The sequence below is a fragment of the Butyrivibrio fibrisolvens genome, from assembly GCF_023206215.1.
Lineage (GTDB): Bacteria > Bacillota > Clostridia > Lachnospirales > Lachnospiraceae > Butyrivibrio > Butyrivibrio fibrisolvens_C.
Genome location: NZ_CP065800.1, coordinates 807401 through 865071, shown reverse-complemented (window position 1 = coordinate 865071; position 57671 = coordinate 807401). Strand labels below are relative to the sequence as shown.

General features: G+C 39.9%; 43 protein-coding genes and 1 pseudogene (1 of these 44 cut by a window edge). 19 read left to right on the top strand and 25 right to left on the bottom strand.

The genetic code is table 11. The features are described from left to right. Positions 1-68 precede the first annotated feature (68 nt). The 3 genes from murI to trmB all read right to left on the bottom strand — a co-directional run bounded on the left by murI (position 69) and on the right by trmB (position 3124). Positions 69-920 (bottom strand): glutamate racemase, encoded by an 852-nt coding sequence (gene murI / locus I7804_RS03500; protein ID WP_022755281.1) that lies wholly within the window; start codon positions 918-920, stop codon positions 69-71. A gap of 354 nt (positions 921-1274) precedes the next feature. Continuing rightward, complete coding sequence (locus I7804_RS03495; RefSeq protein WP_248404975.1) at positions 1275-2297, bottom strand: SH3 domain-containing protein; 1023 nt, start codon at positions 2295-2297, stop codon at positions 1275-1277. Between the two features lie 188 nt (positions 2298-2485). Next, complete coding sequence (gene trmB, locus I7804_RS03490) at positions 2486-3124, bottom strand: tRNA (guanosine(46)-N7)-methyltransferase TrmB (protein ID WP_022755279.1); 639 nt, start codon at positions 3122-3124, stop codon at positions 2486-2488. A 397-nt stretch (positions 3125-3521) separates the two neighbouring features. Here trmB and I7804_RS03485 point away from each other — a divergent pair, with 397 nt between their 5' ends. Further along, positions 3522-4946 carry a D-alanyl-D-alanine carboxypeptidase family protein gene (locus tag I7804_RS03485; protein ID WP_248404974.1) on the top strand — a complete coding sequence of 475 codons (1425 nt, stop codon included), beginning with the start codon at positions 3522-3524 and terminating at the stop codon, positions 4944-4946. 108 nt (positions 4947-5054) lie between these two features. On the opposite strand, the gene I7804_RS03480 is transcribed toward I7804_RS03485, so the two are convergent. Further along, positions 5055-6032, bottom strand: a complete 978-nt coding sequence (locus I7804_RS03480; protein WP_248404973.1) for a 3'-5' exonuclease — start codon at positions 6030-6032, stop codon at positions 5055-5057. A 274-nt stretch (positions 6033-6306) separates the two neighbouring features. On the opposite strand from I7804_RS03480, the gene I7804_RS03475 reads away from it, so the two are divergent. Continuing rightward, on the top strand, positions 6307-6849 hold the full coding sequence (locus I7804_RS03475) for a glutathione peroxidase (protein ID WP_022756956.1): 543 nt from the start codon (positions 6307-6309) through the stop codon (positions 6847-6849). Between the two features lie 341 nt (positions 6850-7190). On the opposite strand, the gene I7804_RS03470 is transcribed toward I7804_RS03475, so the two are convergent. The 6 genes from I7804_RS03470 to I7804_RS03445 form a co-directional block, all read right to left on the bottom strand. Further along, on the bottom strand, positions 7191-7721 hold the full coding sequence (locus I7804_RS03470; protein WP_248404972.1) for a nitroreductase family protein: 531 nt from the start codon (positions 7719-7721) through the stop codon (positions 7191-7193). A gap of 91 nt (positions 7722-7812) precedes the next feature. Continuing rightward, positions 7813-8829 (bottom strand): barstar family protein, encoded by a 1017-nt coding sequence (locus tag I7804_RS03465; RefSeq protein WP_248404971.1) that lies wholly within the window; start codon positions 8827-8829, stop codon positions 7813-7815. Positions 8830-8969: 140 nt separating this feature from the next. Then, positions 8970-9614 (bottom strand): ribonuclease domain-containing protein, encoded by a 645-nt coding sequence (locus I7804_RS03460; protein ID WP_248404969.1) that lies wholly within the window; start codon positions 9612-9614, stop codon positions 8970-8972. Positions 9615-9667: 53 nt separating this feature from the next. Next, entirely contained in the window at positions 9668-12640 is a 2973-nt protein-coding gene (locus I7804_RS03455) for an AAA family ATPase (protein ID WP_248404967.1), read from the bottom strand. After that, positions 12640-13947 carry an exonuclease SbcCD subunit D gene (locus I7804_RS03450; RefSeq protein WP_051164113.1) on the bottom strand — a complete coding sequence of 436 codons (1308 nt, stop codon included), beginning with the start codon at positions 13945-13947 and terminating at the stop codon, positions 12640-12642. Before I7804_RS03450 ends, I7804_RS03455 begins: the two co-directional genes overlap by 1 nt. Positions 13948-14134: 187 nt before the next feature. After that, complete coding sequence (locus I7804_RS03445; RefSeq protein ID WP_022753342.1) at positions 14135-15301, bottom strand: replication initiation protein; 1167 nt, start codon at positions 15299-15301, stop codon at positions 14135-14137. 1464 nt (positions 15302-16765) lie between these two features. On the opposite strand from I7804_RS03445, the gene I7804_RS03440 reads away from it, so the two are divergent. From I7804_RS03440 to I7804_RS03385, 12 genes are all read left to right on the top strand, one after another. Beyond that, entirely contained in the window at positions 16766-17578 is an 813-nt protein-coding gene (locus I7804_RS03440; RefSeq protein ID WP_027204681.1) for a YlmH/Sll1252 family protein, read from the top strand. A gap of 454 nt (positions 17579-18032) precedes the next feature. Next, entirely contained in the window at positions 18033-18266 is a 234-nt protein-coding gene (gene acpP, locus I7804_RS03435) for an acyl carrier protein (RefSeq protein WP_022753337.1), read from the top strand. Between the two features lie 176 nt (positions 18267-18442). Beyond that, positions 18443-19279: an acetyl-CoA carboxylase, carboxyltransferase subunit beta gene (accD, locus tag I7804_RS03430; RefSeq protein ID WP_022753336.1), complete on the top strand. Its 837-nt coding sequence runs from the start codon at positions 18443-18445 to the stop codon at positions 19277-19279. After that, a complete protein-coding gene (locus I7804_RS03425; protein WP_022753335.1) occupies positions 19272-20105 on the top strand; it encodes an acetyl-CoA carboxylase carboxyltransferase subunit alpha in 834 nt (277 codons plus the stop codon). Before accD ends, I7804_RS03425 begins: the two co-directional genes overlap by 8 nt. A gap of 18 nt (positions 20106-20123) precedes the next feature. Next, positions 20124-21077: a beta-ketoacyl-ACP synthase III gene (locus I7804_RS03420; protein ID WP_248404966.1), complete on the top strand. Its 954-nt coding sequence runs from the start codon at positions 20124-20126 to the stop codon at positions 21075-21077. 81 nt (positions 21078-21158) lie between these two features. Further along, entirely contained in the window at positions 21159-22088 is a 930-nt protein-coding gene (locus I7804_RS03415) for a nitronate monooxygenase (RefSeq protein ID WP_248404964.1), read from the top strand. 109 nt (positions 22089-22197) lie between these two features. Further along, positions 22198-23157, top strand: coding sequence for an ACP S-malonyltransferase (fabD, locus tag I7804_RS03410; RefSeq protein ID WP_248404962.1), 960 nt, complete (start codon positions 22198-22200; stop codon positions 23155-23157). A gap of 101 nt (positions 23158-23258) precedes the next feature. Beyond that, the gene (gene fabG, locus I7804_RS03405) at positions 23259-24020 is read left to right on the top strand and encodes a 3-oxoacyl-[acyl-carrier-protein] reductase (protein WP_248404961.1); all 762 of its coding nucleotides are present in this window, start codon (positions 23259-23261) and stop codon (positions 24018-24020) included. Positions 24021-24084: 64 nt separating this feature from the next. After that, positions 24085-25374 (top strand): beta-ketoacyl-ACP synthase II, encoded by a 1290-nt coding sequence (gene fabF / locus I7804_RS03400; RefSeq protein ID WP_027206628.1) that lies wholly within the window; start codon positions 24085-24087, stop codon positions 25372-25374. Between the two features lie 64 nt (positions 25375-25438). Beyond that, a complete protein-coding gene (gene fabZ / locus I7804_RS03395) occupies positions 25439-25903 on the top strand; it encodes a 3-hydroxyacyl-ACP dehydratase FabZ (protein ID WP_022756943.1) in 465 nt (154 codons plus the stop codon). 184 nt (positions 25904-26087) lie between these two features. Next, entirely contained in the window at positions 26088-26564 is a 477-nt protein-coding gene (locus I7804_RS03390; RefSeq protein WP_022753328.1) for a MarR family transcriptional regulator, read from the top strand. A 17-nt stretch (positions 26565-26581) separates the two neighbouring features. Beyond that, the gene (locus I7804_RS03385) at positions 26582-28780 is read left to right on the top strand and encodes a TerB N-terminal domain-containing protein (RefSeq protein ID WP_248404959.1); all 2199 of its coding nucleotides are present in this window, start codon (positions 26582-26584) and stop codon (positions 28778-28780) included. Positions 28781-28926: 146 nt separating this feature from the next. Here I7804_RS03385 and I7804_RS03380 read toward each other — a convergent pair whose 3' ends face one another. From I7804_RS03380 to I7804_RS03340, 9 genes are all read right to left on the bottom strand, one after another. Next, on the bottom strand, positions 28927-30687 hold the full coding sequence (locus I7804_RS03380; protein ID WP_248404958.1) for an ABC-ATPase domain-containing protein: 1761 nt from the start codon (positions 30685-30687) through the stop codon (positions 28927-28929). A 461-nt stretch (positions 30688-31148) separates the two neighbouring features. After that, positions 31149-32531 (bottom strand): MATE family efflux transporter, encoded by a 1383-nt coding sequence (locus I7804_RS03375; RefSeq protein WP_248404956.1) that lies wholly within the window; start codon positions 32529-32531, stop codon positions 31149-31151. Positions 32532-32564: 33 nt separating this feature from the next. Next, on the bottom strand, positions 32565-33068 hold the full coding sequence (locus tag I7804_RS03370; protein ID WP_248404954.1) for an HAD domain-containing protein: 504 nt from the start codon (positions 33066-33068) through the stop codon (positions 32565-32567). Positions 33069-33097: 29 nt separating this feature from the next. After that, positions 33098-33424 (bottom strand): MazG nucleotide pyrophosphohydrolase domain-containing protein, encoded by a 327-nt coding sequence (locus tag I7804_RS03365; RefSeq protein ID WP_248404953.1) that lies wholly within the window; start codon positions 33422-33424, stop codon positions 33098-33100. A gap of 211 nt (positions 33425-33635) precedes the next feature. Continuing rightward, positions 33636-34421, bottom strand: a complete 786-nt coding sequence (locus tag I7804_RS03360) for a PHP domain-containing protein (protein WP_248404951.1) — start codon at positions 34419-34421, stop codon at positions 33636-33638. A 203-nt stretch (positions 34422-34624) separates the two neighbouring features. Further along, positions 34625-35665 (bottom strand): ATP-binding protein, encoded by a 1041-nt coding sequence (locus I7804_RS03355; RefSeq protein ID WP_248404949.1) that lies wholly within the window; start codon positions 35663-35665, stop codon positions 34625-34627. Between the two features lie 299 nt (positions 35666-35964). Beyond that, a complete protein-coding gene (locus I7804_RS03350) occupies positions 35965-37551 on the bottom strand; it encodes a CapA family protein (RefSeq protein WP_248404947.1) in 1587 nt (528 codons plus the stop codon). Between the two features lie 96 nt (positions 37552-37647). Continuing rightward, entirely contained in the window at positions 37648-39921 is a 2274-nt protein-coding gene (locus tag I7804_RS03345; RefSeq protein WP_248404946.1) for a DUF3160 domain-containing protein, read from the bottom strand. Between the two features lie 280 nt (positions 39922-40201). Beyond that, positions 40202-41587: an ATP-binding protein gene (locus tag I7804_RS03340; protein ID WP_248404944.1), complete on the bottom strand. Its 1386-nt coding sequence runs from the start codon at positions 41585-41587 to the stop codon at positions 40202-40204. A 620-nt stretch (positions 41588-42207) separates the two neighbouring features. Here I7804_RS03340 and I7804_RS03335 point away from each other — a divergent pair. Continuing rightward, positions 42208-42921, top strand: coding sequence for a hypothetical protein (locus tag I7804_RS03335; RefSeq protein ID WP_248404943.1), 714 nt, complete (start codon positions 42208-42210; stop codon positions 42919-42921). A 103-nt stretch (positions 42922-43024) separates the two neighbouring features. Here I7804_RS03335 and I7804_RS03330 read toward each other — a convergent pair whose 3' ends face one another. After that, positions 43025-43669: a helix-turn-helix domain-containing protein gene (locus tag I7804_RS03330; RefSeq protein ID WP_248404941.1), complete on the bottom strand. Its 645-nt coding sequence runs from the start codon at positions 43667-43669 to the stop codon at positions 43025-43027. A 285-nt stretch (positions 43670-43954) separates the two neighbouring features. On the opposite strand from I7804_RS03330, the gene I7804_RS03325 reads away from it, so the two are divergent. From I7804_RS03325 to I7804_RS03310, 4 genes are all read left to right on the top strand, one after another. Next, positions 43955-45031, top strand: a complete 1077-nt coding sequence (locus tag I7804_RS03325; RefSeq protein WP_248404939.1) for a hypothetical protein — start codon at positions 43955-43957, stop codon at positions 45029-45031. After that, complete coding sequence (locus I7804_RS03320; protein ID WP_248404938.1) at positions 45028-45588, top strand: hypothetical protein; 561 nt, start codon at positions 45028-45030, stop codon at positions 45586-45588. Before I7804_RS03325 ends, I7804_RS03320 begins: the two co-directional genes overlap by 4 nt. After that, a complete protein-coding gene (locus I7804_RS03315) occupies positions 45566-45754 on the top strand; it encodes a hypothetical protein (protein ID WP_248404936.1) in 189 nt (62 codons plus the stop codon). Before I7804_RS03320 ends, I7804_RS03315 begins: the two co-directional genes overlap by 23 nt. An 86-nt stretch (positions 45755-45840) precedes the next feature. Further along, entirely contained in the window at positions 45841-48240 is a 2400-nt protein-coding gene (locus I7804_RS03310; RefSeq protein WP_248404935.1) for a DEAD/DEAH box helicase, read from the top strand. 54 nt (positions 48241-48294) lie between these two features. Here the strand turns inward: I7804_RS03310 and leuS are convergent, their stop codons facing one another. The 5 genes and pseudogenes from leuS to I7804_RS03285 form a co-directional block, all read right to left on the bottom strand. Continuing rightward, on the bottom strand, positions 48295-50709 hold the full coding sequence (gene leuS / locus I7804_RS03305) for a leucine--tRNA ligase (protein WP_248404933.1): 2415 nt from the start codon (positions 50707-50709) through the stop codon (positions 48295-48297). 254 nt (positions 50710-50963) lie between these two features. Beyond that, positions 50964-51617 (bottom strand): ABC transporter ATP-binding protein, encoded by a 654-nt coding sequence (locus tag I7804_RS19240; RefSeq protein WP_334303705.1) that lies wholly within the window; start codon positions 51615-51617, stop codon positions 50964-50966. 192 nt (positions 51618-51809) lie between these two features. Then, positions 51810-55193: pseudogene (locus tag I7804_RS03295) on the bottom strand (ABC transporter transmembrane domain-containing protein); the annotation flags it as partial. A 366-nt stretch (positions 55194-55559) separates the two neighbouring features. Continuing rightward, positions 55560-56939 (bottom strand): PhoH family protein, encoded by a 1380-nt coding sequence (locus I7804_RS03290; RefSeq protein WP_248404931.1) that lies wholly within the window; start codon positions 56937-56939, stop codon positions 55560-55562. A 332-nt stretch (positions 56940-57271) separates the two neighbouring features. After that, positions 57272-57671 carry the final stretch of a zinc-ribbon domain-containing protein gene (locus I7804_RS03285; protein WP_248404930.1) on the bottom strand. It continues 1520 nt past the right edge of the window, so 400 of the gene's 1920 nt are visible here — the last part of the coding sequence; its start codon lies off the right edge, out of view; its stop codon occupies positions 57272-57274.

The following is a 57671-nucleotide window of genomic DNA, read 5'->3' as shown; positions in this document are numbered from 1 at the left end:
TTAGAGAAACTTTATTCCGTGTAATATTGCACAAAATTAAGACGATTGATGTATAAAAAGCATCTGCCTTACAGGTCTCTTACCGCTTCCAGCCTATTATGCATGCGAAGTACATGATTTAGTAGATTTTTTTCAGTTATCGGATTACCGGACACAAAATATTGTGTTTCTATATCATGAAGCATACTATCCGTATCTGAAAATGAAACTCTGGCTGCCTCTCTGGCATTATATTCAAGGCCGCATACATCAGCCAGATGTCTTATAGTACCGACATTACCATCTATAAGATGGATATCGTCACCAAAAACCTTCTTGTAAGAAGGCTTGAAATAATTGAAATGTGTGCACCCAAGTACAAGAGCCTGATATTTGGACAAGTCAAAAGAAGCAAACTGTTCGTGGATATACTCGTCTACTTCAGGACCTTCAAACTGCTCATTTTCTGCAAATGTTACAAGGTGCGGCATAGCCAGAAGATCTACTCTGTGATCCTCATCAACTCTCTCAAGAAGATGTGAAAGCTTCTTCTCCCTGATAGTCACAGGAGTAGCGATAACAAGAATACGCTTTTTGGAAGAAGTCTCCTCCACTGCAGGTTTTACAGCAGGTTCCATACCAAGAATAGGAAGAGAAAACTCTCTTCTAAGATCCTCTACAGCTACTGCAGTTGCAGTATTACAAGCTATTACAATAGCATCTGCTCCCTTATCTATAAGGAATCTTGTGATGTGCCTTGTATAATCTTTGATCTGGTCCGAAGTCTTAAGACCATAAGGAACATGATCAAGATCTGCATAAAAAAGATATTCAGTTGCGCCAAGTCTATGGTATGCCTCGTGTAATACTGAAAGGCCTCCAAAACCCGAATCAAATATTCCTATCTTCATACGATCACTCTTCTTTGCCTGCGAAATCATGCTTGAAATGTCACAAATGCTTGTATTTAAAGCCTTCTGGCATAGAAATAGAGGCAGTAACTGCTGCCTCCGTTTCTGTCCTCATTAATAATATTCTATTCCACAATCAGTGACAATGTATAAAAGTGCTGAAATGTTATTCTGATTAATCCTGACCAAAAAGCGCTCCAAAAGCCGCGCATATGGGCATATTCCAAAATACACCAGAAAACGGTTTTGCGTTAAGATTAATTTATTATTGTAGATTTGACTATTCTGTCCTTTTTCTTTGTGTATCTTACTGTGTAATATTTTTCTGACATTATTAAAAAAATTCCCACTTGTACATACTGATATCCAAGCACAAATCTTTAGTTACTTAATCTCTGACAGATAATCCTTGGAACAGAAGTAGTACTGGCCCTGATAATAAACCTTGGCCCAGCCATTCTCTTCACCTACAAGCGTAAGCTCTGTTCCCGCCTGTACTGACATAGCCTTGTTGGTATCAGTCTTCTCTGGAGATGTTCTAAGGTTAAGACCATTGGTAGTATATACGGTTGTTCCGGATACAGTCTCCTGTGTATTAGTTTCAGACTGACCCTGAGACTCCTCTGCTACTGTATTATCACCTGTATATGCAAATTCATCTCCGGCTTCCTTCTCATTTGCAGGGTCATTGACTTTATTAAATATGAACATGATAGCAATCACGATTATAAGAATAGCAGTAAAACCTGCAAGGATTTTGGTGATAACAGCCATCTTGTCCTGGCCGCCTTCCATATCCTCTTCGTATTCTTCATAATCAGCGCGGTCCTGATACATCTGATCTTCATATCCCTGGTCATAGCCTTGCTGACTGACTTGATATCCATCGTTGTAGTCTTGATCACCTTCGTAGTATCCGCCGTTATCATAGCCATCTTCATAACTACCCTGATAATCTTCATAGTATTCATCCTGATAGTTATCATCATAACTTTCATCATAATTATCAGAAGGTCTGCCTGAATATCCGGTTCCGTTATATCCTGACTGGCCACCATTTTGATAACCGTTTGGATAAGAAAATCTTTGATCCTGACTGTAAGAACCCTGATTAATAGCCTGTTTTCTTTGATACTGGGCATTCCTTTGGTTGTTAACTTCACGCCTTACTTCATTGACAGCTCTATTTCTAAGGATGGTCTCCTGATGAGCCTTTATATATTCCTGTTTCTCTTCAGATGTCAGGAAATTCATAGGATCCTCAATCTGAATATCGTCGGGATTCATTTCATCAGGTCTAACATAGGGTGTTCTTAGTGGTGCGGTCTTTGATGGCACACCTGCCTTATTATCAATACCGGCTTCATCTTTTTTAAAATCATTAATGTTGAGAATCTTCTCTGCCATAATCGTCCTCTTGTTCCTCTCCCAATATAGCTTCTACCCAAACCAACATCAGACACCCCTATACCTGATATCGGCCTTATATATAACTCCCGGTGCTGACTTGCTCATATATGATCAAATGCAAATAAGACAGTACACCAGCGACATGTCATATAAAAAAATAGAATAAACACTTTTTAATTATTTCCTTACCTGCTTACAACATATTTGCAGATAGGATTACCCATCGATGAAAACTTCTCTTCATATTCTGTCATAACGTTCCCTTCGTTCATAACAGGATCGTTATGAAGATCATGTGTTACCTGATCAAGATGCCATCCTGCAGGCTCTACTTCTTCAAGTGCAAATGCAAAAAGATCTGTGTTGTCAGTTTTGAATTCTACAACTCCGTCTTTTTTCAAAATCTCATCATATCTGTGAAGGAATTCTCTTGAAGGAAGACGCCTCTTAGCATGTCTGTCCTTGGGCCATGGATCTGAGAAGTTAAGATATATCCTGTCAATCTCGCCCTTACCAAAAACCTCTGTCAGAACCTCGGCTTCCATTCTGATAAAACGGATATTGGGAAGCTGGAGCTCTTCCTGCTTCTGAAGGCCTCTAAGCATTACGCTTGAATATTTCTCGATTCCGATATAGTTAACATCAGGATTCATCTGAGCAAGTGTCATGATAAAACGGCCCTTACCCATTCCAACTTCGATCCTTATAGGATTATCGTTTCCAAAAACTTCGTTCCATTTTCCCTTATATTGTTCAGGTTCCTTGATGGACCATTCATTTTCAGCTATTTTTTCACGCGCTCCGGGTATGTTTCTAAGTCGCATATTTATTACATTTCCTTACTTTTTATTATGTTTGTGTACTTTCAAACTCACCAACTATTATGTATAATTTTACTAGTATATGTCAAACTTATTTGATAAACAAATTATTACCTGTTCGTAAACATTTGTACGGATCCTCAATATGCGCTTTTTCTAAGCCATTAACCTCATGTCGCGAGTGAAACGAGTGACTAATGGTTCAAATTGATGGAGCTCGCGTCATCAATTTGGGTTTGAAAGTGGAACACTTTCAAACTTAATGAAGGATGTACCAAAACGAACAGAATATATTACAAATGCGAAAGGTCAGATGAGCAATGTTTTCTGATTTTTATAAATATATTTATAGATATAATAAAAAAATATTTTCTTTTCCTCTCTAAAAAGCATCTTATTTGTGGCTGCGGCTTTGCTGTTTTTCTCTATGTCTGTGCCCGGATGCTATATAGAAGCAGTAGCGGCGCCCGATTATACTGCTGCCATGGAAGAGCGCAAAAAGCTCGAGATCCAGTCCAATAATACTGACAACTGGCCGGAAGGTCCGGCAATAGGAGCTCAGGCTGCCATACTTATGGAAGTCAACACAGGTACTATCCTCTATGCCAAAAACATAGACGAAGAGCTGTATCCTGCAAGTACGACCAAAATGCTCACTTGTCTTATTGCTGCAGAGAATGCAGACATGAATGATATGGTAACCTTCTCTTATGATGCTGTTCATTCTGTTCCAAGAGATGGTTCCAATATAGGAATAGATGCAGGAGAATCAATGACTCTTGAGCAGTGTCTGTACGGAATCATGGTCGGTTCTGCAAATGAATGTGCCAATGCAGTAGCAGAGCATGTTGCAGGATCTTTGGATGATTTTGCTGATCTTATGAACAAAAGAGCTGAAGAACTTGGGTGTACTCATTCTCATTTTGTTAATGCCAACGGTCTTTTTAATGAAGACCATTATACAAGCGCTCATGACCTGGCGCTTATAGCCGGTGCCTTTTTTTCAAACGAGCTTCTTTCTAGTATAGGCAATACTGCAAGATACCACTTCACACCGACTGATACTCAGCCTGACGACTTTTATATAACCAATAAGCACAAACTTATAAATGGTGAGATATCCTATGACGGCATACTTGGCGGCAAGACCGGTTACACCGATGAAGCCAGAGAGACACTTGTAACCTGCGCATCACGCAATGGAATGAAACTTGTATGCGTTGTCCTAAAAGAAGAGTCCCCTTATCAGTTTACAGATACAGCAACACTCTTTGATTACGGCTTCAATAATTTCCAAATAGTAAACGTTGCAGAGACTGATAATTACTACATTCCTGAAGACACGAGCTTTTTTGCCTCAGATAATGACATCTTCGGATACTCAGGCAATGTTATACAGTGGAACGATGATGACTCTATAATACTTCCAATCACAGCATCTATAGATGACTGCACTTCGGAAGTATCGACTGATGTTACAGGTCAGCCTTCGGGAACCATCGCAGTTGTGAACTACCTGTACAACGGCGTAAGCGTAGGAACTGCAAGGATCATTACCGGCAGCTCCCAGACTTCGTTCTCTTTCTCAAATACTAAAACAGATAGTAAGATAACGCCTAATCAGTCGATCTATGTTGACGTGAAGCTCATAATCATAATCGTATCTGTTGTTGCCGGAAGTATAATCTTCGTCCTCAACCTGCACGCTTTCATACAGTCCCTTCATTATGCAGGCAACGATCCCCAGGAGAGGAGAAGATATAAAAGAAGACAAAAACTTTTAAAACAGCACAAGCTTACTTATAAAAAGCCACGAAAGAAATAATGATCATATAAAATAAGCGCCTGTCACTGCAGCCACACAAATGCGGATGCAATGACAGGCGTTTATTATTACAAGTGTCAGCTTTTTACCGAACTTCTATTTCAATATTTACAGATCTTTGCTGCTCTTTTTCTTCTCAGCATTGTTCTTGACACGCCTTGAGTGAGCCTTGGCTCTAAGCTGCTTCTGCCTTATATCCTGCACTCCGTCGGCATCTACAAATTTGCTGGTCTTAACAGCATAGCAGCCGCCACCCTCAGCTTTTTTGACCCTTATCTTGGACTTCATAAAGCCGTGCTTGGGACATGTGGACAATGCATAGTAGTGCTTGCCATTTGGTGAAAACCACCTGATCTTACGGCGAAGATTCTTGTGACACAGATAACATCTGGTACTGATAACCTCAGGATCTTTTAAAAGTTCTTCCTTATCAGAGAATTCTCTTGATATATACTTGGCGTAATTGTCAAAGACTATGTGGATCTCCTGGCGCTTATCCTTGGGAGTCACATAATTGTCAAAAGACACATAGCGAAGAAATTTGTCCGGAATCGCCTTAAAGATCTCTGCAGTATAACTTGCATCTGACAATGCCCTATGGAAAGCCTGATCCTTACTTAACTTTAGGAAGTCTATTCCATATTCAAGGGATCTTCTGGATTTACCATCTTCAAACGCCAGGGAAAAAAGCTTCTGAACATCCATGAACTCGATCGGCCCGTCTGACAAAGGCTCGAGATCATAATAATCCATGTTGCGCTGAAGCTCCGGAAGGTCAAGCGTTCCCCAGCTGCAGAATATAGGATCTTCTCCGCACCATTCAAGAAAATCAGCAATAACTGTAGTAAAAGGATCCGCATCTTTAAGATCGTCCATTGTAAGATGGATGATCTTGCCGGTTATCTGGTGCATGGTCTTATAGACCTTTGGATGTATAAGCTTTGAAAAAGTTCCGGTCACTTCACGGTCTTCATTAAGCCTTACTGCGCCTATTTCAATTATCTCGAAGGGTAGCTCTTTAAGTTCCTGCTCCCTTACGGTCTCACCCTGATTCCACTCAAGGTCAAAAACAATATAATTCGACATAAATCATTTCCTCTATATAAGCATATATATTATACAGTGAACCTGTAGTATATGGCAAAGATTTGTCGTGCTGCAGCGCGAATTATTTCCAGACTTCAAACCTGGACAAAGCTGCGTTATTTATACTAAAAATATTATCGGAAAAATGATATTGACATTTTATATTGTGTGCAATATAATTGCATCATGATAATTGATCCTTTGACAGAGTATACCGATATATATTCTGCCGTAATATTATAGCGCGGGCCTATCCCGCAGATTGGAGATTAAAATGGGATTCTATGATTACAGTGTACCTAATACCAAAGGTGAAGAAGTTTCTATGAAGGATTTTGAAGGCAAAGTTGTTATGGTTGTTAATACCGCAACCGGATGCGGATTCACACCTCAGTATGAAGATATCGAGAGTATCTATGAAGAGTTTCATGACAAGGGTTTTGAAGTTGTAGATGTTCCATGTAACCAGTTTGCAGGACAGACACCCGGTTCTGATGAAGAGATCCATGAGTTCTGCACACTTAAGTACAACACACAGTTCCCTCAGATGAAGAAGTCTGACGTTAATGGTGACAATCAGCTTCCTCTGTATGAATACCTCAAGAGCCAGAAGGGCTTTGAAGGATTTGGTAAGGGTGCAAAGGCACTGGCTATGAGCGCAATGCTCAAGACTATAGACAAGGATTACAAGAAAAATCCTAATATCAAATGGAACTTCACAAAGTTCATCGTTGACCGCAAGGGCGAAGTTGTAGCAAGATTTGAGCCCACAGCTTCTATGGACGATGTAAAGAAGTGCGTTGCATCTCTTATCTGATACTATAACCTTATCGTAAAGGACAGACTCCATTCCTTGGAACAGCGTTTGGACGGGTGTTTAAAAAATATTTTAATGTTCTTGAAGGTGTTATAATTCAAGGCATGATATCTGGATATTTATATTCTAGGGTCTGAAACTCGCTTCGCTCAAACATGCAGACCCTAAGAAGAATATAAATATCCATCTATCAAGCTCTTGAATTTAATAACACCTTCAAAAGAACATGAAAATATTTTTTAAACACCCGTCCAAACGCTGTTCCAAGGAATGGAGTCTGTTTAATAGTTGAAATTGATATAGAAAAAGCGTCAGCATTTTGCCGACGCTTTTTCTATGTCTTAAAGTATTGTTACCTGCTTGTCCTTATCAAATGTGTGAGGCTCTTTGGTTACTGCTTTGTGACCGACTGCCAGAGCTATCTCGAATTCATAGCCTTCAGGAAGTGAAAGCTTCTTGGCAAAATAGTCTTTTTTGTCACCATGAAGAACATCGTAGATACATCCAATGATGAGATTGCCAAGGCCAAGTTCTGTTGCTGCAAGTGCCATATTCTCTACAGCGATTCCTGCATCAACGTGACTCCACTTAAATCCTGACTCAGCACTAAGAAGGATAACTGTAGGTGCTTCATAATAGAAGTTATGCTCTACTTTATCAAGATTTCTTAAACGGTTCTTCTCAGCTTCGATCTGGGCAAGAATCTCATTATCTCCGCTTACAACTGTAAAGTGGATCTCCTGTTTGTTCATACCTGTAGGTGCATGAAGACCTGCTTCGAGTACAGTATTAAGTTCTACTTCAGATAGCTTATCTTCTGTATAGCCTCTGGTTGATGATCTTTCTTTGATTACTTCAAATACGCTTCCCATTATCTTTCCTCCCATGGATTTATGATTTGATCAAATATGAAGGAGCCAGCACACTAGCTTTGCTCGCGACATGAGGTTATTTATGATTATTTTACTCCTTCCACAGGTCGGATACGTAATACATTAAAGCTATACATGTATATACACTGTAGAAGATCCCGTTATCATCAACGCCATTTTTCAAGATCTCTCTTGCCTTTTCTTTGGTAAGAAGTTCAAATCCGTCAAAGAGTTCTGATCCTTCAGCACCGTCCTGTGAGAGCTGTCCTTCTATATCGGACCTGATGATGACAGATACAAGAGCATTACTTTCATCAGTCATGCCGGGAGTACTGAATACAAGCGGATTTACAGTTTTTATAATATCTTTGTCTGTAAGTTCTATTCCGGTTTCTTCCTTGATCTCTCTGACTGCTGCCCTCATAGCAGGAGTCATATTGGAAAAAGTATCTACAGCTTTTTCATCATTACATTTGCAGGATGAACTATTGCTATCATAAGACTTAGCATCATCTGCATCTATCAAACCTGCAGGAACACTTAAAAGGAACTGCCCTGTAGGATATCTGTATTCTCTGGATAGTAAGAGCCTTGGCTCATCATATAGGCCATTGTCTATTATTACAAGACAGCTGACTGCATCCGGAATCATATTTTTAAATTCTTCTGAAGACTTGGTACATACAAGGCGCTCGGGAGATCTTCTGCTTGCATTAAGATAATGCCTGCCTTTTTGATATTCATAGTCATAAAGGCTTATATATCTGGACAGATACTTACCGGTAATGATATGGAGATTGATATCAGGATTAAGCTCAGATGCATCTTCAAATACCTTTTTGATCTTATCTATATAGCTATACTTGGATCCTGTATTTGAACTATCCGGTGACTTGCTGCTATCATCACGTGAACCTTCATTATCATCTTTCCTGCAGTCGATGATATTAATATCACACTCTCCAATCTCAGTGAGCGCATCATAGAGAGCATCTAAATTAGTGCCGCAATAATCAGGAAGATGGAGCTTTTCTTTAAGAAGATCGTATATCTCTTCTTTATCAAGTTCTACCAACATGCTTAGATCAATCGTATAAACTTTCTGCATATCAAACCTCTCTATCTTTCATCATGTACGTAAGTTTATGCTATCTGCCTGGACAAAGCAGTATCACCAGAGTTTTTGCAGGAGCGGCAGTATATAGTTCATTTTCACACTTTACTGCCCTGTTCAGGCAAAAGTCTTAATTAATTATATACCTCACCGTATTCAATCTCACCATCGACTATGATAATCTCGGTAAATGAATCATAGTGATCTTCTGTGTAATAGTACTGGCCATCATCTGTAAAAACAAGCCTTTTGGCACCTCTGCTACTCTCACCGTCTGTATCTATATCGCATTCTGTATAGGAGTTGTCAGGAAGAATCCCCTCACGATTACCAAATCTGTCGCCGCCAATGGCACCGCCTTCCATGTAATCTTCAACAGAACCACCTTCCCAGCCAAGAGCCTTAGCTTCAGACTTAGTAATATAATTGCCTGGAAGATGATCAAATGTATCAAGATATAGGACAACACTCTCGACATCATAATAATATCCATCTTCATCAAGCTGGTTAAGATCCCCCGCCGAAGTGACATTCTCATCTTCATCAGAATCACTAAGCCCATCGCCAATGCCATCTTCCAAATCGTCTTCATCAGATGCTTCTAAATACTCCAGCTCCCTAGCGCTATCTTCTGTACCTTCAACACCAGCAACTGAAGTAACATCAACACCCGCACTCTTATCGGAATTCTCATCAACTTTAATATCTGCTGCCCTACATCCAGTAAGTCCAAAAGCCAATATAATTATTACTGATAATATCTTTTTTAAATTATACATATATATACCTTCTAGCTGATTCTCAATATCCTGCCGCGATCCCCCCGCGATTCTCACTCGGTGCGGCACTCAATGAAGCTTCCCTTACCCTGCGTTACAGTTACCACTAGCTGTTTATCGATCCTCTCCTTAAGTTCTCCGACATGTGAGATGATACCCACAAGTCTGTTACCTTCAGAAAGTGACGCAAGTGAACTGATCGCCTGATCCAAAGTTGCATCATCAAGTGATCCAAAGCCCTCATCTACAAACATAGTATCCAGCTGGATTCCGCCCGCACTTCTCTGTATCTCATCAGAAAGTCCCAGCGCAAGAGATAATGAAGCCATGAAGGATTCACCGCCGGACAATGTCCTTACACTTCTGGTTCCGCCATTATAATGATCGATAACATCAAGCTCAAGTCCCGACTGGGATTTGATATTATCCTCATCTCTTCTTACAAGTTCGTAGTGGCCACCTGACATAGTCATAAATCTCACATTGGCCCTGTTTATGATCCTGTCAAAAAAGCTTCTCTGTATATAGGTTTCAAGCATGATCTTAGCTTTACCACTAAGATTACCATTAGCTGTCTGGGATATTATCTTCTTATATGTAAACTCATGTTCCAGAGTTTCAAGCTCTGTTCCAAGTGATAACAATTTGGTTTTAAGTTCTTTGTTGTTATCTATTCTATTTTTTACTAAAGAAAGAAGTTTGTTATTATCAGTATACTCTTTGTTAAGATCTGACCTTCTTTCCTCAAGCTCTTCGAGATTTTCAGATTTGCCCTTTGCAAGATTTTTGGATAGAGCAGCTATCTGACCTGTAAGATCCTGGACTTTCTTTTCGCAGTCTCTTGCCTTTGCATCAGCATCTTTATAAGATTTATCTATTGCTTCTTTTTCAAGCTCCAGCTTTTTGATATGCTCAAGGGCTTTTTCTTTAGACTCATAAGTAAGAGATTTCTTTAATTCTTTTTCTCTGACTTTAAGTCCTGTTATCGTTGTCTCAAGTTCCTTTGAAGATAGCGCATTTTCATTTTGCATCTGAGATACTTCTTTTATCGACTTCTCAAATGCAGGTATTTCTGCAGTCAGAGATTCAAGAAGATCAGAAGCCTCTTTGAGGCTTTTAATAACTGCAGTTACATCTTTAAGATCTTTTTTGAGACTATCAAATTCAAGACCGAGACTATCTGAAAGACCTTCAGGAATCTCATACTTTTCTTTGGAGGATCTTAACTCTTCCTCATCGCTTAAAATAGCTGCAATATTACTTATGTTAGAACTAATATCTGCCTTATCTTCATGCCTTGATACATCACCTTTATCAGAAGCTATGTTCTTATCTTCACTTCTTGATATATCGCCGTTATCAATAGCTTCAATATTATCTTTATGTTCATCTTCGATATCTTCAATAAAGCCTTTATTTATATAGCTTTTAATATCATCAATGATCGTATCAAAGAGCTTGTTAACTTCCGCTTTTTTTGCAGATGCGCGGCTCACCGCCTTTTGCATTAAGGCTCTTTGCTTTTCTGCTCTATTCATAGCATCATCAACATCTTTTTGAAGCGGAACTTCCTGCTTCAAAACTGCCAGATGTGGATGAACAGTGGATCCGCACACAGGACAAGGCTTACCTTCAGATAAACCTTCAGCCAGTATTCCGGCCTGAGCATCAAGGAAAAGGCGGTTTTTGGATTCATATTCTCTTTGGATCAGTTCGTATTTTTTTGCCTGATCCTGATATTCCTTCTGGAGATCTAAAAGTTCCTCTTTTTCCTTAGGGTATTCATTCTTAATAGCTACAACTATATCCTGAACATCCTTGCCCTTATTTTTAATTTTGCCAAGTTCTTCTTCAGCTTTGATCTTCCTTGCAGGAACATCTTTGAGTTTTTGCTGGTCCTTCTTTTTAGCAGCATATTCTTTCTCAAGTTCTGCTGCCTTGTTTACCAGCTCTTCTTTGGATTTTTTTAGTGCTGATAACTTCTTTTCAGCTTCAAGGATACTATTTTGAGTCTCATCGAGCTTGTCATAGGATGATAGATTTTCTTTCTCAGAAGATATCATAATAGCAAGGGGTTCGCTCTTTTTATAATCTTTGGCTTTATTCTTCAGATCTTCTTTGGCACTTTCGTATTCCGGCTTTGCTTTCTCAAGTGCAGCTTTGTTCTTGTTAAGAAGATCTTCTGATTTCTTCCTCTCAGTTGCTACTCCGATAGATCTATTCAGATCTGCAAGGCTTTTTCTAAGCTCACTTTCTTTTTTGCTAAAAAGCTTAAGATCTTCCTTGTCCTCTTTATCTATATCATCAATAAAAGCTTCTATCTCATCAGTTTTACTGCACTCAAGAAATCTCTTTTGCTCTTCCTGATCCTCGCTTTTTACCTGGATCTGGGCTATTTTTTCGGTAGCGATAGCCAATTTTAATTTATAATCATCTTCGGCTTTATTAGCCTCTTTTTTCAATATCTCCTGAAGCCTTTGATATCTGCCGGTCATGAAGATCTGCCTGAATATCTTGGACCTTTCTGTGGTATCTGATAAGAGCAGTTTCATAAAATCGCCCTGAGCTATCATGGCGATCTGAGTGAACTGATCCTTGGACAGTCCTATTATCTTCTCAATCTCTTTGGTAACTTCGCTTGTTTTGGTGACAGCCTCTCTCCCGTCAGGAAGTTCTAAAAGTGCATCGGCTTTCTGGGTTGTAGTTCCGCCGCCTCGAAGGGCAGGCCTTTCGTACTCCGGATTTCTTCTGATCCGGTACTCTTTGCCATGATATGAAAAAAGAAGTTCCACATAAGTCGGGACTTTAGCATCAGAATATTTACAGCGAAACATCCTGGGATCACGGCTGCTTCCGCTGGGTTCTCCGTATAACGCAAAGCAGATTGCATCAAAGATCGTAGTCTTGCCGGCACCTGTATCTCCTGTGATCAGATACATACCTTTTTCGCCAAGCTTGGTAAAATCTATAAAAGTCTCATCCTTGTAGGGACCAAAAGCTGAAATCGTAAGATTTAGCGGACGCATCAGACTCCTCCTTCCCAGAGCTTCTCAATCTGTGACTGAACATAAGTTGACTCTTCCAAAGTAAGATCACGTCCATTTTGCAGATTATAAAACTCCTGGAATAGGTCAAGAGGAGATTTCTTCTCGACTTCATCTGGAATCTCACTGTTATAAACAGCCCTTGTACGAAGGTTGTCATAATCAAGCTTCATGATATTGGGATATATGGAGCGGAGCCTTCCCAGAGCATCCGGAACATCATCCTCATCAGTAAGTGTCACATGAATATAATCATCAGTATTTGTATCTGCATAATTTTTCTTTGCTGTAAGATCAAGGTAAGTCCCTTTAATCTCTCTCATATCCCTTTGCGGGATAAGTTCTGCAAGCTCAATATCAATATTGCCCTTTTCTTTAAGGGTGATTATTGGAACGCTTTTATTTTTCTTACATTCGGAAAAGGAGTATTTGAGCATAGTTCCGCAATATCTTATATGCTCATTACCACCGATTATCTGGGGAGTATGGATATGACCAAGTGCGACATAGTCAAATAAATCAAAGCTATCTGCACTAATCTCATCTACTCCGCCTACACTTATCTCTTCAGAATCACTTCTGGTTGCACCAGTTACAAACTGATGAGCCATGATTATATTGCGGGCACTTTCATCAATCTGCAATCCGGATAAAACATAATCTATCGCTTTCTGATAAGATGTTATATCATCTTTGGATATTCTAGCGCTGATTGCATCCTTAGAATCAATATCCAAGTCACTGTTCTCATCAGGACATATATCATTAGCATTTATATCGCCGGTATTGTTATCCGTGCTTTTATTATCTTCAGTTATACTATTAGTTTTGTTTTCAACACTTCTCATATTATCAGAGCTACCGGTATCATCTGCCATATGCGCTCTGACAATAGAAGGCTTTAAAAAAGGCAGCATATACAGGTGAACCTGACCATACTCATCTTCCAGATCCATCCTTGGAACAGTTCCGTCAAAAGTTCCGCCAAAAAAGATCCCACTTTTGTTCATAAGCTTGGAGCCAAAAGATAGTCTCTCCTGGGAATCGTGATTGCCGGAAGTAATATATGCTTTTATGCCCTCATCTGATAATCTTGTGAGAAATGAATCAAAAAGTGCAACAGACTCTGCCGGTGGAATAGGTCTGTCATATACATCACCGCTTATCATGATTCCATCTACATCTTTGGCTATGGCAATTTTGATTATATTGTCAAGCATATACTTTTGATCTTCAAAAAGATCAAATTCGTATACCTTGATCCCAAGATGCAAATCTGATAAATGCATTAGTCGCACTTTTCTATCCTCCCAAAAAAGGCCGCAATAACTGAAGGTCCCCTAAATTCCCCACTTTTTTACAATTGTTTAGCTTCTTACAAAAACACTCTTACATATCCCGTTTAAAAATGGAATATGATTATAATAGCTTCACTAACCCGAAAAAAAGCGCCGACTAAATGTCGGCGCATAGATCTTAGTTCTCTACGAATCTTCTTTCAAGTTCTTCAAAATCGTAGGTGTTCTGCTCAAAATCAGCATCTTGTACGCCCGAAGCGTTTTCAGTATAGCCGTTCTTAATAGCACTGATCATCCATCCAACTATGTTATCAATTCGTCCTGACTTTCTGGATATTCCATAAGCGTAACGAACCTTCTTCATATCCATGCCTGCAGCTTCAAGAATTGCCTTTGCATCACTTGCAGTGATCTTCTCACTAAAGAGCTGCTGCATCTCATCGATCTGCTCGAAGATATCCTTCTTGGGAGCAGCCTCTACTTCCTTAGACTTTTCGTGTCCTACTCTGGAAAGTTTGAAGCAGATACTTACTACCTTTCCGCCTCGTCCCATTCTTACAGGCTTGTACTCTACACGGATACTTGACTTTTTGTTAAGCTCTTTTTTAGCTCTTTCAAGTGCGTATCTTCTGAAGTCCGTATAATTGGACATCTTGTTGATACCGCTCTCTTCAGCTTTTCTTTCAATCTTCTCATAATCAGGAGATTCTTTTTTCAGTGCCTTGGCAATATCAGCATTCTCCTGAGGATCGATGATTCCGAGCATGAGCTTAAGATCAGTGAGTTCATAGGTCACTTCATAAGGACCTTCTGAATGACTGATCGCACGCTGATAATCCATCTCAGCTTTGAGAACTTCGTAAAGTCTGTATGTATATATACTTGTGAATGTCAGAGACTCCGATAAGTTCAGAACAGTATAGTTGTTCTTAAGACCTGTAATATATTTCTTGATCTTACTGTTGTAACGAAGTGTCAATCTTCCATCATGAAAAGAAACATCAGTGATAACATTTGATGCTTCTATCTTCTGTTCTTCCTTGTCTTTGTAAATAATACGCCAGTCAAGGAGTGATGCCTTATTCTTCTGAGGCTCAACCAGTGCAACAATCTGATCATAAAAAGAACCATTGTTACGGCCAAGCGCTTTACGCAAATATGTTCCGGGAATAATCGCTTCCAGACTTCCATCGTCCAGTTCTTTTGCCATCAGGATTCCAATAGCAAAAAGCTTCTGGCCAAGGAGTGTAGATTTACCCTTTGCGGTGATCAGAGTATTGGACTTCTTGTACGTAACATTGCTGAGCATCGTACTGTTTTCAGTATTTTTCGTCTTAGATTCCAATTTTCTCTTACTAACCCCCTATTACATTCCAATTTAGTCTTACTTTTAAGTAAAATTATTATACTCAAAAGAATCCCCTCCCGCAATAGCATTCCATTTTTCTCGTACTTTCGAAATCTTCCAAAATTCGACAGGTCTGATTCCAAAATTCGGCAGGTGTTAATTAATTCATTCCAAAATCAGACAGATGTATACCAATTTCATTCCAAAATTAACCACAACTAATTCTAAAAAAAAATTTTAAAAATATTTCCTGGTGATCTATATTCCAAAATACACCACATTAAATTCCAAATAGAACATTAATACATTCCAAAATACACCAGAACATTAATATAGACATGCATTCAATGATAATTTAAGCAATTACATTTTTAGCAATTCGATGTACTTTATTCCAAAAATGCACAAGATACGACCAAATTGGAATGAAGAATCCAGTTTTTACCATACTTTAAGACGCCAAAATTCCAATTAATTCCATATCTTTTTTCCAAAATTCACCACATCTTCTTAGCATAATAAACGTATAGGCCCCGGATCCATTAATTTTTCATTTTACGGCGGTTTTTTATTCCAAAATTCACCATCTCTTACGTATTTTTATTCCAGATATCACCAAAACTTAGTGTTTTTTATTCCAAAAAACAGCATAATTTATGGGGGACTTATTCCGAATTTCATCACATCTTTTGATTTTTATTCCATATTTACGCACATCTTTATCCTCTTTTTTTTCCAAAAATACCATTTCTTTCTTCTCTAAATTCCATTTTCACCCACAAGTTTTATCAAAATATTCCAAAAAAAGCAAAACTTTGGCTTTTTTAAAAGCCCGCAAGACCTGCTCAGTTCTGGATTCCAGAGGTAAACCCATATTTTCCCGCCAAAAACAAGCTCTTTTTCCAAAAATCACCAGAACTTAGCCCTTCCGGAGGCTTCCAAAACTCACCATAACGTTTTCCGCAGATCACCAAAAATTTATCCAAAAATAAGCTCTCTTTTTTCCAAATTACACCATATCTTTATCGAGAAAAGCCTTAAAATGCGCGGTTTGAGAGCTGTCCTAAAGAAAAAAAGAATTGTTGTATTAATCTTTAATTAAGCAACAGTGACACATACGCATCCGTATATTTTAAAAAAAATCTGTTCGGCACTTAGGAAAGGGGTGTGGAGAAGCGAAAGCTGTCGAAAAAGCGAACAAAGCGCAGGGCCGGGTTTAAATACAAGAGGGCGCGGGGCGCAGTATAAATATGCATAAAATTTACATTATGCAGGGCGGCGGGATAATAAACAAGGGCGCCGGGGGCGCCATAATATATCAGCCAAAATATACATTGATATGCTATGAGGGGATCATGATAGGGACGGCCGGCGGAGCAATAATTAGAAAATATGTTAAAATCTGTTTAGGATTAAAATTATGCCTATAACTACTTTTAATAAAAATTAGTGAGGAACCTCATGGAAAATGATAATTCAATGCTCATCGGTCATATCAAAGATCTGGCATCAAGAGCATATCAAAATGATTACACAACGCACACTAATTTCCTGGGGCTTTCAGAACTTGCAGCTGTGCTTGATGAAATTAATAAAAGCGGCGGTTCTGCAGCAAACCAGGTTTACAACGGCGTAAAGTTTACATTATATGGCGGCTATGAAGACAGTGAAAGAAATGTCCTTTGTTTTCTTCCTTCTTATCTCGATGCTGAAAGTTTAAAACTTCAGGAAGATGAAGGAGGTTCCATCGTATCATGCCTTAAAGTTGTGCCGGTAAATGCAAAATTTGCAGATAAACTTACTCACAGAGATTTTCTTGGGAGTTTAATGAACCTCGGAATCGAAAGAGATATCATAGGTGATATCCTTGTGTCAGAAGATGGACAGGTTGCATATTTATTCATATTAAAAGATATGGAAGAATTAATATGTAAAGAGCTCATCCGGATAAAACACACCTGTGTTAAATGCATACCGGTTTCAAATAAAGAATGTGATATAAGGCCTTCTTTTGAAGAAATATCTGGATCAGTTGCATCTGAAAGACTTGATGCCGTGCTTGCACTCGTCTATAGAATATCCAGAAGCCAGGCTCAGGAACTTGTGTCAAGACAGCTGGTCTTCATCGATGGAAGATGCGCCTTCAGTGCAGGCTATGATCTCAAAGAGGGCTCAAGAGTTTCTGTAAGAGGACATGGTAAATTCAAATATCTCGGACAAACAGGCAGCACCAGAAAAGGACGACTCATGATCAAAGTTGCTGTATACAAATAAATGCTACTTGTTTGCTTGGAACATCGCATATCCTGACGATACTCCAGTGAATATTTATAAATGACATATTCTATGAGAAAAATGTCGCCATATATATTGGAATATTCCAATTCATAATACTTACAAAAATATGAAAAAAGAAAATGAACTATAAAAGCTTTGGCCCTGTTACCGGGTAAAAGCTTTTTTTATTTAGGCAAATAAAAAACAACCATATAATCCCATCAAATATTTATCAATTAAATATTAAAAAATTTTAAAGTTATCTATTGACATTAAAGGAAACTGGTTTTAATATTTTAATCAGTTTTAAGATGCTTAAAAATATTTAATTAAAGAAACTTTATCACGTAGTTTTTTGAACTACATAATGAAGTACAGGGATTCAAAGAAGTAATTCCTTTCTTAAATTAAATACAACCAATTTTTTCTTTATTATAAGGAGGAAACTAATATGAATTTTGAAGACGTTAAGAAGATTATTGTAGACACACTTGGATGCGACGAGGATAAGGTTACAGAAGAGGCTTCTCTTACAGAAGATCTTGAGGCAGATTCACTTGATCTTGTTGAGCTTCACATGGCACTTGAAGATGCTATCGGCACTAAGATCCCTGATGAAGTTATCGCTAAGCTTGATACAGTTGGCAAGGTAGTTGCTTATCTTAAAGAGAACAAGGTTGCCTAAGTCCAAAGATTATTAAAACCATGTGAACAACTATCATTATCCGGTATCCTTCCTCGGAGATATGCATGAACATATTTCAGGATACCGGATTTTAACCATTAGTCACTCGTTTTGCTCGTGACATGAGGTTATTTATGAGTGTTCACTACATTTATTTTTGAAAGGATTTTATTCTAATGAGTATACAGGATAAACTTTTCATTACATGTCCTTCATGTGAAAGAAGACAGCTCATCCCCAAATGGGAGAAGCTCCTTTATGTATGTCCCGTATGTGGCAAGTACCTTCCATTAAGTGCAGATACAAGACTTAAGGCTGTGTTCGATACAGGTACGATGTCACTTATGGATGCAAATATGTCTCCGGCAGATCCGCTTAATTTCCCAGAATATGAAGAAAAAGTAATTAAACAACAAAAAAAGACAGGCATGAAAGAATCCGCTGTCTGCGCAAAAGGCCGCATCGGCGGTATTAAAGCCGTATGCGTTGTTCTTGATTCACACTTTTTCATGGGATCTATGTCCAGCGTTGTTGGAGAGAAAGTTACAAGAGCAATTGAATATGCAACTAAAAAGAAAAGACCTCTTATCATCTTCTCAGCAAGTGGCGGTGCCAGAATGCAGGAGGGTATCTACTCTCTCATGCAGATGGCTAAGACAGCTGATGCTATCGAGGAGTTCTCAAGGCAAGGTGGTCTATATATAAGCTATCTTACACATCCTACTACAGGCGGTGTCACAGCTTCTTTTGCCACACTTGGAGATATAACTCTTGCTGAGCCCGGAGCTCTTGTAGGATTTGCAGGTCCAAGAGTTATCGAACAGACAATTGGCAAGAAGCTCCCCAAGGGATTCCAGAGAGCAGAATATCTTGAGTCCCACGGTTTTGTAGACAAGATAGTTGAGAGAAAAGATATGCGCGCAACATTGATCGATCTTCTAAAGCTCCATCAAGGCAGCGAGCACCATGGTATAACTCTTCTTCAGAGAAAGGAGGTAGCATTTAATGAATAAAAATCTATCACCACTTCAGAGGGTTTCTATCGAACGTTCAATTGACAGACCTCATATTGAAGACTTTATAGAGCATCTGTTTTCAGATTTCTTTGAGCAAAAAGGTGATCATCTTTTTGATGAAGATAAGAGTATCTTCGGCGGTATTGCCCGTTTTAACGGACGTCCAGTAACAGTCCTTGGTCATCATAAGGGACATACTGTGCAGGAGAACATGGACTACAATTTCGGAATGCCTCGTCCTGAAGGCTATCGTAAGGCTCTTCGTATCATGCAGCAGGCAGATAAGTTCCACCGCCCTATCATCACTTTTGTAGATACACCAGGCGCTTATCCCGGCAAGGAAGCTGAAGAGCACGGTCAGGGAGAAGCTATTGCAAGAAACCTTGCTGCTATGTCACACCTTAATGTTCCTGTTATCACAGTTGTAACAGGTGAGGGTAACTCCGGCGGAGCTCTTGCAATAAGCGTCGCTAACAGGGTCATTATGCTTGAAAATGCTGTATATTCTGTACTCTCACCTGAGGGCTTTGCTTCTATCTTATGGAAGGACTCAAGCCGCGCTGAAGAAGCCTGCGATCTTATGAAGATGACTTCCTATGACCTTAAAGATGCAGGATTTTGCGATGAGATCATTGAGGAGCCGGAAGGCGGAATGCAGGTAGATTCTGAAGATGTATATGAGAGACTTTCTCTTTCTATAGAAAAGGCTCTTACAGCATATTCCAGAATGAATGCCAAGGATATAATTGCCGACAGGCATGAAAAATACAGGAATATAGGTGAGGTTAAGGAGCCTGCATCTTTTTTCCGCAAAAAGGCCTGAAAGGAATATTAACTAATAATGCAGGGAATTAAGATATTATCCGTTGCCGGTTGTCATCCAAAAAAGAAGGTTACAAACGATGATATGGCAAAAATCGTTGAAACCGATGATGAGTGGATATCCACAAGGACCGGTATACGTTCAAGATATTTTTGCGAAGATGATGAATCCTGTGTCTCTATGGCTATAGAGGCTTGTAGCACAGCCCTTCAAAGATCCGGAATATCCAAAGAAGATATAGGATGCGTCATCTGCGCTACTATTTCCGGAGACTATGCAACTCCATCTGTTTCATGTATGGTGCAGCAGGCACTTTCACTTCCGGAAGATATTCCGGTACTTGATGTTAACGCAGCATGCAGCGGTTTTATATATGCTCTTTGCGTAGCCAGGGGGCTTCTTGAAGCAAGTGGAAAGACATATGGTCTTGTAATAGGTATGGAAGAACTCTCCCGCCTTCTTGATATGACAGACAGAACTACCTGTGTACTATTTGGAGACGGCGGCGGCGCTGCTGTTATAAAAAGAGATCCTAATGCTCTTTTTCGCCAAACTCTCGGTGCAAGAGGCGGCAAAGAAATATCCTGCCTTGGTGCAGGCAATGCAAACAGCTTCATTCAGATGGATGGAAAGGCTGTGTTCAGATTCGCAGTATGGGCTATGCCAAAGTGCATAGATGAGCTTCTTAAGGCAGATGATGGATGTGACATATCTCTGACAGATATAGACCATGTGGTATGCCATCAGGCTAACTCCCGTATAATCGATCACGTAGTCAAAAAGTCCAAGGAAGATCCGTCCAAATTTTATAAAAACATGGATCATTTCGGTAATACCAGCGCAGGATCTATCCCTCTTGCCTTGTCAGAATTATATGAAAATGGAAGCCTTAAAAAAGGTGACAGGCTCATACTTGTAGGCTTTGGAGCAGGACTTACCTGGGGCGGTGTGATGATCACATTTGGTGACTGATTATAAATAAATTTTGGATTTTAGAATAAAAACAGCTTTTGGTCTATATAAATGATATACGGATATAAAGGGAGGAAAGGTATGATTTATTTAAATAATATATTGGGAACAAAATATCCCATAATTCAGGGGGCTATGGCCAATATAGCAACAGGCACTTTTGCAGCAGCCTGCTCTAATGCTGGTGGTCTTGGAATCATAGCTACAGGTGGCATGAATCCTGAAGTATTAAGACAGGAAATTGCTACATGCAGATCTCTTACAGATAAACCATTTGGTGTAAATCTCATGCTCATGCATCCGCAGACAGACGAGTTCGTAAGAATCGTATGTGAAGAGAAGGTTCCATTCGTAACAACAGGTGCAGGTAATCCCGGTAAGTACATGGACAGCTTCAAAAAGGCAGGAATCTTCGTAATGCCTGTAGTTGCTGCTCCTATCCTTGCAAGGCACCTTGAAGACTGCGGAGCTGACGCTATCATAGCAGAAGGCTGCGAATCAGGCGGTCACATCGGAGAGATGACAACAATGACTCTGGTACCTCAGGTATGCGACATTGTAAATGTCCCTGTAATAGCTGCAGGCGGCGTTGCTGACAACAGGCAGATGCGTGCAGTACTTGAACTTGGCGCATGTGGCGTACAGGTTGGTACATGCCTTCTTGGATCTATTGAATGTCCTATTCATGACAATTATAAAAATGCCATCATTAAGGCCAAGGGAAGCGATACTATCGTTACAGGCCGCATAGGCGGAACTCCTGTACGTGTTCTTAAGAACAAGATGGCTCGTGAATATGTAGCTCAGGAGAAAAAAGGTGCAACTCTTGAAGAGCTTGAAAAGTATACTCTTGGTTCTCTTAGAAGAGCTGTATTTGAAGGAGATACTCAGACCGGCTCACTTATGACAGGCCAGACCTGCGGTCAGGTTAAAGAAATAAGACCTGTAGCAGATATCTTCGCTGATCTATGCGCAGGAATTGATTTTAGCGCTGTCAAAGAAGCTATGTAAAAAATAAAGTATGAATGCCTGTAGAAACTTGAGGAAAATATATTTGTATTTTAATTCTATGATTTTTATTTAGTTGATCTATAGTAAACGACTTTAGAAAGGATTATATATGAAAAAAGCTATATTATATGCGGGTCAGGGTGCTCAGCATGCAGGTATGGGCAAAGATCTGTATGAGAAGTATACAACATTTGCAAAAGCTTTTGACTGCGCAAACGATGTTCTTGATTTTGATCTTCATAAGCTTTGCTTCGAAGATCCTGATGGAGACCTTATCAAAACTCAGTATACACAGCCTTGCATGGTTGCATTTGCTGCAGGTATGACAGCTCTTCTTAAAGAAAACGGATATGAAGCTGACTATGTTGCAGGTCTTTCACTCGGCGAATACTCAGCTTTAGAAGCTGCAGGAGTTCTTAGCGCAAGGCAGGCAATCGAACTTGCTGCATTTAGAGGTAAGGCAATGGCTAAGGCTGCAGAAGGTATCGACTGCGGCATGAGCGCTGTACTTAACCTTGAAGAAGGTGTTCTTAATGAGTGCTGTGAAAAGGCAAGCAAAGAAACAGGCGAAATAGTTATGATCTGTAACTTCAACTGCCCGGGACAGCTCGTTATAAGCGGTCAGAAGGCTGCTGTTGATAAAGCAGGCGAGTATGCAAAGGAGGCAGGTGCCAAGCGTGTTCTTCCTCTTTCTGTAAGCGGACCATTCCATACAAGCTTCATGAAGAGTGCAGGTGATGCACTTTCAGACAAGTTCAAAGAAATCTCTTTTAGCAAAGAGTCTATCACGGTTTTATACGATTATCTGGGCAAAGAAAATGAAGAAGGACTCTCAATAGAGGATCTTTTGGTAAAGCAGGTTCAGAGCCCTGTTCGTATGGAAGCAATCATAAGACGCTTATTTGAAAACGGCGTTAGAGAATTCGTAGAAGTTGGTCCGGGACATGCACTTTCCGGATTTATCAAAAAGACTGCAAAAGCTATTGGCGTAGATGATTATGTTATCTACGCCGTAGAGACAGCTGAAGAATTCGAAGAAATGCTTTCAAAGAAAACTTTAAGTGCGTGATCTGGATCGTTATAAGAAATTGATAGATTATCAGAAATCATGTATTTACAGATTGGAAAGCTGATTTGTTATTGATAAGAAATTAAGATGAGGAATAACGAATGAGTGAAACAAAAAGATGTGCCCTGATCACAGGTGGAAGCCGCGGCATAGGAAGAGCTATCGCTGTCTCAATTGCAGGCGAAGGATATGATCTTGTGATCGGATACGCAGGTAACAGCGCCAAGGCAGACGAGACAAGAGAACTTTGCTTCAATGCTGCCAGCACAAATGGTAAAGAGATAAGAGTTATATCAGTTCAGGCAGATGTAGCTACTCAGGAAGGAGCTAAAGCTCTGGTAGAAGCTGCCATGAACGAGTTTGGAAGAATTGACGTACTTGTTAATAACGCAGGTATTACAAGAGACGGTCTTCTTATGAGGATGAGCACTGAAGATTTTGATGATGTTATTGCTACCAATCTTAAAGGTGCATTCCTTATGACAAGAGAAGTTGCAAGGCCTATGATGAAGCAGCGCTATGGCCGCATCATCAATATATCAAGTATTGTAGGTCTTCACGGCAATGCAGGTCAGGTCAACTATTCTGCAAGTAAGGCTGGCCTAATCGGTCTTACCAAGTCTACTGCCAAGGAGCTTGCATCAAGGAATATAACCTGCAATGCAATAGCTCCCGGATTCATAGGCACAGATATGACCAAGGAGATGACAGATGCTGCCAAGGAGGCAACCCTTGCTACTATCCCTATGAAGAAGGCAGGCGAACCTTCTGACATAGCCAATGCTGCACTTTTCCTTGCATCAGAGAAGTCGTCCTATATCACAGGTCAGGTACTTGGCGTTGATGGCGGTATGGGATGCTGATATTTGATGACATTACTTGGTTTTTATTACTAATATTGGTTTTGAGAATTTAAAAGGAGTTTTTATGCGTAGAGTAGTTGTAACAGGAATAGGAACCGTTAACCCTACCGGCAACAGCGTCCTGGAAAGCTGGGATGCTATCAAAAACGGCAAGTGCGGAATTGGTCCTATAACTTATTTTGACACAACAGATTTTAAAGTTAAGGTTGCAGGTGAAGTTAAGGATTTCGATGTTTCAAAGCGTCTTAACAAGCGTGAAGCAAGACGTATGGCCCCATTCACACAGTATGCTCTGTATGCCGCAGAAGAAGCAATCCTTGATTCTGGTCTTGTAAAAGAGGGTCAGAAGGATGCTGAGGGTAAAGAGATACCTTTTTATGAGTCAAAGGTAAGTGATGATGAAGCTGCAAGATGCGGTGTTATCATCTCAAGTGGTATTGGCGGAATCGGTATCATCGAACAGGAACATACAAGAGGACAGGAAAAGGGCTGGGAGCGAGTATCTCCTTTCTATATTCCTATGTCCATTTCAAATATGGCGGCAGGAAGAGTTGCTATAGCTCATGGTCTTAAGGGTATGTGTACATGTCCTGTTACAGCTTGTGCAGGCGGATCTAATGCTGTAGGTGATGCCTTCCACAGAGTAAGAGACGGTTATGAGGATGTTATGGTATGCGGCGGTGCTGAAGGCTCTATCACTCCACTGTCTATCGGCGGATTCTCTTCTATGACAGCACTCTCCTATTCTGAAGATCCTGAGCGCGCAAGTATTCCTTTCGATGCTGACAGAAACGGATTTGTAATGGGTGAAGGAAGCGGCGTACTTGTGATCGAAGAGCTTGAGCATGCCAAAAAGCGTGGCGCCAGGATCTATGCTGAGATCGTAGGATACGGTGCTAACTGTGATGCTTATCATATCACTGCTCCGGATCCAGAAGGTAACGGCGCTGCAGATTGTATGAGACTTGCTCTTAAAGATGCCGGTATCGAAGCTTCAAATATCTCATATATCAACGCGCATGGTACATCAACTCATCTTAACGATGCAGGCGAGACCAAGGCTATCAAGAAGGTCTTTGGCGAGGATGCATACAAAGTTCCTGTATCCAGCACTAAGTCTATGACAGGTCACCTTCTTGGCGGCGCAGGCGGCGTTGAGGCAGTATTCTGTGTTAAGGCTGTTGATGAGGGATTCATCCCTGCTACTATCGGTTACAAGAATCCTGATCCTGAGTGCGATCTTGATATCGTTCCTAACGAAGGAAGAAATACTGATGTTAAGTATGCAATGAGTAATTCTCTTGGATTTGGCGGACATAACGCCTGTCTTATATTCAAGAAATTTGAGGACTAAGCTGTAATATTACAGCTTAACGGTGGTAGTTGTTAATTTTTGAATTTAGTTTTGCGAGGTTATTATGTCATTACCAAAAGAACCAAGAGAAAATCCAAATATACTTTCTGCTAAAGAAATAGCAAAAATCCTGCCACACCGCTACCCCTTTGCTCTTGTAGATGTTATCGAAGATTATGAGCCGGGAGCGTGGGCTATTGGAAGAAAGTGCGTTACTATGAACGAGCCTTTCTTCCAGGGACACTTCCCGGGTGAGCCTATAATGCCGGGAGTACTCCTTCTTGAAGCTCTGGCTCAGACAGGTGCTGTTGCACTTTTGTCTATGCCGCAGAACAGGGGCAAGATCGCTCTTTTTGGAGGAGTTAATAAGGCACGTTTTAAGAAGCAGGTTGTTCCGGGAGATGTAGTAGAGCTTAAATGCGAGCTCATCCGTCAGGAAGGTCCTCTTGGAATTGCAAGCGCCGAGGCACGTGTTGGTGGCAAAATCGCTGTTAAGGCTGAACTTATGTTTGCAGTGTCTATGGACTGATGATATAACTAAATGCTTTAAAAACAATTATTGTAAAGCTTCTTTTTAATCTTCAAAACTGTTATACTTGTAGTACAACAAATTTTTTAATTATCATAATAAATGAATTGTTCTATAACCATCGTCTTATGACTATTGTTATAGAACGGTTCTTTTATGAGTTTTAGTATAGCAGGAGGCACAGATGGATAAGCTTGGCAAAGCTCTTTCAGACATTTACAGTAAATTCAGGATTCATTTTTATATGCAGATCTTTTCAAATTTTGAGACCCGTGAGGCTACTCTTACAACAGTTGAGACTTTCAGTATGGAATGTATCAGCGCTCTTAAGAATCCAACAATAGCTGAATTTGCTCATATGATGAATATTTCTGCACCTAATGCTGCATATAGAGTTAACAGCCTTTTGCAGAAAGGTTATATTGAGAAGATTCAGTCCAAGGAAGATCAGCGTGAATACCATATACGTCCGACCAAAAAATATATAAATTACTCCAACATCTATGAGTCATATCTTAAGACTATAGATGAAAGATGTAAGGAACGCTTTTCTAAAGAGGACTATGACAAGCTTCAGGAGATGCTTAATATAATCGATACAGAACTTATGCCTGAGCTTAACTTAGAGCATATCAAGAAATCCTCCAAAAAGAGTAAATGACTTAAGAGAAAAGCTATATGATCCCTTCAGATTCTCTTCGTCATGAAATCCTAGAATATTCCCTTAATAAATATAATACAAAGCCAATATATCCGTGGACTCTGCTGCCTGAGTATGCAGTTCTAAGGCATGAGAGCTCACTTAAGTGGTACGCTCTTTTTATGAACGTGGACGGACAACGCCTGGGACTTACCCCCGGGCGTATTTATGATGTCATAGATCTACGATGCCGCAAAGAGGACATTTCATCTTACCTTGGAAAAAGAGGTTTTCTTCCGGCGTATCATATGAGTAAGAAGGACTGGATCACGATACTTCTTGATGGAAGCGTTGATCTTGAAAAGATAATTGAGCTTCTTGATATAAGCTTTGAGATCACAAGGGATCATAAGGATTTATCATCTTCTTCAGATTATAATAAGTCTTTTGATATAAGTAATGATTCAAAGTATAACAGGTCTTTTTATGCTGATAAAAATTATGACTATAATATATCAAAAGATATAGAGATTCCGGCAAAGGTTACTTTTACAGGTACTTACAAAGATCAGCCCCTTTCTTTTGGCGGAAGAAGGCGTGCTGATGAAAGTCTCCCACCAAAGATTGCCCAGATGAAGGAGCTTTATAATGTCCTTGATTCAAAACCGGGAGCTGATGGCTACTATTTCTATAAGCAGGGCAAGTTCATGGAAGACTATGAAGAGCCTTATGACTTTCACGGAAGGTTCACAAGATATTTCCCGACTTATCATGTTATGAATAATGATCAGCTGCAGGGATATTTTGACTTTAGAAGGCGCTTTAGAAACGGGGAGATAGATGCATATTCTTTATCAGGATCTTCTATTACTTCTTTATCCTTTGTTTATGTATATTTATACGAAATATTATGTAATATTGGCATACCAGATCCTGAGGAAGGTTTTAGGAAGCTTTTGTATATAGACGAAGTATTCGGTGATAAGGATCCTTCGATGCACGAACATATACAGGACTGGCTTAAGGACTATGTGGTCTATTATAACCTTCCGGAGAGCCTTATAGATGGGGTCTATGACAAGAACTTTGATGACAGCCTGTCTACTCTTTTGACATATGAAAACTATATAAGGGATATAAAAGACGATAAAATAAGTTCGCCTTCAGAAAATATCATAAATGATGATAAAACATCCAAAGATCCCGGTGTTGGATTATCAGACGATGATATACATAAGATATTTGAAGCCATAGATGCATTGTCCTCTTATAGTCTGAAGGGATCACTTTTTTACAAAAAAAATCCCAAAGACATGGAAGAGATCACTGTAAGAGCATATAGAAATGTATCACTCTTCTATCAGGAACACAATAAGCCCATGCTCCTTGAAAAGTGCTTTGGGGCAAAGGGCGTGTATCCATATCACATGTTCAGGAAGGCTATATTCTATGATCATATCCACTATGAAGATTATGAATATGTCTTTAGTGATGCAAGGATCTATAGGTGCAGGGACGGCCACTGGAGCCTTGAAACCTTCTACAAGGCTGATAGTAAGAGCAGCGACCTTGGCGCTATCTGCAAAGAGATAGACAGGATCTGCCGCAGGAAGTTCTCCTTTGGACATCCCTTGCAGCAAAAGCTTAACCTCCCTCTTATAATCCAGGCTATATCTGATGCTGCAGATACTTATATCAAGGAAAAAGAAGAAGCTGCTAAGCCTAAGATACATATAGACTTTGGCAAACTCTCCGGAATCAGAAAAGACGCTGCATACACTAGAGATCAGCTCATCACCGAAGAAGAAATGTCTGATGAAGATGAGTTTATGAAGTTTGAAGATGAAGTATTGGCTAGTAATATAACTGAATCTGTGTCAAATAAGAGCGTTGCATTATCTGATTCTAAATTACAGATAGGCGTAGATGACATTGATATTAGGGAAGTTATTTCTAACGATAATATTTCTAATGATAAAACTGTAAGTAATGATCAGCTATCCGGTAACTTACTTATCAGTGAACATCAGATGAATATTGTTAATCTCCTTCTTGCGGGCGAAAATGTCATTGAATATGCTGCATCTAATCATCTAATGTTAGCCGTAGAGATCGATGCCATCAACGAAGCATTGTACGATGAAATAGGTGATACTGTCATAGAATTCGATGGGGATACGCCTGAACTTGTTGAAGATTATATAGATGATATAAAACAAATCCTTGGGATTAGATAGTAGATGAAATGATGTAAAGGTATAATTCTAGGATTTTAAATCCTAATCTTTTAAAGAATTTTCGAATGTTTTGGAAGGTACTATATCCAAACGCCTAAAAAAAGAGGATTCCTGAAGAATCATCCTCAGAAATCCTCTTAATATCACTAATTTTGATCTTCCGATAATCTTGTGAAACTAACTCCTCGCATTCTGTTGATGCAGCACCATGCGTCAATTGGCCTTATCTCACTATAAAAGCTTTGTCCAGCCCCGCCTGTGCGGAATTCTCCCCTCGCATCTTCGAAACCAAGGGTGCGGTTAGTGTAGTAAACAAGCTTACTGATAAGTTCATCGGAATCTGCTTCTTTGTCTGTAAGAGTTTTTTCCATAATGCTCATAAGCGTGTTTAGCCTTTCCGGTGTTGTGAGCGCTGTTAAGCTTGTGATGTCGGCGCTGTAATCGTCCAAAATAATTTTCTTCTCATTTTCCGTTATGGCTGATCGGAAATAGAGAAACTCCTGTGTTGTTGCTTTGGGAATTAGTCTTCGCGAATCTCCCCACATTGCTGCAGCAGTCTCAGATTTTTTATCTATTCCGAAATAACTGATCTGTTCCGTAATATCCCTCGCTTCATAATCTTCCATAAGTATAACCGTGTCAGCGTATGCCAGATACTCCGCCGAACCTCCGATGACTAAAATTATGGACATTCCAACTTTTTTATTCAGTTCCTCAATTCTGTCCGTAAAAGGAATAATGGGTTCATCGGGAACTATCTTTCGCATGACCTTGTCGCGAATCATAAAATTCGTGGCGCTCTTATCTTCATCAATCAAGATCAGCTTAACGCCGCAGCCGATTGCCTCAACTATGTTTGCGGCTTGAGATACGCTTCCGCTGGCATGCCTTGTACTGAAGTGGCTCAAATCTATATTGCCACTTAGTCTGTGAAAAAAAGGCTTCAGATTCACATTTTCAACAGGGCGCCCGTCCTCTGCGTTTGTCTTTAGTGCCGACCTTTCTGAAAGAACATACTCTCTTCCGTCTCCCGGTGTATGATCATAAATCCCGAGTTCTATTGCATCCAGCAACGTGCTTTTGCCAGAGTATCCGCCGCCGGTTATTACAGTTATTCCCTCTTTAATTCCCATACCGGTTATGAAATCGCCATCATCTGTTGTAATACTTACTCTTAAATTATCAGGCGATTCAAATGGTTTTGCATCAGTCATAGGTTCATCTGTACCGTTATGCCTGGGCAATATACTTCCGTCAGCCACAAAGGCGCACAAATGATTGTTCTTCATAAATTTACGGATACTTCTTTGATTGATGAATGTTTTCTGCCAACTTTCAAGCTCCTCCTTATTGATATTGGCAAGTGCTGCATCAACATGTTCGAGTATATCCTTCACCGCACGAAATGCAGACTTTGAGTTGACAGATGTGCCATTTATCAGCGGCACATTAAAGCTCATCTGAAGAACAAAACTATCAAGCTCACTGTTATAAAAGCAACCGCTTTTTTTGCCCATACAGCCATCTGGTGCCTGAATAGCGAACTTTGCCTTTTCTCTGGCATCTTTTTTGTCATTTATGTATTCCTTACCAAGCTCCGACATGACAGGAAAAAGGTGATATAAAATGTAGTTGGAAGTCGGTATCGCAAAATCTTCTTTATCGCAAACAATATATTCTCGTGAAATACCAATACATAAAAACATCTTTTCCGGATTTCTAAAACCAGTCCCCCTAAACCAAAAGCTGAGCTCTTGGTACGCAAATACCTTTTCTTCATCTTCATTGTCGGCATGAGTGTTATACAGCCAATGCAAACAAGACTTGTTCTTCCCTTGGCAACTCATAATTACTGACTTAAATTTGTTCAATCGATCATCCTTCTTTCTCTCTGAATTTGTAACCAAAAGCAGAAAAGGACGATTCTATTAAACAAAAAACGCACCCGAACTTGTCGGATGCGCGTTAAATCACTTTATTATAACTTCGGTGTGATTAACATGTCATAGACTGTATTCGGTAATAAAATCGTCTTATATGATTTTCTCATGTTAATCACCCCTTTCATTGGTATTTGCTATTTGATTACGTGGATATAATATCTCAAATTTGCTAAGAGTTCAAGATGTAAAAATCTTCCCTTTGTCAAATATCCTATTCCGCGCTCAATTGAAACAATAGTTCCTCAAAATTAGAAAGCCTACAACTTTCCTCCATATCTTATTCTTTTGATGCACATTTTGGGGGAAGTTAATATTGTATTGTTGTATTTTTATTCAGATTATGCACCGCTTATGAAGCAAAGAACTACCACATTATAAAATATCTTCCAATATTACGCGCATCTTAAAGTAATCTTAATGCTGAATCAATTTATTACACCGTCAGCGGCCAACTTATTGATCTTCAAGCTCCGCAAAGACACAAAATATGTAATTATCAAAATACAATCAGCAAGTGCCCAGGCACAGATTTCCCCAAAATAGATACCATAATATCCTATGATACGAGTTAAGAAAATCGCGCAGGCCACCCTCATTATCAGCTGTGCAAAGCTTGAAAGCATAGGAATTATGCTGTTTCCCATACCCTGCAAGGTTGATCTGACAATATACAAAATGTAGAGAAGCGGGAAAAATGCAGCCAGTACCTGCAGATAATTGTATCCATATGAAAATACCTTGGCGTTTGCAGTCCCTGTATCTATGAATAGTTTCATCAAAGGCTGCCCAAAAATGATCATCACCACAGAACATAAAATAGCCGTTATAATACCAAGCAGTACGCTTACTTTTACTCCGCTGCGTACACGTTCATAATCTTTTGCCCCCATATTCTGCGACACATATGCAACTACAGCTAATCCATAAGAAGATGCTGCAATCTCAAGAAGTGCATATATTTTTCCTGCTATGGTATATCCGGTGAGAAAAGAGAGCTCATACTGATTGATCCTATTGATGACGATAAGCCCCCCTATTGCAGTGATCACACTCTGAAGCGCCATTGGAAGGCCAATTGTCATCAGCTCTTTTACCACGGTAAATCCACTCTTTAATCCGGAGCTCTTTGCGGAAGTCGCATCAGCAATGCCCTGCCTGTTTTTATATACGTTATAACCACAGATAAGCATAACTAGGCATTCCGAAAGGATTGTACCGAGAGCCGCTCCTCCTATCCCCATATTCAGGGCGCTTACAAACAATATGTCCAAAACAATGTTGCACAGTGAAGAAACAGTCATCGCCATAAGATGAGTTTTGCTGTTTCCTCTACTTCTTAAAACCGCAGCAAAAAGCTGATAAAAAATAAGAAAAGGAAGCCCTGCAAATATGACATCAACGTAGGTTTTAGCAAAAGAGAACACCTCATCTTTTGTATCAAGCGCTCTTAGTACAAATCCGGAAGTGCCAAGCAGAAGCGCCACAAGAGATATGGTTAGACCGAAACAGATTGCCTTAGCTTTTTTATAGTACTGAGAAAAAGCAGCTTCGTCTTTTTCCCCATACTTATTACCCAAAAAAACTGAAAATCCCTGGATTAAGCCTATGACAAATCCATTCACCAGGAATATATACCAATCAGTTCCGCCTATGGCTGAGAGCCCTTTGGCACCAACTTTCTGGCCTATAATGATGCTGTCTACAATAATGTAGAGCTGCTGAAAAACATTACCAACTATCAACGAAAAAGCAAAACTTAAAATCAGTGATAACGGTTTCCCCTTAGTCAGATCCCGATCTTCATTCATACGTCTGTTCCTCCAAAATAATAGCTGCATAATTCATCTGATGTCACTAAGTAGTATGGCTGTTGCCTTTTCAACGTCTTTTGTAGTAAGACCAACTTCAGCATCTGTCTTTACCTGATGTTTTGTAATCTCACTATTATGAAGTTCAAGATCATCAAGTACTACCCAATTATCAGAGGGATTTTCTTTTAACCACAAAAGAATCTCATCAGCTTTAACCAGACTAAACTTCTTGGTCTTTCTTATCTCTTCTGTAGTCAAATCTGGTGTGACTCCCGCAATCGTAATTCCCACTTTCTTCATAGCATTAGCAAAAAACTCTGCTTCCGGCCTTAGTGGTTTCATCGTTTCATCAAACCAAAACCTCCAACCTGAATGAAGGATTATCTTAGCATTAGTTCTTTTCACAAGGCTTCCCAATAGCTTTACAGCCTCAGAATCGATATATTTGCCATTACTAATTTCACGTTGATGCTCGTTATCCCAAAACTTTGAGTTAAGGACTCCATCCCCATCAAGAAATATCACGTTGCTCATATAATTTATTTTTTATCCTTTATCTTCAATCACCAGCGATTCATGTTCTTATGAAACTTGTTTTTATATGTCTCCCTTAACTCCTCTGCAGTTATTCCATAGCAAAGAAGCACATCGTTATAGTACATTAAGACATCTGCAAGCTCTTCTATCAAGTGATCACGCTCAGGGTTATCTGCATCAGAAACTTCTGGGCCATGCTTTTTAACTATATCAATTACTTCCCCAACTTCACCAATCATCCACAGCAACTTATTCTTCCCGACTTCCGGAGAAATACCTTCCCACTTATCTTTGTATCTCTCCTGTAATGTTCTTTGCATATCAAGCATTTCATTAATACCAAAATCCGCCATTGTTCTTCACCTTAACACTTTCAAGTTATTTGTAACCATAAGAAATCACATGACAACGCGCAGCCAAGAATCCATCTGCCAGGACATTTATCATCGACATTATGATCCTTGAGAAATCTGGTTACCTCTTTTGGGGCAGATTCCTCCTTGTCATCTATAGTTCCGGTTTTATGTTCCAACGTTCATCCCGACAAGTTCCTGTTTATGTAATTCACTTTCGGAGATTAACACATTCAACGAGCTCTCTTATCTTATATCCAACATCTTCTGGGGAATGTGCATCTGAAGACGTTATGATCTTTACATCGTGTCTTCTAAGCGCTTTTATCAGTTCTTTATCCATGCCAAGAGGTGATGTATCTGGGCATCTTCTTTGCGTTCCGCTGTTTTGGTCTGCATACATGTTGCTATCTGAAAGTGCTGCAGCAAGCCTTTCGTAATAATCTGTCAGATCAAAAGACGGTTTGTGCCCAAAAAGCTTAATACTATCAGGATGACCAAGTCCATCAAAAACTTTGCTTTTTGCAAGCTCTATGGAGTCTTCGAAGTAGTCTATATAGGTTTTATCTACATCTATTCCATCCCATAACTGCGCGGTGTGGTCAAAAGCAAAGTTGCCGACAAAATGAATGCTACCTAGCAAAAAGTCAAATCCTTTATTCCTGGTCTGATCTTTTATCAGTTCTTCCCAGCCTTTGAAATAGCATACTTCAAGGCCAAACTTAATGTTGACAGGATACTGATTTGCCCTGACTTTATCTATCAGATCAAGGTACTCTTTATAGTCTTTTTTGCCAGCCTTGCGAACAAACCAGTCATTCACAAAATCGGAGTTTGCACGCACTGTGTCATACATTGGCTCGAACTCTTTGAACATGTAATTGTGCTCAAGAAGCCTTATCTCATCAATTCCCATCGCAACAGCTCTATTAACGAACTGCTGGATCCATTCCAGAGTGTAATCACCTCTTTCTATGTGAATATGGCCGTCTATCATTCTCTTTTCCTCTACAAATTTCGATTGTTGTTCTAAGTTATCCTGATAGTTAAAGTGTATTCATGCATTATTCTATCAACTTTGAATTGTATTACTTTTGAAAGTCTCTTGTCCGCATTATTTCCATAACTATTCTAATATTGATAGTTATGGAAATTTAAATTTCAAACTCTCTGGGAAGTCTGCAAATAAAAAGTATTCTTTTAAAAATATTGATCTTTTACAAACTCATCAAATCTTGGAAGGGCAAAGTTCAGTTCTCCATAGGTACTTCCATCCAGAAGTCCCTTTTTAGTTAGTCTGTCTCTATAAACAGAAAACTCGTTTGGAGACATATTGCCGCAAGCTTTTCTTATGTCTTTTATTTTGGTCAGGTTCTGTCTTGCCATAATAGAGACAATCTTTTTATCCTTACCGGACAGTTCAGACCACATTTTACTATACACATACTCGTTTAGAATCTGATCAAATCTTGGGATAAGCTCTTCTATAGGTTTATCCTTTTCTTCATAGCATAAATATCCAAGTATCTGAAAGGCATATGAATAACCTTTGCATATTGATGCCATCTCTCTGGCATCATCATCGCTTTTTTTCAATACTTTTTTATAGGTGTCTCTTACAGCAGTAAAATTAAGCGCAGATAAGACTATCTTGGGCGCTCTGTACAAAAAAGTAAGTCCCTTATCATTCTGGAGTTCATATATATTTTCATATAATCCTGTCATTATCAGGAATATGGGGGATTCCGTTCTAACAAAGCTTTGAAAAGACTTGGTAAAAACCTTAACATAGTCATTAGCAATGACTTCATCTATGGTTATTAGGAGTCTTTTTTTGCTCTTTCTAAGCTGTTCAAGCATTCTTGCTATTGCATCTTCAACATCAGTTATAAGATACCCTTCTTCTATAGAAATTCCAAAACCAAATGCCGAAAGGTCAAGTTTTGCCTTTAGTGCCAGCTTTTTCATATTCGGAAGAGCATATAGTTTTGCCGCAAGGCTGCTGAGCATGTCTCTGCCTGGGTTAAGGTCTATACAGTACCAGTCTTTTTCCTTGGAAAGATAGTTAGAGATGCTTGTCATCATTACAGTTTTACCGCTGCCTCTTACACCGGTCAGCATATATACCTGATTTGATGGCTCCTCATCTGTAAAAGTATCTATAATCTCTTTGGTTTGAATTATTCTTTCAATGTACTGTTTTGGCTTTTTACCAAAGGTAATAGTGAATGGATTTGGCATGGCAGTCCTTTCAATGATTTTATGAAGCGAATTTTTATAACTTTTTATATGTTTTGATTGCTTTTATAAGTTTTTATAACTTTGATACAATTTTATAACTTTTTATAACTATTGTAAAGGTATATGCATTTCATTGCATATTTCGTATAACGTCTATCAGAAAAAAGGGACTATAGTTCAAATGACATGTATAATGCTGTAAGTATCGGCTTTTATTAGTTCAAAGAAAGTTTTTTGGGGAATTAAAATTGAAAAAACAAGAGAGAATCTGTAAAAAAACTGCAAAAAGATATTTTAAATTAATCGATTGTGATCTTGGTCTCATCATCATATAGTACCCACAGCCCGGCAATAGAAGGATTTAATCTGTGCATAGAAGCAAGGGAATCTGTATAGTCTCTAAGGAAGTAGGCAGTATAGATTCCTTCTTTTTCCTGATGAGTTACTATGGGTTCAAGTTCGTAATCTGTAAGGGTTATGGTCATGCCATCCTGTGTAACTGTTTTGCTGATCGTGAAGGTTGCCATGCCGCCAAGAATACGTTCTATTTCGTTCTGGCCTGATACGAAGTTACCAAGACTATAATATACCAGCATCTGCTGCCCGCCTTCTCGTTGTATCAGTTCGTATGGTTCAAGTACATGCGGGTGAGAGCCTATTACTACATTAACTCCGCTTTCATAGAAGATATCGGTCCACTTCTTCTGATAATCGGTTATATCGCTTTTGTACTCTTCTCCCCAGTGTACGAATACTATTACAGCATCAGCTTCTTGTCTGGCTGTTTCCAGGTCTTTTTTTATCTTATCTTCATCTGATAGTATATTTATACAATTAGAATACCCTGAAGGGATGCCAAGGTCATTGATACCGTAGGTATAGTCAAAAAGGGCTATGGTGATTCCGTTTTTGGATATGACAATATAATTCTCTGATTCTTGACGGTCAGAGGGGAGGATGCCTATTACATTAGTATCATCCTTATAGGCATAGTAGGTCCTGTCGATGCCTTCTATGCCCTGATCCATCATGTGATTGGTGGCACAGGCTATGATGTCAAAGCCTGCTGCCTCCTGGGAAGAAGCGATGCCTTGTGGTGATGCAAATCTGGGATATTCGCTGTAAAGACGGTTTATCTGGTCTTTGATCTTGGATTCTAGTGATGTGCTTTTTATGTCATCTGATATGTTATCTGCTACGGCATTATAGAAATCTTTATCTTCTGCAAATGGAGTCTCCTGCACAACTGCGGAAAGGTCTGCCTCAGATATTTTTTCTTTGACATTATCATAGAGAAAATCATAGTTATTGTTTTCATACATAGCTCCGTAAGTATAGATCTGCTTGTGAGCTATAGTATCTCCTACCGCTGTAAAGGTCACTTTAGAAGATGGAAGATCATAAGCCTTAAGCCCCCAGCCTATCCAGCTAAAATACTGTACCTGGCCGCTCTCATAAGTTACGCGGAGCTTTGTCTTATTATCAAAACTCCAGGAGTTTATTATGTCCTGGAGTTTTGATGACATCCATGATGCTCTAAGGAAGCCGTCTTTATCAGCATTTTGCTCCCTTTTTTCATAAATATAGATGTGCTGACTTGTTTCGGTATCATTCTTATCTATCCAAAAGGGAAGGTGCCTTCCAAAGCTTCCTTTCTTCCAGGTTAGAAGGAGGAGCTCGTCTTGACTGTCATTATCAATGTCGCAGATCAGGAAGTCCTGCACTTTCCAGCTGCTGCTGCTCTTCCAGACTACCGCTCCACCTTCATCAGATAGTTCAAAATAGCCATTTTGAAGGCAGGCATTCATATTGAAAACAGATGCACTCTTAGAATTAAAGACTATACTTTCAGGAATAGTAAGTTTGCTGTTTGGGATTATAAACATAGCAGATAATAAAGTGACTATTATAAAAATAATCGAAATTATTATTCTAAAAAAAGTGCCCTTTTTCATTAAAACAGTCCTTAAATTAATTTTGAGTTACCACATAGAAACTCTTAGATCCTGTGCCCACCAGGGTCTTTCGATTCCAAGCTGTTCATGCTCTACATATTCGTAGGTTTCGGGATCGATCTCGCTTGCAAATCCCATACCATATCTCCACTCATCATCAGTAAGCCTTTCGTTATAAACAAACTCATAAAAGGCGAAGACTTCTCCCTGACAGATCTTGAGCTGGCCGTCAACAGGAGCTATTACATAAATCGTTGCTGTACCGCCTGTTGCGCATTCAAGGTATGTTCCGCCGCTTGGATCAGTTGCTACATCAGTAACAAGTGATGCAGGGAAGTCTGCAGCTGCAGGTGTTGTATTATCAGGAGTCTTAACAGCATCCTGCCAGAAGTGTTCCAGTGATCCTCCGTAGCATCTTATAAGTTCGTATTCATCATCTGTAAGAGTCTCGCCGCCCAGCTCCTTGACGGATATTGTATAGAGGTTATCTGCAAGGTCTGAAAGGAGCTTTAAGTTATCTTTTTCATCACTTGATATATATCCATAGGCATCGAGGCCTTCTGATGTCTTGTCTATGAGATTCTTGAGGTTTGAATATACCAAAGGTTCCGGTTCTACGTATCCTCTGTCGTCCTTGACTATATCATCGCCGCCCATCTCTGCAACTGGCTGCTTAGCATATAGAACTGTATCATGCTTAAGTTCAGTCCAGCTTGCAAGGAAACCTTCAATATCCTTGATCTTCCATTTCTCCGACTGCATGAAGAAGGGGTGAGCGCTTGTCTTTTCATCAAGTAGAGGTGTAAGTGTTTTAAGCCAAGCTGATGAGAGACTTGCTTCCCAGAAGGTGTTATCTTTTTCAGATATTACGGTCTGGAGCTTTTCCATATTTTCAGTATAGTTCTTATAATCTGTATCGCCCTGCTCTTCAAGTAGCTCCATGGCCTTGTCTGAGCCAAGTGCTGCTGGTACGTCAAGGGCATCTGGGAGGTTCCTGGTCTGTCCCTGAGAATTCTCCAGGGTTTTTGAATACATAAGGTTTTGGAATATTGCAGCATCAAGGGAGAAGCGCTGACCTATGAATCTAAAACCCTTGCTCTCTTCTACGTGGTCTGTAGCTCCGCCATCGTCCATTGTGATCGTAGAATTGATGCTGGGGCCGTCCATAGCTTCTACAAGTCCTTTGAAGGTTTCAAAGCCTTGTGTATCTGCTGCCATAGCTTCTACATCTGAATAGTCTTGGAAGCTTTGCTCTATAGCAGGCTGATACTCGTGGTAGGACAGGTCATCTGCTTCTCCTGCAAAGAAGGCTGTGACTGTGTATATCTTAAGCCATCTGTCTATAGGGCCTTCTTGCATGGCTTTTGTCATGAGAACTGAGGATCTTAAAAGGTCATCGTCTGATGTGTCAAAGTTAATCCTTCCATACCACATCATGGCTCTAAAGTATGGCTTTAATGCTTCATCCTGATCATAGTAGCCTCTTGGCTTGTACTGGCTGTAATCTTCTTCGAATCCAAATATAGGAGACGTAGTTATACCGGCAGCATTGTTTATAAGAGACAACTCACTTTTTACATTGTCACTTACATAGTCAGGAACTTCGGTATTTTCATCAAGAAGGGATGCTCCTGCTGCAAAATATGCTACGTTCATAAGTGCAGCCTTCTCCCAGTCTGTTCCTTTTAAGGCTTCGTACTGGGATTTGGATGCTTCAAGCATTTCTTTGCCCAGTTCAGAAAGTTCTGATGTGAGGTATTCTTTCTCTGTCTTTTTCAAAAGATATGTGAAGTACAGATGATAGGTGTGCATCATGGAATCAACTGTTACAAAGTTAGGTATTTGAAAATACCTGTTGTCTTCATAAGCTTCGAAGAACTCATAGCCGGAGTTGTAGTCGGATATTACAAAACCGTCAGATGCAAGAGCCTGTAAAAATGTTTCTGAATAATAGCTATAATCTTCCATGTTTACTACATTGGACAGATCACTTGCAGGAACCAGTGTATCTTCCTTGGTTGTATAAGTGGGAGCTTCTTCTGAGAACAGACCGTTTAAAAGGTTGGTCCTTTCTATAGAAGTTACGGTTATGTCGCCTGAGCCTTCGTTGGAAGATTCCTGCGGCGTAGTAGATGATGTGCCGGAGGCAGTACTTGTTCCATCTGATGAAGCGCTATCCTGCTCTTCTTTGGATGCTTGTGTGTCTGACTTGTTTAGTGACAGATCAGCGCAACCTGCTAACTGAGTCAGGAGCGCGGTTGTAAGTAGTACTGAACCTGCCTTTTTTAGATTTTTTCTCATAATGATTCCCTCATTTTTGGTTCTGGCAACAGCTTTATTTAAGACTGTTGTAGTGGATGGTTAGATTACCCATTGTCTGAAGGTAATGGAGATATAGATAATCTATTACAAATATATACTACAATTATATATACTTTTACAAAAATATATAGTACGTTGCTTTTAGTGGGCTTCCTTATTGCTTTAAAAACACTGCCCAAAACTCAATTAATGCAAAATAAGGCAGTGACCTTTTCTTAAAAGCCACTGCCTCTGTAGTAATCTTCCAATCAAACACACATTAAAGTCTAAACTCTGCGAATCCCTTACCATCATCCGGGGCAGCAGAGCCTTCTATCCTGATACCGGATGTGACATCATCTTCCTGCTGTGCAAGTTCATCTTTTGCATAGCTGAACTCATCTGATGAAAGAAGGCTCTCCACGTCTATATCAGGGCGCTGGTACAGGATATCAAGAAGTTCTATGAAGTCCCTTATAACTTCTCTTGGAGTGATGTGAGAGTCTGCTCCTATCCTTCCGTATTCGATCCTTATAAATACTGCAAGGTCATTGTCTGTGAGTGAAGATTCATAACCGTATAGCTGTGCATGAATCTCACAGAGCTTGCCGCACAGTACCAGCATCTCTTCTGCTGTAAGAGGTTCAAGCCGTATAACAGGTGCCAGCATATCTCTTACACCTTCCTTGGAGAACTTGCCATCCGCGAGCCTGGATCTAAGAGCTTCGTAACTGTATACGCCTCTTCTTGGATCTTCTATGGACTGCGGTGTTCCGCACATTATAAAACCAAGATATTTAGCTTTACCCTGGAGGGTATCATTGTACATGGTCAGCATCTTCTCATAGTTGTACTGCCTTGTAATAGAATTCGGGATCTTATAGATATTAACAAGCTCATCTATCATGATCATCATCCCGGCGTATCCTGCCTGTTGCAGGAATCTTGCAAAGAGCTTCATGTATTCGTACCAGTCGTCATCCGTGATCACGATGTTAACCCCAAGCTCAGACCTGGCTTCAGTCTTATTAAGATACTCACCTCTAAACCATTTGATGACCTTGGCTTTGGTGTCTTCATCTCCGTTCATATATGAGCGATAGTACATAGTCAGAATCTTGGCGAAGTCGAATCCGTGCACCAGCTCGTTCATAGATGATATGACTGTGAAGATCTTCTTCTCCACTTCTGTGGCAAAAGAGTCTGAGTCAGGAAGTATACCTTCTGCTACCACCTTGGACTGGACACCTTGTATCCATTTATCAAGTATAAGGGTGAGTGCTCCGCCTTCCGGCCTTGTCTTAGTGGACATGTTCTGGATAAGCTCCTTGTAAGTTGCAAGGCCCTGACCCTTGTTGCCATGAAGACGCCTGTCGGGGGATAAGTCTGCATCTACCACTACAAAGCCTTTATCCATAACGTAATTACGTATAGTTTGGAGTAGGAAACTTTTACCACTTCCGTATTTACCATTTATAAATCTAAAGGAGGCTCCGCCATCTGCGATTATATCTACATCGTGAAGAAGTGCATCTATCTCATTTTTACGTCCTACCGTAATATATGGAAGTCCTATACGCGGAACTACGCCGCCTTTTAGCGACTGTATGACAGTGCTTGCTATTCTCTTTGGAATTTTTCTTGTTGTATTTATATTTTTTTCCATCTTAACCTCAAGTTTTCCTATCTAATGTAAAATGATCAACTGATATGATATAAGTTAAAAATTCAGCAATAGAGCCAATTTAATTCGCCTCCACCAAGGATGAACTAAATCTACTATATTTTTTATTTATGATTGTATAAGGCTGTTTCTAACAATAGTTAAAATTATTGTAGTCAATTATTTACAGTATTTTGCCATGCTGATTTTGCATTATGCCAAAAATAAAATTCACTCTTGACCTAATGAATAATTATATAGAAAATATACAATTGGTATATATGTTCAAACATAGATCATAAAAAATATCTGCTTATACTTGCAATTATAAAACATTTGTTATAGACTTTTTTCTTGGCTTGTAAGCCTTTACAAATTCACTGAATCTGTTTATCTTTTGCAGTTTAGCTATGATATTCCATGTTTACATGATTTACTCATATAAGTATCTGGTGTATACAATGAACCATGATAACTTGCACGAAATAATGATAAGTATTATCATTTAATTACAACGCAAACTAATGTTATATCGATAATATGTCGATATTATTACAGATTATTTGGCTATTTACTCACTGTTGACATCTTTGGTTTTGACTTATTTAGAAAGGAGGAATAATATGTCCAAACATACCTGTATCCGTACTAAAAAATCGTTATTTTCCACAGCCGTGCTGGTTCTGTTTTTGATGCTTATATGGCTTCCTATCAGATCCTATGCTGATGGGTGCAATATATCAAAATGCAGTAACGTGGTTTTGGATTCTACTGTCACTACTTATTCTACCTATTACCTGAGTTATATTCCAGCATCTCTTCAGGATATTTATGCAGCTGATGGCGGCAATATCCGTATATATCATGAAAGTGATCCGCTTCCTGAGATCGACACTTCAGGCTGGTCCAATATTGGCAATATTATAGGCTATTTCGAATGGAGCAGTGGCCCTCTTATAATGCTTAGCACTAAACCTGTCGAAAGGGCTAGTGCCTGCGTAACAGATCAGGCCAAGATATCAATATGCCATGAATTCGGACACTATATTACCATAAAGTCTAACATATTAAGAGGGATATCTACAGACTATAGAATATCTGATGATTTCGAGGAGGCTTTCAAAGCTGAGAAGTCCAACTACAATAAATCTTCCTGCAAACTTCCAAAAGGATATAAGAAGAACATAAGCCGCACTGCAGCTTCCGTTGAGTTCTATGCTACAATATTTGCAGGGCTTATGCTGTATCCGGAAGATACTATGGCGACATTCCCTAGATGCTCTGCCCTTGTTCTTGATGATATGAACTATATTATTAACAATGCTTCAGTAGAATAAAAAAGGACAATCCCTATGACTTATTTATATGATCAAGGGATTGTCTTTCTTTTTTCTGATTGTAAAGCAAATTGTTCTGGCTCAACAACCCTTTTATTATATCTTATCTGATAATCTTGACAGGGGTATCATCGCTTCTTTCCTTAGTAAGGTACTTCTTCTGCCAGCTCCACTTGCCGCAGACAGGGCATTTCATGTATCTGGTGCGTCCTTTATGCATGGCAAGGTTGGTCTGCCAATAAGTGGGTACGTGTCTGTCATGGCATTTCTGACACTCATAGTATCCGGCCTTCTGCTCTATACCTACAGCGATAAATGCAAATGTAAATATGATCAGCATTGCAAATACGATCAGTATGATCCTAAGAGCTGTTGACATCTCTACAAAGGATGCAACAAAACATAATACTATTCCGGCAACTGTAGCCGGTACTCCTATCAGGATCTCTAGACTTAGTAACTGTCTGTCCTTTTCCTCAACCTCTTTCCTCATCTGTAAAAGGTTCTCTTCAGCTTTCTTATTATAAGTTTCAGTCATGATTTTTTCACCCGACAGGAGTTCGTTGACGTTGATATTAAGTAGCTCACACAGCTCAAGCATTATACCTGTATCCGGTAATGACTTACCTGTCTCCCATTTACTGACAGCTCTGTCACTTATTCCAAGTTTCTCTGCAAGATAAGCCTGTGTCATCCCTTTCTCTTTTCTACATGATGCTATAAATTTTCCGATTTTGATTTGGTCCATATCGGGCACCTCCTTTCATGCTTCCACCTTACATTATCAGGATCTATTTTAACACGAACTGTTGGTTGACAGGGCGAAAACGCCCTATTTTAGCGGGGCTCCACCACTGGTTGAGTTGCTTTTGTCACTGCCGCTGCATAGAAGCAACCATCTTTTTCTTTGAAATAAAACTAAAATGACCCCTTGGGAAGGAGGCAGGGATTATTTGGAATACCTTTCTCTTAGCTCTATGTTATAATCTCTTTTATGAAAAAAGTGGAATTTTAAATTGGAGGATTTTGTTTTTTGGAGACGAAAAAAGTTTTATGGGGAATTGTAATATTTCTTTTGTCACTCGTTGTTATCTATAAAATTTGTAATATCTTTATTACCCCGGTAGATCCATTAGATCCATTAGATGTAATCTATGAATATGATGACCAGGAAATATCTGTAAGGAAGCTTTTTGAGGCATCTTATGAAGATCTCCATTATTCAGCTTATTGGTCTGTTACTGGATCGTATAGTGAAAGGACTGAATCTTATCATTCTTCTTATAGAGCATCAGGTTCATCACCATATGAAATACTCAATAAATCTATCAATATCAAATATGACCATTACTATAAAGATGAAGATAATGTGTTGGGAATATTGTATGGAGAATGTATTGAACCTTATTATGAGTTTACGTGTTATGGCGATATCGACGAACAAGGCACAATCTCAACTTACAGTTATTATGTAGGAATAATCAATGGATATAAAAAAACAGCTTACGGATACTCTGGTCATGAATATAGTGAACGTTTTGAAGTTGATAAAATTCTTATGCCTAACTTAGATAATTTGACAGATGTTTCAATTTATTTTGATGGATCAGTAGATGAGCAGGGACATTTTGTAGTGACATTTGTAGGAAATAAACTTCCTTGTATTGCACCTGCTTTTGGGGGGGATGGTTCATACTCTCCTTTTGATGAAGCTGAATATACATTTGATGCCCAAACAAGAAAGCTTGTTAAGGTTACGCTTAAAGATATATATTCATCTGGAGGATATCATGAAGAGAGTAGTTGTCTGGAACTGACAATTAACGATTTAGCCTATGGTGATTACGAAATACCAGATGTTCCCAATATGGTATGCGATAATTCTATCCTAAGTGGTGCTCTTACAGGAGAAGGAACATTTAAACCAAGCTCTGTTATTAGAAACGATGCTTCTGAAAAGAGCAGCCTTTCAAGTACTATTTCAAATATTTGGCAAAATGCTGTTTCCTCAATACCAAAAGAGGCATGTACCGTTGATGAGATTTCAGAAAGTCTTTCATATAATGCTATTGAATACGGTATGAACATTGTAAAAAAGACTATTATATGAATAAATATGAGAACGCTATTTACATAAGATATCTCATAACCCAGGATGAAAATGAAATAGGCTATATTTTAATGCCGCTTACAGTCTATAGTGCCCAGCTTTGCAACGAAAACAATATATTAATATTTGCTGGTGATGAATTATTTGCATGGGAAGATGGAACCATATGGATTAATCACAGGATTACCTCAAGTATTACTACAGATACATACTACAGGTTATACACAGATGGTATATTAAAGCTTGATCATAGAATTACCAGAGAATCAGATTTTTCAAGACTCTCAAAAACAGAAGAACTCTCCCTGTTTTCATATGGAGATTTTTCAGAATTACATAGATTTGTAAAAGAGCATTCTGACTCAGGTTATACTAGAATGGATAAGTATGAAATTCGAGAAAATGGATATTTTAATACTTATTATGTAGTAGAGAACACAACATATTCAAAGCATCTTTCAGAAGAATATGATCTGGCATTTTTATCTAGTGATTATGCTACTGAACTAACAGAAGACAATAGAGAAGAAAAAGATGCTACGTGGATTAATTTCTGATGAAAAAAGCGATGTATACGGCTATTATGTCATCGAAGATGAAAGTCATCCTGATGAGTATGGTACTATCTATGAGCTCCCATTCAAATCCAAGGATGCAGTCGAAGAGAAAACAGGTGATAATAGAAACGATACTGTTGTCGAGTGGATAAAGTTTAATGAATAATAGTAAAATAGAGAAAAATAGTTTCTTACATATTTTTCTCTATTTACTATTAACCCTTTGTAGCACCTGCCATAAGAGGACGAATCATGGATGTTTTTGACAGATACGCACCATTTGTTCAGGACTTTATCTATAGGAATAACTGGGAATCGCTCCGCGCAATTCAGGTAGCTGCGGGCGATGCCATTTTTAATACAGAAGATAATCTTCTTCTGTGTGCTTCTACTGCTTCAGGTAAGACTGAGGCAGCATTTTTTCCGATACTGACACTTTTTAATGAAGATCCGCCAGCATCTGTTGGGGCGCTGTATATAGGGCCTTTGAAGGCTCTTATTAACGACCAGTTTTCTAGGCTTAACGATCTGTGCGCGGAAGCTGAGATTCCTGTCTGGCACTGGCACGGCGATGTTAATCAGTCTCATAAGAATAAGCTGTTAAAAAAGCCTTCGGGTATCCTTCAGATAACTCCTGAATCTCTTGAAGCTCTTCTGCTTCATAAACACGGAGATATCGCAAGGCTTTTTGGCGACCTTAGATTTATTGTTGTTGATGAAGTCCACTCTCTTATGAGGGGGGACCGCGGAGGTCAGACTCTGTGCCTTATGGAGAGGCTGTCCCGCATGGCTGGGGTTAATCCAAGGCGTATAGGACTTTCTGCAACTATTGGAGATCTCGAACAGACCGGAAGATTCTTATCTTCAGGAACAGGACGCGGCTGCGTTATACCGAAGATTGAAGACAAGGGCCAGGTATGGCGACTTTCTATGGAGCATTTCTATATTCAGGGGCCTCAGGCTGGGGAAGCTGCGACGAAGTCAAAGAGAGCTCAGCAGATGGAAGCTGAGGGCGAGATTATTGATGCAGATGTGGTAAGCGCAGTAAAGCCGCAAGAAGCTCTACCTGAAATCAAAACTCTTCCATATATTTCACCGGCTACGGATGAAGCGCCCAAGGCTGCTGATCCCGGTATGGGTTATATCTTTGAACATACAAGGGGCAAAAAGTGCCTTGTCTTCTGCAATTCAAGAGAGGAAGCCGAGGCTGTTACCACAACCTTAAGGCAGTACTGCGAAGCAAAACATGAGCCTGAAAGGTTCCTGATCCACCACGGCAATCTGTCTGTATCCTACAGGCAGACCGCAGAGGAAGCCATGAAGGATGAAGAGTCTTATCTTACTACTGTTACAACTTCTACTCTTGAACTTGGAATCGATATCGGAAGACTTGAGCGCGCATTCCAGATGGATGCTCCTTTTACAGTATCATCTTTTCTCCAGAGAATGGGACGAACAGGAAGGCGTGATGATCCGCCGGAGATGTGGTTTGTAATGCGTGAGGACGAGCCTGAGGCTAGGGCTATGCTACCAGAGACTATTCCATGGAAGCTCCTTCAGGGTATCGCTCTGGTACAGGTCTATATAGAAGAAAGGTGGGTCGAGCCTCCTGTCCTTGACAGGCTCCCATACTCACTACTCTACCACCAGACCATGTCTACACTGGCTTCCGGAGGCGAGATGACTCTGGGAGAACTGGCAGGAAGAGTCTTGTCACTGTCTTATTTTCACAGGGTATCTACAGATGATTACAGGGTGCTGCTGCGACACCTCATAGAGATAGATCATATCCAGCAGACAGAAAGAGGAGGACTTATCGTAGGCCTTAAGGGCGAGAGGATCACGAACTCTTACAAGTTCTATGCGGTCTTCCAGGAGAATGTCGAGTATACCGTCAGGTGCGAATCCCAGGAACTTGGCACACTCTGCGCCCCGCCTCCTATTGGGGAAAAGATCGCTATCGCAGGTCGTACCTGGGTTGTAGAAGATATAGATCATAAGCGACACACTGTCTATTGCCAGATGGTTAAGGGTCAGGTTCCGGCATATTTTGGCGAATGCCCCGGTGATATCAACACGCATATATTAGAGCGTATGAAAAAGGTACTACTTGAAGATAAGGTCTATCCATATCTTATGCAAAATGCAAGGGCGAGGCTTTCACTTGGAAGAAAGAGTGCCAGAGCTGCAGGTATTACAGATAATCCTCTGATATCCCTTGGGGGTAACATGTGGGCTCTATTCCCATGGCTTGGAAGCTATTCATTCCTTGCGCTGGAAAGGTTCCTTAAAATCAAGTGTGCTCCGTATCTAGCACTTAAGGGTCTTGATTCTTCACGCCCGTATTTCATCCAGTTTACTATGAAAGCTGACAGGAATACTTTCTTTGAAGTTGTCTGCGATATGGCTGATGAGCCACTTGATGCAATGGAGCTTCTCTATCCTAAAGAAGTCCCTGTGTTTGAAAAATATGACGATATCCTTCCTGAAGAACTTGTACGAAAAGGCTTTGCATATGCAGTTTTAAATAAAGATGAGATGCTAGAGAGGGTCAGATCCTGGAGAATATTTATCCAAGAGAAAGTAGGAAGTAAGACAAATAATAAGATTACAGATAACACTCCCGGACATCATTTTCAAAATCCTTTTTAATAGAAAATCAGGCACCCCTTTTGTTTGAAGTGGGGTGCCTGAATAATAATTATCTTATTTTACTACGATATTAAGGATCTTGCCCTTAACATAGATTACCTTTACAACGTTCTTGCCATCGATGAACTTGTTAACAGAGTCGATTGCTTTAGCCTTCTCAAGTGCACTCTCCTGAGTGTCATCATCTGTAAGCCCTACAACGCCTCTGACTTTACCATTAACCTGAACACCGATCTCGATAACGTCTTCTTTGCAAAGAGCTTCTTCATAAGTAGGCCATGCTTCGTAAGCAATTGTTTCGTTATGTCCAAGGAGGCTCCAGAGCTCTTCACCTGCATGAGGGCATACGCATGAGAACATCTTTACAAATCCTTCGGCATATTCCTTAGGACATGTTCCCTTGGTTGCTTCGTTCATGAAGATCATCATCTGAGCGATAGCTGTATTAAATCCAAGTGTCTCAAAGTCGTGTGTGATCTTACGAACAGACTGGTGATAAAGTCTTGTAAGTCTGTCTGCATTATCCTCAGAGATGTTATCAGGATTGGAGAAATAGTTCCAAACCTTGTTAACGAATCTTCTAGCACCTTCTACGCCCTGATCAGACCAAGGCTTGGAAGCTTCAAGTGCACCCATGAACATCTCGTAAAGACGAAGTGTATCAGCGCCATACTTCTCAACGATATCACTTGGGTTAACTACGAATTCTGGGAATCTCTTACCCATCTTGATACCGTTAGATCCAAGGATCATACCCTGGTGTACGAGTTTCTTGAAAGGCTCGCTTACTGGAGAAAGACCTTTCTTGTAAAGGTACTTGTTCCAGATTCTTGAATACATAAGGTGTCCTACAGCATGCTCAGGTCCGCCTACATAAAGGTCTACAGGCATCCAGTGCTTAAGAAGTTCCTGGTTTGCAAACTCGTCCTTGTTATCAGGATCGATATATCTGAAATAGTACCAGGAAGATCCTGCAGAACCTGGCATTGTTGAGGTCTCTCTTGTTCCTTTTATGCCGTTATGATCATAATTCTTCCAGTCTGTCGCATTATCAAGAGGTGCTTTACCATTTTTGCCCTTATAATCTTCAAGTTCAGGAAGCTCAAGAGGAAGTTCATCATCATCAAGTACGTGGATTGAGCCGTCTTCAAGATATACGATAGGCATTGGCTCACCCCAGTAGCGCTGACGAGCGAAGATCCATTCACGGAATCTGTAATTAACAGTTCTTCTTGCAACGCCCATCTTCACAAGCTTATCTGTGATAGCTTCTTTTGCTTCTTCTACTGTAAGGCCGTTGAACTCTTCTGAATTCATTAGCTTGCAGCCCTTGCCAAGATAGTCGCCCTTTTCGAAAGCGTGCTCTGATACGTCACCGCCGTCGATAACCTGGATCCTTGGAATGTTGTGAACCTCAGAATATTCAAAGTCTCTCTGGTCGTGGCTTGGAACTGCCATAACGGCACCTGTTCCGTATCCGCCAAGTACGAAGTCACCGATGAATACAGGAACTTCTTTGCCATTAACAGGGTTTATTGCATGGATTCCCTTGAGCTCACAGCCTGACTTAGTCTTGTTGAGCTCAGTTCTGTCCATCTCTGTCTTCTTAAGTGTCTCGGCTATATAAGCTTCAACTTCTTCTTTGTTCTCAATTCTAGGCATGAGTTCCTTGACTGTCTCTCCGTCGGGAGCAAGTACCATGAATGTAATACCGTAGATTGTCTCGATACATGTAGTATAGATGGAGAAGTCTCCGCCTCCTACGATCTTGAAATCAACCTCAACACCTTCAGATCTGCCGATCCAGTTCCTCTGGATCTCCTTGGTAGACTGTGGCCAGTCGATCTCATCAAGACCAGAAAGGAGCTCTTCTGCAAATGCCTGCTGGTCGATAACCCACTGCTTCATGTTCTTACGAACTACAGGATATCCGCCACGCTCTGACTTACCATCAATAACTTCGTCGTTAGAAAGAACTGTTCCGAGTTCTTCGCACCAGTTAACTGGCATGTCTACATACTTGGCATATCCGTCAAGATAGAGCTGCTTGAAGATCCACTGTGTCCAGTGATAGAAAGAAGGATCAGATGTCTTAACCATCTTGGACCAGTCATAGTCGAATCCCAGCTCTTTGAGCTGACCAGTGAAGGTCTCAATATTTTTCTCAGTAAATCCGTTTGGATGATTGCCTGTTGATACAGCGTACTGCTCAGCCGGAAGTCCGAAGGAATCGTATCCCATTGGGTGAAGGACGTTGTAGCCCTGCATTCTCTTCATACGTGATACGATATCTGTTGCTGTATATCCTTCAGGATGTCCTGCGTGAAGACCTACGCCTGACGGATACGGGAACATATCGAGTACGTAGTATTTGGGCTTAGAGAAGTCCCATACATCTGTTTTGAAAGTTTCATGCTCTTCCCAATATTTCTGCCACTTGGGTTCTATGGCTTTCGGATTGTATTCCATTGCGATCTCCATTCCGGCACCGGTGCTCTTTTTTATAAATATAAAAGCGCCCTGCTCTATACTAATCTAATAAAAAGCCTCGGAAGATGGTGTATGTTCCAAGGCATCAAAAACTGTCGTAATTGTAGCAAATTAAAGCTTTACTGTCAAAAATAAATGAACCCTGGGGACGTAGGTAAGGGACCTTTTTTGATCTCTTAATTACGCCCTAAGGGATCTTTTTGTAAAATGGTCCCGTACCTACGTTCCAGGGATCATTGTTCGAAGCTGTATACGTTATCAGCAACGGCCATTGTTGAATCTCTGTGAGATACGATTATCACTGTCTTATCCTTGGATGCTTCCTTGAGAGACTTGAGAATTATGCCTTCATTAAGGCTATCGAGGTTACTGGTGGGCTCATCAAGGAGTATAATGTCAGCATCTGCAAGGAAGGCTCTGGCTATACCTATCCTCTGGCGTTCCCCGCCTGATAAGGTGTCTCCAAGTTCTCCTACCTGGGTTTCATACTTATCAGGGAGGCTCATGATAAAGTCATGAAGTGAGGCTTTTTTGGCAGCATCCTGTATTTCTTCCAAAGTGGCATTGATCCTGCCAATACCTATATTGGCAGCGATTGTATCGTGGAAGATATAGGTATCTTGTGTTACATAAGATTCGAGATGTCTAAGGCTCTTTGTCTGTACATCTTTAATGTCTTTAGATCTTTCCTTATCTTCAGCTTTTGGCATTAGCGAATTGATTCGCTGCAATAATGTCATGCGGTTTTGCTTTTCAACTTTTTCAGCTTCAAGAGTTGCCTTTTTTCTGGCTTCTTCTTTTTGTTTTGCAAGAGCTTTGGATTTTTCAAGGAAGGCATTTTCATGCTCTTTCTTGACCCTTATCTGCTCTTCCTTGGCAGCCTGCATAGCTTTTAGCATCTCGATCGCAGTCATTGGCTTTGGCGGTTTTGGCTCTGCTGGTGATTCATTATCTGCAGGATTTCCTTCAGTTATAGCGCCTTTGTTTGTGGCGCTTTTCTGCGATTTATCAGCTGTGTCTGATCCTTTTAAGCCGGTATTATCTGCATTTGGCGATCTATCTTTGGAATCAGTGCCTGAACCTTTATTAACATCCTTCTGATCTTCATTTCCGGCAGTAGGATCAGTATCACTTGCTATGATCCTTACGCTTCCAGCTGAGACATCCCAGAATCTCATTAGGAGTTTTAGAAGTGTTGACTTGCCGCAGCCGGAAGGACCGTGGATTCCCAATATCTGGCCTCTTGGGAAGCCTATACTTAAGTCTTTTAATACAGGCTCTTTGCCATAGGTGAAAGATATATTATCGGTATATATACTCTCAACCTTGGGATATAGGCATTTGCCATCCGTATTTTCCGAAACAACAGGAGTTTCTTTTAACAGATCAAGGACTCTTGCAGCACTTGCCATAGTCTGCACCAGGTTGTTGGACAGATTGGAAAGAGCGATCACTGGTCCAAAGGAACTCATGATGGCTACTACTGCGATTATTATATGTCCCGGATTTTCAAAGGTTGCAGATCCTGCATATATGACAGCAAGGAGCATGATCCAGGACGATATCTGGATAGTTATATCTGTTACTGCGGTTTGGTCACCCTGATATTCGGACAGTTTCCTGGATATAGTTGTAAGTTTTGTGGATTTATCTATAATTGCCTTTTGTCTTATTTCGCCGCTTCCATATTGGATCGTCTCATCAAGGCCTCTAAGGCTTTCAAGGACGTAGGAATTAAGCTCTCCAAAGTTCTCTCTATATTCCCTGCCTTCATCACTTCCACGTTTTCCGTTTATAACAGGGATCACGACTCCAACAACTATATATGCTATAAGAGCGATGACTCCGGCTATGGGATATATGCGCCATTCGAAGATCACCATTATGATCGTCATGATAATAGCGATAAATACAGGCGATATAGTATGTGCATAGAACACTTCCAAAAGCTCTATGTCAGATGTGAGTATAGCAATTATATTGCCCTTGTCTCGTCCTTCGAGCTTTGCCGGTGACAGTCTTCTAAGAGCAGAGAAGACTTTGTGCCTTATAAGCGCAAGGAGCTTGAATGCAATAAAGTGGTTACAGTACTGCTCTGCATAGTGGAGTAATCCTCTAAGAACTGCCATTATTACAAGTGATATAGCAGCTGCTCTGGAAAAAGATATGGCGGTAATATTGCCGGATACGCTATCTGCTGCAGCACTTCCTCCTGCAAGGATCATAGCTGCTCGCACCGTCAGGAATACAGCGCATAAAAATCCCAAAACTCCAAGAGTTATCGCAAGGATCATTATAGGCATAAGCGGTTTTACCAAAGAGGCAAGGTCTTTTATCGTGCGCAGATTCTTTTTATTTCTATCATTCTTGCTTTCGGAGATAGGAACCTGTATAGCTGCTGCATTGCCGGATGTCGCTGCAGCCTTGTGAACCGGCATCTTGCCTGTCTTACACTTGCCGCCGTTGTAATTTTCAAGTTTCTGCTGTGCATTAAAAAGCAGTGCATAGCTTCCGAAGTGGTTCATAAGATCCTTATGAGTTCCCTCTTCTTGTATGCATCCATCTTTGAGCATATATATCTTGTCAGCATCTACTACATTAGCAAGCCTGTGAGTTATAAGAATAACTGTGTGATCCCTGGCTATATCCTTAATAGCCGTCATGATCATCTCTTCTGACTCGGCATCTATATTGGAGGTTGCTTCATCGAAGATATAGATGTCGGTATCATGTAGAAGGGCTCTTGCTATTGCAAGTCTTTGCTTCTGGCCGCCTGAGAGGTTTGACGCGTTTTCAAGGATCTCCATGTCCAGAATATTCTCAGCAGCATTACTATTTAGTGTTAAGAGATTTACTTTCTTAAGCGCTTCTAGCATCAGCTCGTCGGTTATTGTATTGGCTGATTCATTATGAGCAGATTTTTGTTCTGTAGATTCATTACTTGCACATTCTTTATCTTTTGATCTGTTGCACCCTGCGATTGCCAGATTGTCTCTGATAGTACCTTTGAACAGGATTGCTCCGGATGAAACAAGCGTTATATTCTTAAAAAGCTCATTTTCTTTTATTAAAGATATCTCTTTGTCGCCTATCTTGATGGAGCCCTGATAATTCTTTTGCCTGCCCATAAGAAGAGATGCAATGGTGCTCTTGCCGCTTCCTGATACGCCGACTATAGCTGTAAAGCTTCCTTTGGGGATCTTCATGTTTACAGCTTTAAGAACAGCTCCTTTTTCCTTCTGTCTATTAATAAGACCTATATCATCAGGATTATCAGAGGGTGACAGTGCTGTATCTGTGACAGGAACTTTTCCAAAACTTACAGCTTCTTTATTACTGGTTTCTTTATTACTATCATCTTTATTACCAATATCTCTATCACTGCTATCTTTATCATTAGTATTTTTATCATAGGAAAAAAATACCTTGTCAAAAGTTATGCAATCAGCATCCTCTGGAAAATCCTCTTCCCCTTCCGCCGGCTCTTCAAGATCCAGAAGGTTAAATATCTTGTCACTTGCGGCCATTCCGTTCATAGCTATGTGGAAATATGAACCAAGCCTCCTCATAGGAAGGAAGAATTCTGCTGCAAGTAGGATTATAGTAAGCGCTCCTGAAAGCGTGATACTGTTTTTGGAATATTCTGATAGTGATACGATGATACCTGCTGCTGTGCCGCCATATGCCATGATGTCCATGACACTTGTGGAGTTGAGCTGCATAGTCAGAACCTTCATTGTGACATTCCTGAAGTGTTCGGATTCGCCATCCATCTTATTGGCTGCATATTGATCGCTCTGGTAGATCTTAAGAGTAGTAAGACCTTGAATATTATCAAGGAAGCTGTCTCCAAGGCTTGCATACATGCTCCAGTATCTGTTAAGAAGCCTTTTTGCGATCTTCTGGACTACAACTATTGAGATTGGGATAAGAGGAACGAATACAAGGAGTATGACAGCTGCCCGTATACTGATAAAACAAGTGACAATAAAAAGAATGACAGGCGCTATAAGTGCATAGAAAAGCTGCGACAGATACAGTCCAAAATATGTCTCTAACTGATCCACACCCTCTGTCATAAGCTGTGTTACTTCGGCTGATGAAACCTTCTCCTTATAAGAAGAACCAAGACTTAGAAGTTTATCATATATCTTCTGTCTCAGAATCTTCTTAACATCTGCACTTGCGTTAAAAGAGCTTTCTGTTTCTTTTTTGTCAAAAATAAATCTTAGAACTATACAAATAATCGCAGGAACTATATATTTAATAAATGAACCTGCACTAACGGATGCTTCTCTTCCGTTAATCAAAGTCATGCCTACAGTCACGACTTTAGAGATTATACTTGATATACAGATAACGATCACTATCTGACTTATAAGACCAAGCACCTTCCATATGATCTGTTCTTTGATATATTTAAGCGCATCTTCCAGAAGTTCCAGCAGTCTTTTCTTGATCATCCCCAACGCTCCCTATATTGATTTTATATATCAGATTTAGGTTATATCTTATATTTTAACGATATTCCATACCATTATCAATTCGAACATTCTTACTTACTATATCTATTTCATATTTTGTATTGTATATTAAAACTTTATACTTGGGCATATCAGCATGCCCAACTGAGAACCCGCAAAAAGCGTCCATGCCTTCAGACACAGACGCTTTTTGCACACTATACTGTTAATACTGCTACTCAGAGCAGTAAGACTTTGACTAACTTATAATAATTATTATTCGCTACACTTGACTGGAGTTGTAATAATCTATATTCTGTCTGCATCATCTAAGGCTTTGAGAATACAACGCCTATCACGTATATTTTATAATCTCTTGATCGCATCCATTGCAAGGCTGGATCTTTCGCATTCTTCTGCGGACAGGGTCAGCTGCCAGCAGTAAGGGCTGTCTTTCATACACTTGGCTGCATAGGATAGGCCGTTAGTTCTTTTATCAAGGAAGGGCTTATCAATCTGGTTGGGATCACCAAGGAGTATTATCTTGGTATCCTTACCTGCTCTTGTGATGATACCCTTAGCCTGATTAGGGGTCATATTCTGAGCTTCATCTATGATGAGATAGGTCTTGGCAATGGAGCGGCCTCTGATGAAGTTAAGGGCTTCTGTCTGGATGATGCCTCTATCGAAGATCTCAGCTATCTTGTCAGAAAGTTGTTCTTCGTCTTCGTACCTTTCTGCTTCATCGGAGTCAAGGATCTGTTCAAGGTTATCGATTATAGGCCTCATGAGAGGAGCTATCTTCTCCTGCTCGTCTCCCGGAAGGAAGCCTATATCATCATCAAACTGTGCGTTTGGACGACATACTATGATCCTTCTGTATTCGCCGGTTACATTGTTGAATACCTTCTCAAGGCCTACTGCAAGTGAATAGAAGGTCTTGGCGGTGCCGGCCATACCTTTTATTATTACAAGAGGTGCTTCTTGAGCACTTGCCATAAGGGCTTCCTGCATGAAGTACTGTCCTACGTTTCTTGGGGTTACTCCGTAAGGCTTACACTTTTTGTACTTTAAAGGTACGACTTTGCCATTATGTATTCGTCCAAGAAGTGACTTCCTGTCTGACTGATCCGGCTTTAGTATTACAAATTCATTTTCATGGAAAATAAGTTCGACTCTTTCTCCCTGCTCGTCTGTATCATACAGGCATTCTACAGGTATCCCGTCTTTTTTGAAATTGTCGATCTCTTCTTCAGGTACAAATACTTCATTTCGTCCTGTGTAGAGTTCGTCTTCATCTGTTATCTGCTCTGTTGTGAAGTCTTCTGCCTTGATACCTATGATATGGGCTTTGATCCTAAGCAGAAGATCTTTGGTTACCAGTACTATCTGCTGGCCTTCCTGGTTTTCAACTATAAGGCCCTTACATACCTGGAGGATTCTGTTATCTGCTTTGTCATCAGGAAGGTCTTCCGGAAGCTCTACATTTATGCAGTTCTTTTCAACCCTGACACTTCCTCCTCCTTTTAGTTCAACTCCTTTTAATAGATCCCCGTTCATCCTCAAGTTTTCAAGATAACGTACTGCAGCCCTAGCATTAGCTCCTTTCTCACCATCTGCATTCTTGAGTCTGTCAAGCTCTTCGAGTACTACCAGTGGAAGTACAAGGTTATTGTCCTCGAAGCATTCAAGCGCGTACGGAGCCTGAATCAGAACATTAGTGTCGATTACATATGTCTTCTTCATACGTGCAGATTCCTCCAATCTCCCTATTTAAGAAGAAAATCTATGTCGCGCCCCCTGAAATGCGCAAAGGACATGACACAGGAGAACCCTGTTTCATGTCCTTTTTGGAAATTGCATTCTATTTGATAGACTTGCAAATATTTTCTTCTTCACCATATTTTCATTATATACAATACATTATTCCGATACAAGCTGTTATTTGTACCAAAAAATAATTGTTATACAAGATATAGTGGTTTTGAAAGCTTTATTTTACAGTAGCTATAGGTTTGTACATTATTATGTTCCAATTTACACCACAAGTTACATATATTCCAAAATTCACCAGTTCTTTAATATGTATTTATGTACGTAAGTGTTGAAGCGCTTGTTTCGTACTGGTTTCCAACCTGACAATAATAATAACTATCAGCTATCTTGGTTGTTTTTTTGGTATCTGCTCCGTAGTAGTATAAGGCTTCATCTTTGCAGTAGACAGCACCTTTTCCGGTTATGGATATGTCTTCTACCATTGTATCCAGTCGCTTTAAGGATTTATCTTCATCATTTCTAACATACAGATCGTATATACTGGAGTTTCCATCGCTTTCCAGCAGATCTACGACAAAATAGTATAAATTATCATCTATATAAGGTGTTGCTTTGAAATACAGGCTTTCATCCTTTGGGACATCGCGCAGTATCAGGCGGTCCCCTTCTTGTGATGAAAGATACATATTTCTGGTCTTCTGA

What these genes read in the sequence shown, in the direction of transcription:
- I7804_RS03330 (WP_248404941.1), bottom strand. Translation starts at nt 43,669, where the DNA reads ATGGACCAAATCAAAATCGGAAAATTTATAGCATCATGTAGAAAAGAG.
- I7804_RS03340 (WP_248404944.1), bottom strand. Translation starts at nt 41,587, where the DNA reads ATGGAAAAAAATATAAATACAACAAGAAAAATTCCAAAGAGAATAGCA.
- I7804_RS03360 (WP_248404951.1), bottom strand. Translation starts at nt 34,421, where the DNA reads ATGATAGACGGCCATATTCACATAGAAAGAGGTGATTACACTCTGGAA.
- fabZ (WP_022756943.1), top strand. Translation starts at nt 25,439, where the DNA reads ATGTCATTACCAAAAGAACCAAGAGAAAATCCAAATATACTTTCTGCT.
- I7804_RS03495 (WP_248404975.1), bottom strand. Translation starts at nt 2,297, where the DNA reads ATGGCAGAGAAGATTCTCAACATTAATGATTTTAAAAAAGATGAAGCC.
- I7804_RS03425 (WP_022753335.1), top strand. Translation starts at nt 19,272, where the DNA reads ATGAATAAAAATCTATCACCACTTCAGAGGGTTTCTATCGAACGTTCA.
- I7804_RS03470 (WP_248404972.1), bottom strand. Translation starts at nt 7,721, where the DNA reads ATGGGAAGCGTATTTGAAGTAATCAAAGAAAGATCATCAACCAGAGGC.
- I7804_RS03350 (WP_248404947.1), bottom strand. Translation starts at nt 37,551, where the DNA reads ATGTTTATAATCCCAAACAGCAAACTTACTATTCCTGAAAGTATAGTC.
- I7804_RS03355 (WP_248404949.1), bottom strand. Translation starts at nt 35,665, where the DNA reads ATGCCAAATCCATTCACTATTACCTTTGGTAAAAAGCCAAAACAGTAC.
- I7804_RS03290 (WP_248404931.1), bottom strand. Translation starts at nt 56,939, where the DNA reads ATGAAGAAGACATATGTAATCGACACTAATGTTCTGATTCAGGCTCCG.
- trmB (WP_022755279.1), bottom strand. Translation starts at nt 3,124, where the DNA reads ATGCGACTTAGAAACATACCCGGAGCGCGTGAAAAAATAGCTGAAAAT.
- I7804_RS03415 (WP_248404964.1), top strand. Translation starts at nt 21,159, where the DNA reads ATGATTTATTTAAATAATATATTGGGAACAAAATATCCCATAATTCAG.
- leuS (WP_248404933.1), bottom strand. Translation starts at nt 50,709, where the DNA reads ATGGAATACAATCCGAAAGCCATAGAACCCAAGTGGCAGAAATATTGG.
- I7804_RS03370 (WP_248404954.1), bottom strand. Translation starts at nt 33,068, where the DNA reads ATGAGCAACGTGATATTTCTTGATGGGGATGGAGTCCTTAACTCAAAG.
- I7804_RS03480 (WP_248404973.1), bottom strand. Translation starts at nt 6,032, where the DNA reads ATGTCGAATTATATTGTTTTTGACCTTGAGTGGAATCAGGGTGAGACC.
- murI (WP_022755281.1), bottom strand. Translation starts at nt 920, where the DNA reads ATGATTTCGCAGGCAAAGAAGAGTGATCGTATGAAGATAGGAATATTT.
- I7804_RS19240 (WP_334303705.1), bottom strand. Translation starts at nt 51,617, where the DNA reads ATGCAGGCTGCCAAGGAAGAGCAGATAAGGGTCAAGAAAGAGCATGAA.
- I7804_RS03315 (WP_248404936.1), top strand. Translation starts at nt 45,566, where the DNA reads ATGCTACGTGGATTAATTTCTGATGAAAAAAGCGATGTATACGGCTAT.
- I7804_RS03390 (WP_022753328.1), top strand. Translation starts at nt 26,088, where the DNA reads ATGGATAAGCTTGGCAAAGCTCTTTCAGACATTTACAGTAAATTCAGG.
- I7804_RS03375 (WP_248404956.1), bottom strand. Translation starts at nt 32,531, where the DNA reads ATGAATGAAGATCGGGATCTGACTAAGGGGAAACCGTTATCACTGATT.
- I7804_RS03440 (WP_027204681.1), top strand. Translation starts at nt 16,766, where the DNA reads ATGGAAAATGATAATTCAATGCTCATCGGTCATATCAAAGATCTGGCA.
- I7804_RS03385 (WP_248404959.1), top strand. Translation starts at nt 26,582, where the DNA reads ATGATCCCTTCAGATTCTCTTCGTCATGAAATCCTAGAATATTCCCTT.
- I7804_RS03310 (WP_248404935.1), top strand. Translation starts at nt 45,841, where the DNA reads ATGGATGTTTTTGACAGATACGCACCATTTGTTCAGGACTTTATCTAT.
- I7804_RS03450 (WP_051164113.1), bottom strand. Translation starts at nt 13,947, where the DNA reads ATGCATTTATCAGATTTGCATCTTGGGATCAAGGTATACGAATTTGAT.
- accD (WP_022753336.1), top strand. Translation starts at nt 18,443, where the DNA reads ATGAGTATACAGGATAAACTTTTCATTACATGTCCTTCATGTGAAAGA.
- fabD (WP_248404962.1), top strand. Translation starts at nt 22,198, where the DNA reads ATGAAAAAAGCTATATTATATGCGGGTCAGGGTGCTCAGCATGCAGGT.
- I7804_RS03420 (WP_248404966.1), top strand. Translation starts at nt 20,124, where the DNA reads ATGCAGGGAATTAAGATATTATCCGTTGCCGGTTGTCATCCAAAAAAG.
- I7804_RS03320 (WP_248404938.1), top strand. Translation starts at nt 45,028, where the DNA reads ATGAATAAATATGAGAACGCTATTTACATAAGATATCTCATAACCCAG.
- acpP (WP_022753337.1), top strand. Translation starts at nt 18,033, where the DNA reads ATGAATTTTGAAGACGTTAAGAAGATTATTGTAGACACACTTGGATGC.
- I7804_RS03460 (WP_248404969.1), bottom strand. Translation starts at nt 9,614, where the DNA reads ATGTATAATTTAAAAAAGATATTATCAGTAATAATTATATTGGCTTTT.
- I7804_RS03365 (WP_248404953.1), bottom strand. Translation starts at nt 33,424, where the DNA reads ATGGCGGATTTTGGTATTAATGAAATGCTTGATATGCAAAGAACATTA.
- fabG (WP_248404961.1), top strand. Translation starts at nt 23,259, where the DNA reads ATGAGTGAAACAAAAAGATGTGCCCTGATCACAGGTGGAAGCCGCGGC.
- I7804_RS03345 (WP_248404946.1), bottom strand. Translation starts at nt 39,921, where the DNA reads ATGAGAAAAAATCTAAAAAAGGCAGGTTCAGTACTACTTACAACCGCG.
- I7804_RS03455 (WP_248404967.1), bottom strand. Translation starts at nt 12,640, where the DNA reads ATGCGTCCGCTAAATCTTACGATTTCAGCTTTTGGTCCCTACAAGGAT.
- I7804_RS03465 (WP_248404971.1), bottom strand. Translation starts at nt 8,829, where the DNA reads ATGCAGAAAGTTTATACGATTGATCTAAGCATGTTGGTAGAACTTGAT.
- I7804_RS03475 (WP_022756956.1), top strand. Translation starts at nt 6,307, where the DNA reads ATGGGATTCTATGATTACAGTGTACCTAATACCAAAGGTGAAGAAGTT.
- fabF (WP_027206628.1), top strand. Translation starts at nt 24,085, where the DNA reads ATGCGTAGAGTAGTTGTAACAGGAATAGGAACCGTTAACCCTACCGGC.
- I7804_RS03335 (WP_248404943.1), top strand. Translation starts at nt 42,208, where the DNA reads ATGTCCAAACATACCTGTATCCGTACTAAAAAATCGTTATTTTCCACA.